The organism is Streptomyces sp. NPDC001401, from assembly GCF_042895385.1.
GTDB lineage: Bacteria > Actinomycetota > Actinomycetes > Streptomycetales > Streptomycetaceae > Streptomyces.
In genome coordinates this window covers 283136-338782 of the sequence record NZ_JBIAWI010000002.1, presented here as the reverse complement: position 1 = coordinate 338782, position 55647 = coordinate 283136, and the positions used below count along the sequence as shown (strand labels likewise).

Here is a 55647-nt window from a genome sequence, read left to right as displayed (position 1 = left end):
CTCGTGGACCGGCGAGTGCTGCTCGTTGACGGAGCCCGCCGCGTCCACGTCGGTGACGGTGTTGCCGGTGCCGTCCTTGACCTTGACGGCGCCGCTGTCGCCGACGCCGACGCCGAAGTTGGTCTGGTTGCCGCCCTGGTCGGTCTTGGTGACGGTGCCGTCCACGCCGTTTCCGCTGACGTTGAGGGTGGTGTTCTCGCCGCCTGCGTTGCTGTTGAACGTGGCGTTGCCGTCCGGGTGTTGGGCGATGGTCACGCCGTTGCCGGGGTCGGTCGTGGTCGCCGTACCGTTGTTGAAGGTGCTGGTCGGGCCGTTGCCGCCGGGCGGGACGACGGTGGGAGCCGCGCCCGGGGCATGCGGACCGTAGACGGTCGTGCCGTTGCTGAGCGCGGCGTGCGGGGGCTGGACCGGTCCCTGGTGTCCCGGGGGGAGGGTCGGTGTGTTGACGCCGGGTCCCGTCAGCGTGCCGTCCTTGCCGATGGTGACCGTGTCGGCCGGGCCGTTGCCGCCGCCGGGCGGGGACACCTCGAAGGCGCCGTTCCCCTTCGACGTCACGTCGAAGCCGCCGCCGTGCACCGTGGACTTGCCGCCGCCGACCGGGACGTCCACGCTGGGGCCGCCGTTGTTGCCGCCGACCTTGAAGGTCTCGGGGCCCGGGGCGTCCTGGGGGTTGAGCGGGTTGTGCGGGCCGTCGACCACACCGGACTTCTGGCCGGCGGTGCCCGCGTTCTCCTGGCCGCCGGGCGTCTTGGTGACGGTGACGTTGCCGGTGTCGACGGTGGTCTTGCCGCCGAAGAAGCCCTCGTGGTGCACGGTCGGGCCGCCGCCCGGCGTGGTCACGGTGATGCCGCTCGCGCCGTCCCCGTGGATCGTGCTGATCGGGGTCTGCCCGGGTCCGTTGCCGATCGGGTTGCCCGCGGTGTCGATGGGCGCGCCGGTGTTGGGGTCCACATGAGTTCCGGAGGGGCCGAGCTGGTGGACGCCGCCGGGGCCGAAGGTGCCCTGGGCCGGTCCGTAGGTGGTGGTGAACTCGCCCTCGTGGCCCGGGTTGTCGTTGTGGGTGACCGTACTGCCGGGCTCGTGGATCGGGTCGGCGCCGTGGGTGGTGATGGTGGGGCCGTTCGGGCCGTTGGACAGCGTGTTCTGACCACCCGTCATCCCGGGCTTGCCGAACAGGCCCCAGCCCTCCTGCTGCGGGGTGGTGACGCTGACCTGGCTGTTGGTGCCGCTGATGTCGGCGCCGCTCGGCGAGTTGTGGACGGTGGCCTGGCCGTTGCCGTCGACGCTGTGCCCGATGCCGGACCCCTCGTGGACGGTGGCGGTCACCGGGCCGTTCGGACCGTCGGTGATGGTGGTGGTGAAGCCGCCGTCGGAGTGGGTGATGGTCTGCCCGTCCGAGGTGATGGTGTTGCCGTGCGTGTTGATGACCGTCGTGTCGCCCGGACCGCCCGGAACGTTGGCGATGGACCCGTCGGGTCCCTGGGCGGTGAGGCTGCCGTCGGGGCTCACGGTGGCGGTGGTGGGCAGTCCGCCGCCGTCCGGCTGGTGGGTGAAGACGACGTCGCCGTTGCCGTTCACCGTGGTCGACACGCCCTGGCTGTCGACGCCGTTCGGGCCCAGCGTCGCCTGGGCGCCGCCGTCTCCGGCGTTGGCGATGGTGGCGACGGGGGTGGTGCCGTCGGTGTCCGGGTGGACGGTGATCTGGCCGTCGGTGACGGTGCCGTTGTTGTCGACGGCGAAGGTGCCGCCGTTGTCCGTGGCGACCGTGCCGTTCGGGCCGTGGTCGACGGTGGTGTTGGGGCCGGCCGGGGCGTTCGTGGAGACGGAACCGTCGTTGTTGACGGTGCCGTTCGCGACGTTGTTGCCGCCGACGTCGGTCTGGGCGCCGTTGTTCGTCAGGGTGGAGGTGCTGCCGTCGGTGGTGACCTGGGTCGGGGTGCCGCCCTTCGACGGGGTGACGGTGACCGCGGGCGGCTGGCCAGCGCCGTGATTGCCCACCGTGGTCGGAGTGTTGGCGCCGGTGCTCACCGTGGTGCCGCCGTGCGAGACCGTGGAAATGCCGTCGGTGCCGTGGCTGACCTGGATCGGATTGGCGCCGGTGGTGGTGCCGTTGATGCCGTTCGGGCCGTGACTGACCTGGAACGGGCCGTGGTTGACGGTCGTGGTGCCGTTCGTCACCGAAGCCGTGGTGCCGTTGTTGCCGGTGACCGTGACGGTGTGGTGGCCGACGCCGTCCACGCTGACGGTGGTGTTGCCCAGGGTGACCGGATTGCCGGGGGTGGGCTGCGGGGCGCCCTGGACGCCGGTGTTGCCGGGGCCCGGGGTGACCGTGATCCGGCCGTCGGGGTCGACCTTGAACTCCTGGCCGTTGTGCGCGATGGCCGTCGAGCCGTCCTTGTTCAGGGTGGTCGAGCCCGAGGTGATGACGCCGTCCGGCGACTGGTGGATGCCGTCCACGTCGAAGCGGCCGTTGGGATTGACGCTGAACCCCTTGCCGTCCGGCCCCTTGAACGTGACGTCGTTCGGTGAGAAGTCCACCGAGTGGGTGCCGTCCGTGACCGAACCGCCGCCCGTGTGGTCGGTCTTGAACCCGCCGACGGAGACATCGCCGTTCGGGGTCACCGTCACCGGCGGGTGCCCGCCGGCCGGGGTCACGTCGAGCGTGCCGTTGTTCCCGTGGAACTGCACGGTGTCGGGGTTCGGGCCACCGGTGTTCACGGTGAAGCCGTTGTCGCCGAGGGTGGTGGTGTGCCCGCCCGGCGTGGTGATGGTCGCGCCGCCGTTGCCGGGAAGGGTCGTCGTGGTGCCGCCGTCGGTGACGGTGACCGGGTTGTTGGTGTGCGCGGGCGGCAGCGTGACGCCCTGCCCACCCGGGCCGCCGTTGTCGACGTGGATGGTGCCGCCGTTGTCGATCGAGGTCTGGGTGCCGCTGGGCAGCGTCACACCGTGGTCGAGGTGGCCCGCGTCGGCGTTGATCGTCGTGTGGTTGCCCAGGTCCACGCCGATGGTGCCGTTGCCCGGGTTGTGGGTGACGACCGGCGCCGCCCCGCCCCCGGGGTGCGCGGTGTTGAACACCGAGTGGGTGCCGTTCTGGTTGTCGACGGACAGACCGGGGCCGTGCACCCCGGAGAAACCCGGGCCATTGGTGGCGCCGACGTCTCCCGGCGTCGAGATCTCATGGCCGTTCACCTGGAACTGCGGCGTCGGACCGGCATCCCCCACGCCGGGCGTGCTGATGGTGGTGACTCCGCCCTGGTGGTTGACGTCGCCGAAGGAACCGGACGTCTTGAACCCGCCGTTCGGCGTCAGCTCCGTACTGATCGTGGGCTTGTCGGCGCCGATGCCGAAGTGCTCGTTGATGCCCGGACCGAACTCTCCGCCGACCGTGTTGATGCCGTTCTCGAGCTTGCCGGGGCCGGTCAGCGGGGTCTCGATCTTGGTCGTCGTACCGTTCGAAGAGATCTTGTCCCCGTCCGGCGACTTGATGGTGTTCGTGCCGTCCTTGGTCTCCGAGGTGAAGCCGTCGGGCGTGGTGGTCTTGGCCACCGGCTCGGGGTCGGCGTCCCCGGCGAAGGGCAGTTCGTTCGTGGTCGGGTCCGCCTTGGGCGCCCCGGGGTCGATCTTCCCCTCGGTCTTCGTCCCGTCCGGCGTGGTCACCTTGGTCTTGAGCACGCCGTCGGACGGGTCCGAGCTGGTCGAGCCGTTGATGCCGTGGAAGCCCGTCTTCTGCGGCTGTCCCTTGCCGTCCACGTGCAGGATGCCGCTCGGTTTGAACTTGCCGTCGACGATGCCGAGGCTCCCCTTGGAGAACGCCTTGTCGATGTTGCTCTTGAACTTGCCCTTGGTGGTGAAGGCGTCCTTGATGCTGTTGGCGAACTTGGTACCGCCGAACGCGGAGAGCACACCGCCCGACGCGGCACCGATCAGCGAGCCGATGGCGGCGGGCCCGAGGTCGAACTTCTTGCCGTCGGCCGCCGCGGTGATCCCGGCCGCCGCGAAGCCGAGCGTGAACTCGGTGCCCACGTCCAGCGCCACCTTGCCGGCGAGCGCGAGACCCGGGTTCGCGCTGAGCCCCACCAGGCCCTTGCCCAGCGGGTTGATGACCTTGCGGACCAGCGTCGAGCCCTTGACGATCTTCGTCAGGGCGGCCGAGATGGTCCCGGCGCCCTTGCCCAACTTGGCCAGCGCCGGGGCGAGTTTGGCCAGCTTGGCCACCGAGGCACCCACCTTGCCGAGCGCGCCGAGCAGCACACCGCCGGGCACCAGGGTCAGGATGCCGATGACCAGATCTCCCACGTCGATCTTGCCCTGCGAGACCATCCGGATCACGGACAGGGCGAGCAGGGCGGCGCCCAGCAGCACGCCCACGAACGGCAGGAAGACCGCGACAATGCCGACGATGATGCCCGCGATGATCTCGATGATGGGGTTGTCCGCGAGGAAGTCGCCGACCTTCTTGAAGAAGCCCCGCTCCGGGATCGCCTCCTTCGCCGCGTCGTCGAGGATGACCGACGCCCGGCGTGAGCCGTCCTCCCGCAGCCGCTCCGCGTCCCGGCCGAGCGCCTCGGCGGCCGACAGCCGGTCCTTCGCCGCATCCACCTGGTTCTGCCGGCTGTTGTGCGCGTCGACCTGGTCCGGAGTGGCGTCCGCGGCCAGTGCCGGAACGTCGGTCTTCGCGGTGTCCGCAACCTCCTGGCCCTCGTCGATCGCCCGGTCCAGCATCTCCTGGGCGTTCGTCAGGGTGTCGGCGTACGTGGTGTAGGCCTCGGCGGCGTCCCGGAAGGAGTCCCGGGTCTTCACCAGCATCCCCGGCAGGTCCTTGTTGATCCGCTCCCGCAGCGCGTCCATCGCCTTGCCCTGGCCCTGCCGGATCGCCCCGCCGTCGCTGAGCAGGTCGACGGCTTCACCCGCCCCGTCACCGAGTTCCTGGTAGGTCTTCGCCAGCGTCCGGATCGCCTCCGGATCGCCGGGGGTGGGGTCGCTCGTGAACCCCAGGACCTCCCAGCCCGTGGTGTGCCGTCGTGCCATCTCAGCGCCTCCCCGCTTCTGGTTCGTTGGGCGCCCTGTGCACGCGTGCCGCCGCGGAACGGTTCAGAGCGTTTGAACCACCCGCCCGCTCCGCCCGTGTGACGGCCGACGCGCTCCCAGCCGACGCGTCGACGGCCCTGACGGAGGAGGACGAGAAAGATGCGAGACGCACCAGCGACGGGCGCACGGACGACCACGGCCCGGGTACGGCGCACGGATGTGCAGCGCAGAACGGCACAGGTCATGGCGGTGTGCGGGCTCGCGCTCGTCACGTGGATGGCGCTGCCCGCGCCCGCCCACGCGGCGGTCCCGCAGCGGCCGGGGCAGGTGCTGCTGGCCGAGGCCGTGACGAAGTTCTACGTCGTCAAGGAGCCGAAGGACAACGGCGGCAAGCCCGACATACTCTTCGACATCGCGCAGCGCACCCTCGGCGACGGCAACCGGTTCGAGGAGATCCTGGTGCTGAACAGCGGCCGGGTGCTGCCGGACGGTTCGGTGTTCGTCAGCCCCGACCAACTCGAACCCGGCTTCCCGCTGATCCTGCCCGAGGACGCCTCCGGTTCCGGCGTCCAGGTGGGTGTGCTCCCCCAGTCCAAGTCCGCTTCCTCCGGGCAGAGTTCGCCCGCGGCCTCGCCCAGTGCGCCCGCTACGACCCCTGCGACGGCCGGCAGGTCGAGCGGACCGTTCTCCGCGGTCGGCGACCGCGTCCCGCTGCCCGCACTGGTCGGTGGCATCGCCGGCGTCACCGCGCTGACCGTGGTGATCGTCGCGCGCCGCCCGCTCGGCCGGGCCGCCCGGGCCACCGGTTCCGGGGCCGCCCGGGCGGGCCGCGTCCTGCGCCCCCGGCTGCCGCGCGGACTGGCGCTGGCCCTGCGCCGCCGTCGCCGGGGCGCCCTGGCCAGGCGGCTCGCGGCGGACACCCGTACGCCGGTGGTGGTCCGCCAGGCGCTGCGCGAGATCGTCCCCGCACACGACACGGACGCCTCGGAGACGACCCGGCCGGTCCGCGTCTACAGCGTGCTGGCGGAGCCCACCAAGCTGCTCGCCTCGGTCTCGGGTGCGAGCCAGGCCCCGGCACCGTGGACCGCGGTCGCGCCAACTCGGTGGGAACGCAAGGGACTTCCCTCGGTCATCGAAGGCGTCCCCTCGGCCGACCTCGGTCTCGCCCTGCCGCATCTGGCCCGGGTCGGCGTGAGCGAGCGCGACGCGCAGGTCATGGTCGACCTCGGCCAGATCAACGGCGCGCTGAGCGTCACCGGTGACCTCACGGTCGCCCAGGACACGGTGGCGGCGCTGGTCCGGGGTCTGCTCGAACTCCCCAGGCAGCGCACGGTGGTTGTCTCGGTCGACCCGACCGCGAACGCCCTGCCCGGGCTCAACGGCCTGGTGCGGGTGCGCTCCGTGTCCGACGTGAAGGGCCGGGCCCCCGAGGAAGTCCTCAACTCCGCCGAGGAGTTGGGCGTCGGACTGGTGCGCGGCGCGGCCCGGACGGGCGAGGTCACCGGGTTCGTCGTACTCCTGGATCCGCCGACCGCCGACGAGGCGCGGGCGCTGGCGGACCTCGCCGCACCCGAGGGCGGCGGCTGGATCGTCCTCACGGTCGGCGACGTCCCCGGGGCGCACTGGCGCTGGTACGCCGAGTCCGACGGCCTCGTCGACCTGGGCGTGCTGGGCCTGCAGGTGATCGTGCCCACCCAGACCCTCGCGGGCGCGGGCACCGGCCGCGTCTGACCTGCCGCAACGGCCGAAACACCCCTGACTCCGCCCCGGCAGCCGGTCGACCTCCTCCCCGGCGGCCGGGGCGGTCTCCCACCCGAACCAACACCCTTCGAACAGAGACGAGGCACAGCCATGCGCGCACTCACCTGCATCCCGGTCGCGTTGACGGTCGCGGCGGTCATGTCGACGGCCGCGTGCGGGAGTTCACAGACCCCCGCCGCTCCGGCGAACGCCGCGGTCGCGACACCCGCGGCCTCGGCCGCGACCACCGTCCAGGACGCCGGCGCCCAGCCGACGGAGGCAGGCAGGCTCAGCGTCTGGCAGAGCGCCGAGCTGGGCCCGGTCGTGACCGACGGTGCCGGATTCACCCTCTACCGATTCGACGACGACACGGCCTCACCTCCCGCCTCCACCTGTACGGGCGACTGCGCCGCCGCCTGGCCGCCGGTCCCGGCGGACGGCGCCTCGGCGGGCCAGGGCATCGACCCCGCGCTGCTCGGCTCGGTCACCCGGCCCGACGGCACCAAGCAGCTCACGGTGGCCGGCCGGCCGATGTACCGCTACACGCGGGACACCGCGCCCCGCCAGGCGAACGGCCACAAGGTCGGCGGGACCTGGTTCGCCACCGCACCCGACGGAAAGCGGGCCGGTCGGACCGAGAAGCTGCCCGCGCTCTCCACCGTGGCCGACCCCAAGCTCGGCGAGATCGTCCGGGACGGCAAGGGCCGTACCCTCTACCGCTTCACCAAGGACACCGCCTGGCCCATGAAGTCCAACTGCCAGGGCGACTGCCTGAAGCTCTGGAAGCCCGCCGCACCCGTGGACGTGAAGAACCTCAAGGGCATCAAGCCCAAGCTGATCAGCACCTACACCCGCCCGGACGGCAGCAAGCAGCTCTCCCTGAACTGCTGGCCGCTCTACTGGTACACCGGCGACCAGAACCCCGGCGACACCCTCGGCCAGGGCGTCGGCGGCACCTGGTTCGCGGTACGGGCCGGTGGCGGACTGGCCCAGTGACGCGCAGCGCCTTTTTATTCTACAGAACCTTGACGTTCTGACGATCTGCTGTAGAGGATTCTCGTAACGGTACTCGCACCGGCACGAGGAGGCGCTCGGCATGGTGGTGGTGTCCTTCGACCGGAGTCCGGACACGTACCGGCACTGGAAGCTGCGTACCGACGGCCCGGTCGCCTGGCTGGAACTGGACGTCGACGAGCAGGGCGGACTGGTCCCGGGGTACGAGCTGAAGCTGAACTCCTACGACCTGGGCGTGGACATCGAGCTGTACGACGCCCTGCAGCGGCTGCGCTTCGAGCACCCGGAAGTGCGGGCCGTGGTGGTGACCAGCGCCAAGGAGAAGGTCTTCTGCGCCGGGGCGAACATCCGGATGCTCGCCGCCTCCGCGCACGAGTGGAAGGTGAACTTCTGCAAGTTCACCAACGAGACCCGCAACGGCATGGAGGACGCCTCCGAGCACTCGGGCCTCACTTTCATCGCGGCCGTCAACGGATCTTGCGCGGGCGGCGGCTACGAGCTCGCCCTCGCCTGCGACCGCATCCTGCTGATCGACGACAACTCCTCGTCGGTCGCGCTGCCCGAGGTGCCGCTGCTGGGCGTGTTGCCCGGGACCGGCGGCCTGACCCGGCTGACGGACAAGCGCCGGGTGCGCAAGGACCTGGCCGACGTCTTCGCCACCCGCCCGGACGGTGTACGCGGCAAGACGGCCGTGGACTGGCGGCTGGTGGACGAGGTGGTGCCGCGCCGGGACTTCCGTGCGGTCGTCGAGCAGCGGGCGAGGGAGGCGGCGGCCCGCAATCCCCGCCCGGCGGACGTCCAGGGCATCCGACTCGCCCCGCTGGAACGGGAGATCAATGAGCAGGGACTCTTCTACCGTTATGTGCGCGCCGAGTTCGACCGCCCGGCGGGGCTCGTCCGTATCACCCTGCGAGGACCCGACGACGACAGCGAAGAACGCTGGCTGCTCGCCCTCACCCGTGAACTCGACGACCTGATCCTGCGGCTGAGGACCAACGAGCCCGAGCTCGGCACCTGGGTGCTGCGCACCGAGGGCGACCCGGCGCTCGTACTCGCCCATGAGCAGCAGCTGTTGAGCACGCGGGACGACTGGCTGACCAACGAGATCCTGCACTACTACAAGCGCACCCTCAAACGCCTCGACGTCACCAGCCGCAGCCTCGTCGCGCTCGTCGAACCGGGCAGCTGCTTCGCCGGACTGCTGCTGGAACTGGCCCTGACCTGCGATCTGCAGTACATGCTGGACGGGCCGCCGATCGAGGACCCGGAAAGTGAGGAGCGCGCCCAACTCACCCTGTCCGAGGCGAACTTCGGCGCCTTCCCCATGGGCAACGGCCTCTCCCGTCTGCAGTCCCGCTTCTTCCGGCAGGACGACCACCTCGACTGGCTGCACCGGGAGGCCGGACGGCCCCTGAGCGCCGCCCAGGCCCGCGAACTCGGCCTCGTCACCGACGCGCCCGACGACATCGACTGGGAGGACGAGGTCCGCCTTGTCCTGGAGAACCGAGCCGCGCTGAGCCCGGACGCACTGACCGGCATGGAGGCCAACCACCGGTTCGTCGGACCGGAGACCATGGAGACCAAGATCTTCGGTCGGCTCAGCGCCTGGCAGAACTGGATCTTCATACGTCCCAACGCCTCAGGTCCGGAAGGTGCGTTGCGCCGCTACGGCACCGGGCAGCGGGCGGTCTACGACCGGAAGCGAGTGTGACCCGATGCCCACGGACATCGACTACGACGCCAGGATCCCCAACAATGTCGGCCTCGCCGACGACCGCCGGCTGCAGCGCGCTCTGGAGGGCTGGCAGCCCAAGTTCCTCGGCTGGTGGGGCGAGATGGGCCCGGCCCTCGAGAACCACGGCGTCTATCTGCGGACGGCCGTGTCGGTCGGCCGGGACGGCTGGGCGCACTTCGGCCACGTCAATGTGCCCGACTACCGGTGGGGCATCTTCCTCGCCGAGCCCACCCCCGACCGGCGCGTGGCCTTCGGCGAGCACAAGGGCGAGCCGGTCTGGCAGCAGATCCCCGGCGAGTACCGTGCCGACCTGCAGCGCCTGATCGTGATCCAGGGCGACACCGAACCGGCCTCCGTCGAGCAGCAGCGCCTGCTGGGGCTGAGCGCGCCCAGCCTCTACGACCTGCGCAACCTCTTCCAGGTCAACGTCGAGGAAGGGCGGCACCTGTGGGCGATGGTGTACCTGCTGCACGCCTACTTCGGCCGGGAGGGCCGCGAGGAGGCCGAGGCGCTGCTGCACCGCAACTCCGGCAGCCCCGACTCGCCGCGCATCCTCGGCGCGTTCAACGAGGAGACCGCCGACTGGCTCGCCTTCTACATGTTCACGTACTTCACCGACCGGGACGGCAAGTACCAGCTCGGGTCGCTGAAGGAGAGCGCCTTCGATCCGCTGTCGCGGACCTGCACCTTCATGCTGAAGGAGGAGGCGCACCACATGATGGTCGGTACGACGGGTGTCGACCGGGTGGTGACGCGCAGCGCCCAACTCGTCCGGGAGCACGACACGTTGGACATCGCCGCCTGCGGCGGCATCCCGCTCGACATCATCCAGAAGTACATCAACTTCCACTACACGGTGTCCCTGGACCTGTTCGGCAGCGAGACCTCCACCAATGCGGCGAACTACTACACCGCCGGGCTCAAGGGCCGCTGGCAGGAGGAGCGCCGCGGGGACGACCACCAACTCACCGAGAACGGCGTCCTGCTGGACAAGCCGGCCGACGACGGCACCTGGGGGGCCGACGAGGTCCCGGCCCTGCTCGCCCTCAACCTCGACCTGCGCGACGAGTACATCGCCGACTGCCGGACCGGCGTCAACCGCTGGAACCGCATCCTGGACGAGCACGGCATCGACTTCCGGCTGCAGCTCCCGCACCCCGGCTTCAACCGCCATGTCGGCCTCGCCGCCGGACACCACATCACGCCCGACGGCGCCATCATCGACGAGGAGACCTGGCAGGCGAGCCGCCACCACTGGCTGCCGACCACCGAAGACCTGGCGTTCGTACGGTCGTTGATGCAGCCGGTGTACGAGCGCGGGAAGATCGCGAGCTGGGTGGCGCCGCCGGTGAACGGCATCAACGGCAAACCGTTCGACTACGAGTACGTCCGACTGGTGTGAGGCGGCCCTGATGCCCGAGCTGTTCAACGCGGCGGACTGGCTGGTCGACCGGCATGTGAGAGACGGCAACGGCGGCCGCACGGCCGTCGTCACCCCCACCCGGAGTCTGACCTACGAAGAGCTGTCCGGCGAGGTCCGCCGGGTGGCCGCCGGGCTGCGTGCCCTCGGGGTACGGCCCGAGGAACGCGTCCTGTTCTGCATGGCGGACGACATCGAACTGTTCACCGGCATCCTCGCCGCCTTCCGCATCGGCGCGGTGGCGGTGCCCGCCTCGACCATGCTCACCGGGGCGGAACTGGGCCGGCTGGTGGCGGACTGCCGCAGCAGAGTGGTGCTGGGGTCGGAGGAGTTCGGCCCTGTGGTGCGGTCGGCGGTGCAGGAAGCCCCGGAGGTCGAGCGGCTCGTACTGGACGACGCCTGGCGGGAGTTGCGGACCTCCGGCGCGGACGACGGCGGCGGGCCGTATCCCACCTGGCCGGACTCCCCCGCCCTGTGGCTGTACACGTCCGGCACCACCGGCACGCCCAAGGCGGCGATGCACCGGCACGCCGACATCGGACTGGTGGCGGAGAACTACGGTCGGCAGGTGCTGGGAATCGGCCCGGAGGACCGATGTCTGTCCGTCGCCAAGCTGTTCTTCGCCTATGGTCTCGGCAACTCGATGTTCTTCCCGCTGGCGGTCGGCGCGACGGCGCTGCTGGAGCCGGCCCGGCCCTCGCCCGCGCTGTTCGCCAAACGGGCGGCGGCCGACCGGGCCACCGTCCTGTTCGGCGTGCCCGGCTTCCTCGGCGCCCTCCTCGCAAGCCCCGACGTACCGGACGACGCCTTCACGACCGTACGCGTGGGTGTCTCGGCCGGTGAGGCGCTGCCCGTGCGCATGTACGAGGACATGCTGGAGCGGTTCGGCGTGGAGGTCCTCGACGGGATCGGGTCGACCGAGCTGCTGCACATCTTCGTCTCCAACCGGCAGGGGCGGGTCCACCCCGGTTCCTCCGGCGAACCTGTTCCGGGGTACGCCGTGGAGTTGCGGGACGTGGACGGCCGCGTCGTGGAGGGCGCGGGCACGCCCGGCGAGCTGTATGTGCGCGGGGCGTCCGCCGCCACCGGTTACTGGTGCCGGGCCGAGGTCAGCCGGCAAGTCTTCCTCGGCGACTGGGTGCGCACCGGCGACACCTACGTCCGCAACAGCGACGGCACCTACACCTGCATGGGCCGCACCAACGACCTGCTCAAGGCGGGCGGCATCTGGGTGTCGCCCGCCGAGGTCGAGGAGCGGCTGCTGGCCCATCCGGACGTGGCCGAGGTCGCCGTGGTCGGCGCGCGCGACGCGGACGGCCTGGACAAGCCGGTCGCATGCGTGGTGCCGAGGGCCGGGCGCGAGGTCGACGCGGAGGCGCTCGTCGCCTGGTGCCGGGAAGGACTGGCCGCCTTCAAGCGACCACGCGCGGTCATCGGACTGCCCGAACTGCCCCGTACACCGACCGGCAAGATCCGGCGGAACGTGCTGCGGAGCATGGTGCGCGAGGGCACCGAGCAGCCCGCGGCGCCCTGAAGGGGCGCGGGACTGCATCGATTTGCGGCTCCGCCGCGGGGCGCGACCAGCCACGATGATGCCCGCAGACGAAGTGCGCCGCATCGCCACCCCGCGGTGGAGCCGCAAATCGGCACAGCCCGCGGAGCGCCTAGCGCTCCAGCTCCTCCCAGCGCCGCTGCGCCGCCTTGCTCCATTCGGCGTGCTTGCCGTGGAACAGCTGCGTCGCCCTGGCGCCGCTCCAGCCCGTGGGCAGCAGCGTCGGGGGGAGGCGCGGGTCGAGGAAGGGGAAGCGGCGCCATTCGTGCACCAGCTTGGTCAGATCGTGCAGAACGGCGTCACCGTCCGCCGGGTGCAGGCCGGTGAACTCGTCGATGAACGCCTCGTACCGCTCCTCCACCTCGCTCAGGTCCCAGGCACGGGCGACCATGGCCGCCTCGCTGCCCACGGCGCCGTAGGTCGCGGTGAAGGACATCGCGGCGTCGGCCAGTCCGAGTTCCTTCAGGACGCCGAGCGCCTCCGCCTCACGGTCGGTGCGGGGGGTGATCCACACGCCGGGCTCCGGGGAGCCGAAACCGGCCCAGCTGAGGCGGGTGCGGACGCGGTGGCGCAGGTCCCGCTTGGACTCCGGTACGGAGACGAGGACCACCAGCCAGGTGCCGTCCCAGACGTGCTCCCCGCTGCCGAAGTCGTAGATGCGCTGCGCCCCTTCGGTCAGCAGCCGCCGCCCCGGCGGGGTGAGGGCCCAGCGCACCCGGCGGCCCACCCGCTCCGAGGCCAGCCAGCCCTCCGCGGCGGTCCGGGCGAGCGCCTGGCGGGCCGACTTCTCCTCGATCGCGAACAGCGCCAGGGCCTCGACCAGGGCGGACGTCCACACCGGGCGGCCACGGGGCAGGACGTACTCGCCGAGCGTGGTCATCAACAGCGACCGCGCGCTCGTGTCACCGACTTCCCGGCGGCGGCTGACCACCGGCCGTGCGGACGCGTCCTTCGCCATGCTCCGTCGCTTCCCTCGTCACCGGTTCCTGGCCACCGGTCGCTCTTGCTAAACAATATCTTGTCGTTGCGTGACCCATCAGTAGAGTGTCGAGGCGAGTGTGGTGCGCACCGCCGGTCGGCAGGTCTGCCGTGAGCCTGCCGGTCCGGCGGTGCGCACAGGCGGCGGTCAGCCCTTGGTCAGGGTGACCTCGTGCCGCTCGTCGGCGTGGATGCGGGGCAGCGGCAGGATGCCCTCGAAGCGGAGTTCCGCGACCGTGGCCTCGACACTGACCTTGCCCGGGCCGATGGCCGGCGACGGTCTGCTCGTGTTCTCCCAGCGATGTGTCGCGCCGTCGCACACGGCGATCGTGCCGCCGATGCCCTGGATCAGAGTCGTGGAACCGTGGGTCGCGGAAGTCGAGGATGTGCTCACGGAGGAGCTGACGAAGGCCGCGCCCGAGCTGCCGGTGCAGCGGTAGGTGCCGGAGAGGGTGACGGTGCCGTCCGCGGAGACATGACCTGTCGGGTCGACGGTCACCGTCTCTGCCAGCTCCGCGGCCGCGGCCGCCGGTACGGCGGGGGCGGCGAGCACGAGCAGCGCGGCACCGGCGGCGAGGGCCAGAGCGGGTCGCTTGAACATCGGAAACCTCCTGTAGGTGGGGCTTCCACTGGTACCCGGCGGGCGCGCCCCCGGCCGTGACCGTCACCCACTCGGTGGCGAGTCCGCACCGACGGTCCTGGAACCGTCCTGGTGTTGTCCGCGTGTTGTCACGCTTCTCGGCCGGGCGTTCCGATGAGTTCGCCGCGGGAGCATGGTCTACCCATAGGGACCTGCGGACGGTCCCGACCGACGTGGAGGTGCGCCATGTGTTCCCACCAGTCTTCGTGCCCTTCCTTCGGCGGCAACGCCGTGCACGTCGTCGCCGCCCACCCCGAGCAGGGCTGGAGCCTCCTGTGCGACGGCGCGATCGTGTTCGACGACTGCGGCGAGCTGACGCCCGACGGCAGGGCCGTCGCACCGCACCGGGCGCCCGCGGAGCGGCTGGCCGTCGCCGCCTGATCGGACCTGAGGTGCGGGGCTAAGGCAGTACGGCGAACCCGTCGAGTTCCACCATCGCCTCCTCGTCCCACAGACGTACGACCTCCACGACCGCCATCGCCGGGTAGTCACGGCCCGCCAACTCCCGCCAGAGACGCCCCAGTTCGGGAGCCTGGTTGCGGTAGGCGGCGACATCGGTGGCGTAGACCGTGACGCGGGCGAGGTCCGCGGGGGTGCCGCCCGCGGTGCGCAGGGCGGTGAGGAGGTTGGTGAGGGCCCGCTCGAACTGCTCGGGGAGAGTGTCGCCGGTGATCTTGCCGTCGGTGTCGAGGGCGGTCTGGCCGGCCAGGAAGACGACGCGGGTGCCGGTGGCGACGACGGCGTGTGAGAAGCCGGTGGGCGGGGAGAGATCGGGCGGGTTGACGCGCTCGGTGCTCACTGGGGTGCCTCCACGTCGGCGGACGACTCCTTGTACAACTCCTTGGCGATGATGCCGCGTTGGACCTCGCTCGCGCCCTCGTAGATGCGGGGGGCGCGCACCTCGCGGTAGAGGTGTTCGAGGAGGTGGCCGCGGCGCAGGGCACGGGCTCCGTGCAGCTGGACGGCCTGGTCGACGACGTACTGCGCGGTCTCGGTGGCGAGCAGCTTCGCCATTGCCGCGCGCTTCGGGACACCGGGGTCGCCTTCGTCGTACGCCGTCGCCGCCGCGTACACCATGAGACGGGCCGCCTCGGTGCGCAGCGCCATCTCGGCGACCTGGTGGGCGACGGTCTGCAGATCCTTGAGCTTGCCGCCGAACGCATCCCGTCGGGCCGTGTGCGCGAGGGTCGCGTCCAGCGCCGCCTGGGCCATGCCGACCGCGAACGCGCCGACGCTCGGGCGGAACAGATTGAGGGTTCCCATGGCGACCCGGAACCCACGGTCGGTCTCACCGAGCACATCGTCCGCCGTGACGGGTACGGCATCGAAGTCGAGGGCGCCGATGGGGTGCGGCGAGAGCATGTCGAGGGCCCTGCCGGTGAGACCGGGCCGGTCGGCGGGCACGAGGAAGGCGGTCACGCCGCGGGCGCCGGCGCCGGGAGTGGTGCGCGCGAAGACGGTGTAGAAGTCGGCCTCGGGAGCGTTGGAGATCCAGCGCTTCTCGCCGGTGAGCCGCCAGCGGTCGGGGCCGTCGGCACGGGCGGTCAGCGACAGCGCCGCCGCATCCGAGCCCGCCCCCGGCTCGCTCAGCGCGAACGCGGCGACCGCACGCCCTTCACTCACCCGTGGCAGCCAGCGCTCCCGCTGGGCCGGTGAGCCGTACGCATGGACCGGATGGGCGCCCAGCCCCTGAAGCGCAAGGGCCGTCTCCGCCTCCGTACAGGCGCGGGCGAGCGACTCCCGCATCAGACAGAGGTCGAGGGCCCCGGAGGTGAACAGCCGCTCCAGGAGGCCGAGTTGGCCGAGCTCGGCGACCAGCGGGCGATTGACGTGCCCCGGCTCCCCCTTCTCCGCGAGCGGGCGCAGCCGGTCGGCGGCAAGGGTGCGCAGCTCGGCACACCAGGCGTTTTGTGCGGGATCGAGCGAGAATACGGGCATTGGCGGTCCCCTCTCTCGACATGACCCCTCGACGATATCGCGCACCGTTGACTGTCGTCACCAACACGATACGCTCAAGACGCGAGCCCACCAGGACGCCCACAACGGCAAGGGGGCGCACCGCCATGATCGTCTCGGCCCACGTCGACACCTTCGCGCGCGACCACCTCCCGCCGCCCGAAGAATGGCCGGCACTTCAGTTCGACCTGCCGGAGCTTCGTTACCCCGATCGGCTGAACTGCGCCGCCGAGCTGCTGGAGCACGCCGACCCCGGCCGGCCGGTGTTCCACACCCCTGCCGGCCCTTCCTGGGCGTACGGCGACCTCCGTGCCCGCGTCGACCGCATCGCACACGTCCTGACGCGCGACCTCGGGGTGCGCCCCGGCAACCGGGTCCTGCTGCGCGGCCCGACCACACCCTGGCTCGCGGCCTGCTGGCTGGCCGTGCTGAAGGCGGGTGGGGTCGCGGTCACGGTGCTGGCCCAGCAGCGGCCGCACGAGCTGAAAGTGATATGTGACATAGCACTGATCCGGCACGCCCTCTGCGACATACGCGCCGTCGACGACCTCGCCAAGGCCGAGATACCCGGCCTGCAGATCACGACGTATGGCGGCGACGCCCCCGACGACCTCCTGCACCGCGCGGCGCCCGCCACCCCGTACCCGACCGTCGACACGGCGGCCGACGACGTCGCGCTGATCGCGTTCACGTCGGGTACGACCGGCCGCCCCAAAGGGTGCATGCACTTCCACCGGGATGTGCTGGCGATAGCCGACACCTTCGCCAAGCATGTGCTGCAACCCCATGAGGACGACGTCTTCGCGGGCAGCCCCCCGCTCGGCTTCACGTTCGGGCTCGGCGGGCTGGTCGTCTTCCCCATGCGTATCGGCGCCAGCGCGCTCCTGCTGGAACAGGCCCATCCGGCGCAGTTGCTGGCGGCCGTCGCCGAGCACCGGGTCTCCGTGCTGTTCACCGCGCCGACGGCCTACCGCGCGATGCTCGACGAGCTCGACGCCCACGACACCTCGTCCCTGCGCCGCTGCGTCTCGGCCGGCGAGAACCTGCCCGCCGCCACCTGGCAGACCTGGTACGAGCGGACCGGGCTGCGCATCATCAACGGCATCGGCGCCACCGAGCTGCTGCACATCTTCATCTCCGCGGCCGACGAGCACATCAGACCCGGCACGACGGGCGTGCCCGTACCCGGCTGGCACGCGCGTGTGCAGGACGAGAACGGACAGCCCGTGCCCGACGGGCAGCCGGGTCTGCTCGCCGTACGCGGGCCCGTCGGCTGCCGCTACCTCACCGACCCGCGCCAGCGAGTCTACGTGCGCGACGGCTGGAACGTCACCGGTGACACCTACGTCCGCGAGAGCGACGGCTACTTCCGCTACGTCGCCCGCGCCGACGACATGATCATCTCGGCCGGGTACAACATCGCCGGACCGGAGGTGGAGGACGCCCTGCTGCGCCACCCGGACGTGGTGGAGGCGGCCGTCGTGGGACGGCCCGACGAGGCGCGCGGGCAGGTGGTCGTGGCGTACGTCGTCGTGAAGGAGGGCGCCGAGCGGGACGCCGAGCCCTTGCGCACCTTCGTCAAGGCCGAGCTGGCCCCCTACAAATGCCCCCGCGAGATCGTCTTCCTGGACTCGCTGCCGCGCACGGCGACCGGCAAGCTGCAGCGCTTCAGACTGCGCACCGACCGGGACGCCCGACCTGAAGCCGAAGGAGCCGTCGAAGGTGTCATCGAACGCGACACCGAAGGTGACCAGCACTGATGCCGACGACCTAAGATGATCAACGTGTCCGACCAGCATGCACCACGGTCTCTCATCGTCACGCTCTACGGCGCGTACGGCCGCTTCGCGCCGGGCCCCGTGCCCGTCGCCGAACTGATCCGGCTGCTGGCCGCGGTCGGCGTGGACGCGCCCTCCGTACGCTCGTCCGTCTCCCGCCTCAAACGCCGCGGCCTGCTGCTGCCGGCCCGTACGGCGAAGGGCGCCGCCGGGTACGAACTGTCGCCTGACGCACGCCAGTTGCTCGACGACGGCGACCGGCGCATCTACGCCACCGCGCCGCCCGAGGAGGAGGGCTGGGTGCTCGCCGTGTTCTCGGTGCCGGAGTCGGAGCGCCAGAAACGGCATGTGCTGCGGTCTCGGCTGGCCGGGCTGGGCTTCGGCACGGCGACACCCGGGGTGTGGATCGCTCCCGCCCGGCTGTACGAGGAGACCCGGCACACCCTGCAGCGGCTGCACCTCGACCCGTACGTCGACCTGTTCCGCGGCGAGCACCTCGGGTTCGCGGCGACCGAGGAGGCGGTCGCCCGCTGGTGGGACCTGGCCGCGATCGCCAAGGAGCACGAGGCGTTCCTCGACCGCCACGCGCCCGTGCTGCACGGGTGGGAGCACCGGGCGGACACCCCGCCCGAGGAGGCCTACCGCGACTACCTCCTCGCCCTCGACTCCTGGCGCCACCTCCCCTACACCGACCCCGGCCTGCCCGCCCGCCTCCTGCCCGAGGACTGGCCCGGCGTCCGCTCGGCCGCCGTCTTCCGGGACCTGCATGCACGGCTCAGGGACGCGGGGGCCGAGTTCGCCGGCGTGTGACCGCGAGCCACACCGCCCGTCACTCACGCAACCCTCGGCGTCCAGCCGGTTCGCCCCTCAAGTCCCCAGCGTCAGACGGGGCTTGGGGGCGTCCGTGCGTCCGGTCTGCGGGCGGCGGCTGCCCGCCCGGTAGGGGGCCGGCCAGACGACGCCGGGGCCGTCGTAACCCTGCTCGGCCGCCGCGTGCAGGGTCCAGTGGGGGTCGTAGAGGTGGGGGCGGGCGAGGGCGCACAGGTCCGTACGGCCCGCCAGGATCAGGGAGTTGACGTCGTCCCAGGAGGAGATCGCGCCGACCGCGATCACGGGGACGCCAACGGTGTGACGGATGCGGTCCGCGTACGGCGTCTGGTACGAGCGCCCGAACTCCGGGTGGTCGTCGGCCACGACCTGTCCGGTCGACACGTCGACGGCGTCGACGCCGTGCGCGGCGAAGGCGCGGGCGATCTCGACGGCGTCCTCGGCCGTCGTGCCTCCGTCGGCCCAGTCGGTGGCGGAGATTCGGACGGTCATGGGCTTCTCCTCGGGCCAGACCCCGCGTACGGCGTCGAAGACCTCCAGCGGGAAGCGGAGTCGTTTCTCCAGTGAGCCGCCGTAGGCGTCGGTGCGGCGGTTGGTCAGCGGGGAGAGGAAGCCGGAGAGCAGGTAGCCGTGGGCGCAGTGGAGCTCGAGGAGGTCGAAGCCCGCGCGGGCGGCCCGCCAGGCGGCGGCCGTGAACTGCTCGCGGATGTCGGTGAGTTGGGCTCGGGTCAGCTCGCGCGGGGTCTGGCTGTCAGGCTTGTACGGCAGCGGGGAGGCGGCCACGAGGGGCCAGTTGCCGTCGGGCAGCGGTTCGTCCATGCCCTCCCACATCAGCCTGGTCGAGCCCTTGCGGCCGGAGTGGCCGAGCTGCACGCCGATCGCGGTGCCCGGTGACTGGGCGTGCACGAATTCGGTGATCCGCTTCCAGGACTCGGCCTGCCGGCCGGTGTAGAGGCCGGTGCAGCCGGGGGTGATCCGGCCCTCCTCGCTGACGCACACCATCTCGGTCATCACCAGGCCGGCGCCGCCGAGGGCGCGGGCACCCAGGTGGACGAGGTGGAAGTCGCCGGGGATGCCGTCGGCCGCCGAGTACATGTCCATGGGCGAGACCACGACCCGGTTGCGCAGGGTCAGGCCGCGCAGCCGGAACGGGGTGAACATCGGCGGCGTACCGGACGGGCAGCCGAACTCGCGCTCCACTGCTCCGGTGAAGCCGGCGTCGCGCAGCCGGAGGTTGTCGTGGGTGACGCGGCGGCTGCGGGTGAGCAGGTTGAAGGCGAACTGGCGGGGCGGCTGGCCGAGGTAGAGGCCGAGGTTCTCGAACCACTCCAGGCTGGCACGGGCCGCACGCTGGGTGGAGGCGACGACTGGCTTGCGCTCCTCCTCGTACGCCGTCAACGCCCGTTCCAGGGACGGCTGTTCCTCCAGACAGGCGGCCAGTGCGAGGGCGTCCTCGACGGCGAGTTTGGTGCCGGAGCCGATGGAGAAGTGGGCGGTGTGGGCGGCGTCGCCGAGCAGGACGACGTTGCGGTGCGCCCAGTGCTCGTTGACGACAGTACGGAAGGTCGTCCACACGGACTTGTTGGAACGCAGGGGGCGGTCGCCGAGCGCTTCCGCGAAGATCTTGGCGCAGCGCTCGACGGACCCGGTCTCGTCCAGTTCCTCGAAACCGGCCGCGCGCCATACGTCCTCGTGCATCTCGACGATCACGGTGGAGGCGTCGGCCGCGTAGGGGTAGCCGTGCAGCTGCATCACGCCGTGTTCGGTCTCGGCGATCTCGAAGCGGAAGGCGTCGAAGGCGAAGTCGGCGGCGAGCCAGATGTAGCGGCAGTGGTGGGTGGCCGCATGGGGGCGGAACACATCGGCGTAGGTCTCGCGGGTGGTGCTGTTGACTCCGTCGGCGGCGATGACGAGGTCGTATGTCTCGGCGAGCCGGTCGGGGTACGGGGCCTCGGAGCGGAAGCGGAGGTCCACGCCGAGGGTGCGGCAGCGGGTGTGCAGGATTTCCAGGAGGCGTTTTCTGCCGAGTGCGGCGAACCCGTGGCCGCCGGAGGTTTGGCGGGTGCCTCGGTGGACGATGTCTATGTCGTCCCAGCGGACGAAGTCCTTCTGCAGAGCCTCGTACACGACCGGGTCGGCGTGTTCGATGCCGCCGAGGGTTTCGTCGGAGAGGACGACTCCGAAGCCGAAGGTGTCGTCCGGGGCGTTGCGTTCCCAGACGGTGATCTCGCGGGACGGGTCGAGACGTTTCAGCAGGGCCGCGGCGTACAGCCCTCCGGGGCCGCCGCCGATGATCGCGACACGCATCGCGACCTCACCTCCCCTGCCACTTCGGTGGGCGCTTCTCTGTGAACGCCGCGTGGAACTCTGCGTAGTCCTCGCCGTTCATCAGGAGGGCCTGGGTCGAGGCGTCCAGTTCCACCGCGGCCGCCAGTGGCATGTCGAGCTCGGCTGTGAGCAGGGCCTTCGTTTGGGCGTATGCCAGAGCCGGGCCGTCGGCCAGGCGGCGGGCGAGCGTCTGCGCCGCCTCGTCCGCTCGGCCCTCGTCCGTGAGCTCGCTGATCAGGCCGATTCGTTCCGCCTCGGGGGCGCGGACCGGTTCGCCCAGCATCAGCAGGCGGGTCGCGTGGCCCAGGCCTACGACCCTCGGGAGCAGATATGCGGCGCCCATGTCGCCGCCGGACAGGCCGACCCGGGTGAAGAGGAAGGCGAAGCGGGCGGACGGGTCCGCGACCCGGAAGTCCGCCGCCAGGGCGAGGACCGCGCCTGCGCCTGCCGCCACGCCGTGCACCGCCGCGATCACCGGGAACGGGCACTCCCGTATCGCCCGCACGGTCTGGCCGGTCATGCGGTTGAAGTCGAGGAGCTGAGCGGTGTCCATGGACAGGGTCGCGCCGATGATCTCGTCGACGTCGCCGCCGGAGCAGAAGCCGCGGCCCTCGCCGGCCAGGACCAGGGCCCGTACGGACCGCTCGCGGGACAGTTCGGCGAGCAGGTCGCGCAGGTCGGCGTAGGCGCCGAAGGTGAGCGCGTTGAGTTTCTCGGGGCGGGCGAGGGTGACGGTCACGACGCCGTCGGCGTGCTCGACGCGCAGGTGCCGCCAGTCGGAGGTGCGGGCGGCTGAGCCGGTGAAGGGACTCATGACGTGCGGCCTCCTCGGGGGGCGGGCACTGCCTCACTGAGCTCTACCCCTCGAAGCTATCACTCATCCGTGACTGTCGTCACGAGGGCGCGATAGAACACCCAGGGCGGAGTGCGGACATCACCGCGGATCCGACCCGGACCGGTCACGTTCGTCACGGCTCGTCGACAGGGCGGCAACGGTGGGAGCAGCGCCGCGAGGCAAGCCGTTGCTACGGGTAAGCCGCCCGTCAACGGGGCCGAAGGTCCCGTACGGCGCCCGTCGGACGTCACTGCCGGGCGGCGCCGTACCATTCATAAGGTTGAAAGCAGGACAGCCTGCTCATGAACGGACCCGCCTTGTACGAACGCCCCTCCGCTTCCGCCGCCTCCTGGCGCATCGCACTGCCGCACTCCGCCGCGGCCGTGCCCGTGGCCCGCGCACTCGTGCGCACCGCGCTGGCCGAGCTGCAGCACGGGGCCGACTGCGACACCGCGGAACTGCTCACTGCGGAGCTGGTTGCGAACGCCGTCGAGCACACCGCCGTCGGCGACTCCCCGATAGAGCTCGTGGTGGAGCTGCTGCCGAGCGGCTGCCAGGTCGAGGTGCACGACCCTGACCCGGTGCCACCGTTCGATCTCGCCTGGCCGGGCGCTCAGGCGCCCGACCCCTGGCAGGAGCACGGGCGCGGGCTGCTGCTGATCCGCGCGCTCAGTTCGTCCTGCGGTCATCGGCCGACGACGTCCGGCAAGGCCGTGTGGTTTCGCCTGCCGGTGGTGCCTCAGCAGCGGCGCTCCGCCTGAGGGACGCCGCGGTCAGGCCAGCGTCGCGACCAGGACGGCCTTGATGGTGTGCATACGGTTCTCGGCCTCGTCGAAGACCACGGAGTGCTCGGACTCGAACACCTCGTCGGTGACCTCGAGCTCCATCAGGCCGTGCCGCTCATGGACCTCGATGCCGACGCGCGTGCCGAGGTCGTGGAAGGCCGGCAGACAGTGCAGGAACTTCACGTCGGGGTTGCCGGTGGCGCGCAGCACGTCCATGGTCACGGCGTAGGGGCCGAGCAGCGCTATGCGCTCGTCCCAGACCTCCTTGGGCTCCCCCATCGACACCCAGACGTCGGTGGCGACGAAGTCGGCTCCGCGTACCCCCTCCTTCACGTCCTCGGTGAGCGTGACCCGGCCGCCGGAGGCCGCGGCGAGCTGCTGGGCCAACTCGACGATCGTCTCGTCCGGCCACAGCACCCGGGGCGCGACGATACGGACGTCCATGCCGAGCAGGGCGCCCGTGACCAGGTAGGAGTTGCCCATGTTGTAGCGGGCGTCGCCGAGATAGGCGAAAACCGTCTCGTTCAGAGGCTTGTCGCTGTGCTCGGTCATGGTGAGCACGTCGGCCAGCATCTGGGTCGGGTGCCACTCGTCGGTGAGTCCGTTGTAGACGGGGACCCCGGCGTATGCGGCCAGCTCCTCGACGACACCCTGCCCGTGCCCGCGGTACTCGATCGCGTCGAACATCCGCCCAAGCACGCGCGCGGTGTCCTTCACGGACTCCTTGTGCCCGATCTGCGAGCCCGCCGGGTCGAGGTATGTCGTCGAGGCGCCCTGGTCGGCGGCGGCGACCTCGAACGCGCAGCGGGTGCGCGTCGAGGTCTTCTCGAAGATCAGCGCGATGTTCCGGCCGCGCAGGTACTGCGTCTCGGTCCCGGCCTTCTTGGCGGCCTTCAGCTCGGCGGCCAGCTCGATCAGGCCGAGGAACTCCTGCTGGGAGAAGTCGAGCTCCTTGAGGAAGTGGCGGCCGGCGAGGGCGGTCGGGACTGTCGCCATGGGGGCGCTCCAGGAATGCGGGGACGAATACCGCTGGAAGTCTATACGATGATTTGCATTTCTATACGGCATCCCGTTCGACCGGACAGCTCATACAGCGCGGCCCGCCCCTGCCCCGGCCCAGCTCGCTGCCCGGGATCTCGATGACCTCGATCCCCTGCTTGCGCAGGTGCGTGTTGGTGGTGGCGTTGCGCTCGTAGGCGACGACGACGCCGGGCTCGACGGCGAGGACGTTGCAGCCGTCGTCCCACTGCTCGCGCTCGGCGGCGTGCACGTCCTGGGTGGCGGTCAGGACGCGGATCTCGCTCAGGCCGAGAGCGGCCGCGATCGCGCGGTGCATGTGCTCCGGCGGATGGTCGGTGACCTTGAGTTCCTTGTCGCCGGCGCCCGGTTCGATGGTGTATGAGCGGAGCATGCCGAGGCCCGCGTACTGGGTGAAGGTGTCGCCGTCGACCATCGTCATCACGGTGTCGAGGTGCATGAAGGCGCGCCGCTTCGGCATGTCGAGGGCGACGATCGTCCGGGCCGAGCCGGCGTCGAACAGCTTGTGCGCGAGCATCTCGACGGCCTGGGGCGTGGTCCGCTCGCTCATGCCGATCAGGACGGCGCCGTTTCCGATGACCAGGACGTCCCCGCCCTCGATCGTGGACGGATAGTCGGCCTGTCCCTCGGACCAGACGCGGAAGGTTTCGTCACGGAAGAGGGGGTGGTGGCGGTAGATCGCCTCGAAGTGGACCGTCTCGCGCTGGCGGGCCGGCCAGCGCATGGCGTTGACGGCGACGCCGTCATAGATCCACGCGGAGGTGTCCCGGGTGAAGAGGTGGTTGGGCAGGGGCGCAAGGAGGAAGTCGTCGAGGTCCATGACGTGGAAGCGCACGGAGGTCGGTTCCGGGTGCGCATCCAGGAACTCGCGCTTGGTCATGCCGCCGACCAGCGCCTCGGCCAGCTCCTGCGCGGGCAGGGTCTCGAAGGCGGCTCTGAGGTGGTCGGTGGCGAGGACGCCGTACTCCTTCTCGTCGAAGACCCGATCCAGGACGAGCGTTCTGGCCGCCGGGATCTCCAGGGCCTCGGTGAGCAGGTCACCGAAGAGGTGGACGGCGACCCCGCGGTCGCACAGGACGTCCGCGAACCCGTCGTGCTCGGCGCGCGCCCGGCGCACCCAGAGCACGTCGTCGAAGAGGAGGGCGTCCTTGTTGCTGGGAGTGAGCCTTTTGAGCTCGAGATCCGGCCGGTGGAGTATGACGCGGCGCAGCCGCCCGGCCTCGGAGTCGACATGCATTGCCATGTCTCCATCCTGACCATCGGGGGGCCTGTTGACCCGCCGGTCGGCCGTTTCTTCGATTACTTGTTTTCGTCCTCTTGACGATAATCAGGTGCGGCGGTTATCGTCGAGCAGACGAAAACGAGGGGGTCCGATGGCCGACATCACTCGGCGCCTGGGCTGGCGCCACCTGCGCGGGGCGCCGACGGCGCACATCCGGCACCATCGCGCCGGGAAGCTGCTGCACGACGGCCCGGGGCTCAGCTTCTGGTTCCGTGCGCTGACCGCGGCACTGTCCGAAGTACCGGTCGACGACCGGGAGTTGGCGATGACCTTCCATGCCCGTACGTCCGACTTCCAGGACGTGGCGGTGCAGGCGACGGTGACGTACCGGATCAGCGACCCGGCGCTCGCCGCCGCCCGGCTGGACTTCTCCGTCGACCCGGACACGGGGGTGTGGCGGAGCGCGCCGCTGGAGCAGCTGGGGACGCTGCTGACGGAGACGGCCCAGCAGCATGCGCTGGACGTACTGGCCCGTACATCGCTGTCGTCGGCGCTGGTCGACGGGGTGGCTGCGGTGCGGGAGCGGGTCGCGGCGGGGCTGGGCGCGGAGCCGCGGCTGCCTGCCACCGGCATCGAGGTGGTCGCCGTACGCGTGGTGGCGCTGCGGCCCGAACCGGAGGTGGAGCGGGCCCTGCGCACGCCGGCCCGGGAACAGATCCAGCAGGAGGCGGACCGCGCGACGTACGAGCGGCGGGCCGTGGCCGTCGAGCGGGAGCGCGCGATCGCCGAGAACGAGCTGGCCAGCCAGATCGAACTCGCCCGCCGTGAGGAGCAGTTGGTCGAGCAGCGCGGCACGAACGCCCGCAGGGAGGCCGAGGAGCACGCCGCGGCGGACGCCGTACGGGCCGAGGCGGAGGCGGCACGGACGGTGAAGCTGGCCGAGGCGGAGGCGGCACGTTCGGTACGGCTGGCCCGTGCCGAGGCCGAAGGGGCCCGCGAGGTCGGTGCGGCGCGGGCTCAGGCACAGGCGGCCTGGCTGCAGGTGCACACCGAGGTGGACGTCGCGACCCTGCACGCCCTCACCGCGACCCGGCTGGCGGAGAACCTGCCGCACATCGACAGCGTGACCATTTCGCCGGACGTGCTGACAGGGTTGTTGGCCAAGCTGGGCTTGCAGGAGCGGGCGTGAAGGCGGGAGCTGGACAGACCGGATTCCCCCGAGCGAGGGTGATCGGCCTGCCACCGGCCGGCCCGTCCGGGTTCTGCGACGCGGGCCCGAGTGCCGGGCAGCCGCCGTCCGTCGTTGCACCGACGGAGGCGCTCGCCCGGCCCGTCCTCTCCGCGGAGCGCGCCGCGTGAGCCTCGCCCCGCGTGTCGTCCTCGTCCATCGCACCACGGAGTACGAGGAGCTGGTGGCCCACCACGGTACGCACGGACAGGCCGCCTTCTTCCTCTCCTCCCGGGGGCGGGACATCGGGGAGGTCGCCGAGCGGCACCGACGCACCCGGCGTGCGCTCGCCGAGGTGACCTCCGCGATTCCGCTGACCTGGCGTCAGACTCTGGTCGAGCGGAGTGACTTGGACCGTTTCCTGTTCGCGCCGGAGGACGTCGTGGTGGTCGTCGGACAGGACGGGCTGGTGGCGAACGTCGCCAAGTACCTCGCCGGGCAGCCGGTGGTCGGCATCGACTCGGACCCCGGGCGCAACCCGGGCGTCCTGGTGCGGCACCGGCCTGCGGACGCGGCGGCGCTGCTCCCGGCGGTCCTCACGAGCGCCGTGGACGAACTCACCATGGTCGAGGCCGTCGCCGACGACACACAGCGGATCGTCGCGCTCAACGAGATCTACCTGGGCGCCGCCGGACATCAGACGGCCAGGTACCGCCTGGGCCTCGAGGGCGACGGGGGTGTCGTCGAGGCCCAGGCTTCGTCCGGGGTGCTGGTGGGGACGGGGACCGGGGCGACGGGATGGATCCGCTCCGTGTGGCAGGAGCGGGGCGCCGCCCTGACCGCCCTGTCGCTGCCCCGCCCGACCGACGACCGGCTGCTGTGGTTCGTACGGGAGGCGTGGCCGTCGCCGGCCACCGGTACGTCGCTGGTCGCGGGCGAGCTCGCGGCCTCGGCCCGCCTCGCTCTCACCGTCGAGTCCGAGCGGCTGATCGCCTTCGGGGACGGGATGGAGGGGGACGCGCTGCAGCTGACCTGGGGGCAGTCGGTGCGGGTGGGCGTGGCGGGCACGTCACTGCGCCTGGTCGGCTAGCGGAAGCTCCTGCCCCGTCCGCTGCTGCGCCCGCACCGGCGCCCACAGCGTCGCACCGGAGACCAGCGCGATCGCCGCTGCCGCCACCAGCACCGGTACCTTCCCCAGCGCCGCCGCCAGCGCCCCGCCGCCCAGCGCGCCGACCGGCACCGTCACCAGGAGCGCCGCCTGGTTGAAGCCCGCGACCCGGCCCTGCAGACCGGCCGGCGCGATCAGCTGCTGCAGGGTGGTCAGGGAGATGGTCCAGACGGTGACGGCGAGGCCGTAGGAGACCTGGTACGCGAGGAGCAACGGGAGGGCGGGACCGGCCGACGCCGCCGGCATCAGGAACCCCGCCGCGCCCGCCACCAGTCCGCAGATCCTCGTCGTCCGCCACAGTCCCAGGCTCTCGCCGAACCGCTTGGCCACCGCGATCCCGAACACGGTGGCCGCACTGAACGTGGCGTACGTCGCACCCAACTGCCAGGCGGCAAGGCGGAGTTCGCGGCTCGCGTACAGCACGTAGAGCGCGGCCGAGGCGCCGCTGCCGAGGTTGAGACCCGCACCGGCCAGCACCATGCGGTACAGCCGTCGTTCCCGCCGTACGACATCAAGTCCCGCCCGCAGGGCGGCAGTCGGCGAGGTGCCGGGGGCTTTCTGTGGTGCGGCCGGGGTGTCGAGGGCGGCGGGCAGGGCGAACAGCACCAGGGCCTCCACGGCGTATGCGATGCTCCCGGCCGTCAGTGCGGTGCCGGTTCCGGTGAGGGCCACGAGGACGCCGCCGAGGGCCGGTCCGCCGATCTGGCCGATGGTGCGGGCGCCGGTCAGCACGGAGTTGGCGGCGAGCAGCCGGTCGGGGCCGACGACCCGGGGCAGCGCCGTCTGGAGTGCGATGGAGAGGGTGAAGGTCAGGGTGCCGGAGACCGCGGCGACCGCGTAGAGATGCGGCCAGGTGAGGTGCCCTGCGGCCTGGGCGAGCGGGACGGAGCCGACCACCAGTGCCTGGAGGGAGGTGGCCAGGACCAGCAGACGGCGCAGGCGTACGCGGTCGACCAGCACTCCGGCAAAGGGGCTGAGCAGCGCGCCGGGCAGATACGTCAGCGCCAGGATCACGGACGCGGCGAACGGCCCCGCGTCCAGCACCGTCACGGCGAGCAGGGTCAGGGCGAGCGCGGTGATCTGGCGGCCGACGGAGCCTGCCGTCTGCTCCGCGCAGAGCAGGACGAAGGGGCGGTGGCGTCGTAGGGGGCGGGTCCTGGGCGGGGCGGTCACCCGTCAGATTCCGGTGCAGGGCACGGGCCAGCGCCGGATGCGGGGCGGCAGGGCCACCGCCCGGCCATCGGTGAGCCGGGCCAGCCCCTCGTCCGCCAGCAGCGTCGCCGCCTCCTGCTGGACGGCGCTCAACTCGGCCAGTGGCGTGGCCTCCTGCAGCGCGTCGAACGTGGCGAGCAGGTCGGGGTCGTCGAGCGTGTAGCGCGCCGACACCCCCTTGTCCCGCCGGTCCATGACGATGACGAAATCGGGCCCGCGCCGGTGGTAGAACATCCGGTAGGCATACCCCGGCTCGTCCAGGCGCACCGGCACGCCCCAGGTGGGAAGCGAGACATACGTCCGCCCGTCACGGAACAACAGGCCGAGTTCCAGGGCATGTCGAAGCCATTCACCCAGGTCCTCGGCGGTGAGCCGATGGCCGTCCTCCGTCAGCAGGCGGTGCAGCGCCGTCCCGCTCCGCCCGTCCTCCAGCCGGCGCAGGGCGGCCGCCTGCCAGCCCGTGAACCGGTGCGTGCGCCGCGGCCAGCCGTGCCGGTGGTCGTGGACCAGCAGCGCGTCGGCCTCCTCGGCGAAGGTCAGCCGGGAGCCGGGGTGGCCGAGCAGCCAGCGCTCGATGCCCGCCTTGAGCCGTGCCTCCACCTCTCCCCCGATGCCCGCGTCCTCCGTGTCGAACAGGTAGACAAGCTCGGCGAGTTCGTCCTCGGGCAGGTCGTAGACGTGCTGGTACATCTCGGCTGGGCCGCGCTTGCCGAAGCCGAGGCCGGGGTCGTTGAAGTGGGGGCTGAACCGTTCGAGCTGGATGCGGTGGGCGCCGCTCGGGGGCTGGAGGTGGACGAGTGCGGGGAGTTGGTCGATGACGGGGGTGTAGTCGTCGGCACTCTCGCCCGGGAAGCCGTACAGGAGGTTCCAGGAGCAGGTGAGCGAGTGGTTCTCGCACTCGCGGAGGGTGCGGATGTTGCGGGCTCCGGTGACGCCCTTGTCCATGAGGTCGAGGACGCGGCTGCCGAGGCTCTCGATGCCGGGCTGGATGTGCACGGTGCCCGAGTCGGCGAGGAGGGCGAGCTGGTCCGGGGTGAGGTTGGACTTGACCTCGTAGTGCATGCGTAAGTCCCAGCCGCTGGCGGCGGCCCTCGGCAGGAAGTCCCTGAAGTACGCCATGTCGATGATGTTGTCGACGGTGACGACGTCGAGGATGCGGTGCCGGCGGACCAGGCGGTCGACCTCGGACCACAGGCGCTCGCCGGGCTTGGCACGGAAGGCCATCGCCGAACCGTTCAGCCCGCAGAACGTGCAGTGGTGCTTCTCGCCCCACCAGCAGCCGCGCGCCCCTTCGACGACCAGTTTGGGGTGCACGTACTCCGCGACCGGGGAGGCGTCGAGGGCCGTCTGCCAGTCGTCGTAGTCGGGCGAGGGAATGTCGGCGGGTGCCACCGTGCGCCGCGACTCCTCATTCGCACGCGAGACCTCGCCCTCCCACCAGCACAGGCCCGGTACGTCCGCGGGAGGGGTGCCGTCGTCGAGGTGCCGCAGGAGCGCGGGGAAGGCGTACTCCCCCTCGCCGCGCACCACATGGTCGACGAAGCGGTGGTTGCGGTGCAGGGCGTGTCCCATGAGGCCGTCGCAGTTGCTGCCGCCGAAGACGACACTCAACTGCGGGCTGCGGCGCTTGAGTTCGCGGGCCAGTGCGAGCGAGGACACGTTCTGCATGAAGGTGGTGGTGAAGCCGACGACGTCCGGCTCGTCCGCCAGGACGGCGTCCGCGCACTCGGCGATGAACTCGGCCGCGTACGCGCGCATTTCGCACGCCGTGTCCACGTCGATCCCGTGCCGGACGGCGTAGTCCCGCAGTCGCGCGGTGCCCCAGCCGGGGTCGTCGTAGAGCACTCCGGAGAAGACCCAGTCGCCCAGGCCGTGGAAGATCGAGTCGCTGCCGACCCGTACGTAGTCGCCCGGTCGCAGCCGCCCGCCGGAGCGTTCCAGCAGGAACTCCGCCCAGCGCAGGGAGCCGTGGAACTCGCGCACCTCGTCCTGCGGGCGGGTGCGCGAGACCAGGGCATGCAACAGGCCCACCTGCAGCGACGGCAGATCGATCGGATGCCAGGGCATCGTCACGAGCGTGATGCCCATGCCGCCCCGCAGACCGGTCAGGGTGTCGGCCGTTTCTCCACGATGCGCGGCTGCCGGTTGGTTTTCTCTTCCTCCCGGACCACTACCTTCTTGATCTCCACGTCTGCCCCGCCCTCCTCGAACTCCCCTGATTCGTAAGGTTGTTCAAGTTAGGCGGGGCTACATGTGTGACACAAGGGTTCCATGGAGCTTGTGTGAACATGGCTCACGATTGGCTCAAAGCCGCGGGTCCACCGGCTCCGACTCCAGCGCCAGCACCCCGAACACGGCCTCGTGCACCCGCCACAGCGGCTCGCCCTCCGCCAGCCGGTCCAGGGCCTCCAGGCCCAGGGCGTACTCGCGGACCGCCAGCGACCGCTTGTGGTTCAGGAAGCGGCTGCGCAGACGGACGAGGTTGTCGGGGCGCGTGTACTCCGGACCGTAGATGATCCGCAGGTACTCGCGGCCCCGGCACTTGATGCCGGGCTGCACGAGCCGCCCCTCGTTGCTGCGCACCAGCGCGCCCAGCGGCTTGACGACCATGCCCTCGCCGCCGCGACCGGTCATCTCCAGCCACCAGTCGACGCCCGCCTGCACCGACTCCGGGTCGCCGGTGTCGACGTAGAGCCGCCGAGTGGTCTGCAGCAGGCCGCTGCCGTCGTGCTCGACGAGGCGGTCGAGCAGGGCGAGCTGCTCGTCGTGCGGCAGTCCGGCGAGGCTGCGGCCCTGCACGGCCAGGATCTGGAAGGGCGCGAGTCGTACGCCGTCCAGTCCGTCCGTCGTCCAGCAGTAGCGGCGGTACGCCTCCGTGAACGCGGCCGCGTTGGAGGCCCGTTCGCGCTGGCGGCCCAGCAGGTCGGCCACCTCGACACCCCGCGCCGCGGCACCCTCCAGGGCGGCGAGCGCACCCGGGAACACCGCCCCGGACGCGGCGCCGACGGCCGCGTACTGCGACCGCAGCAGCCCGGACGCCTTCAGCGACCACGGCATCAGCTCGGCGTCCAACAGGAGCCAATCCCCCGCGCCGGAGGCGCTATTGGATGCAGTGAGGTCGGCCCAGAGGCCGGCCTCGGTGACGGCTGTGCGGACGCGCCCGAGGATCTCCTCGGTGACCGACTCGTCGTCGAAGAACGGCCGTCCGGTACGGGTGTACAGCGAGCCGGTGGGGCCGTCCACGCCGAACCGCTTGCGCGCCGCCTCCGCGTCCCGGCACACCAGCGCCACCGCCCGCGAGCCCATGTGCTTCTCCTCGCACACGACCCGCGCGACGCCGTCCGCGGCGTACTGCGCGAAGGCCTCGACCGGGTGCTCCAGGTAGCCGTCAATGTGACTGGTCGCCGTGGGCGCCATGGTCGGCGGCAGGTACGGCAGCAGACGCGGGTCGACCGCGAAACGGCTCATGACCTCCAGGGCCGCCGCCGCGTTCTCCTCGCGGACGGACACTCGGCCGGCGTGCCGCGTCTCCACGACCCGGCGGCCGTGCACGTCGTTCAGGTCGAGCGGCCGGCCGTCGTGCCCACCGGGCGCCTCGGTCCGCAGCGGCTTGGCCGGCTCGTACCAGACCTGCTCGGCCGGTACGTCGACCAGCTCCCGCTCCGGCCAGCGCAGCGCGGTGAGCTTGCCGCCGAAGACGGCGCCGGTGTCCAGGCAGATGGTGTTGTTGAGCCAGGTGGCCTCCGGGACGGGCGTGTGGCCGTAGACGACCGCCGCCCGGCCCCGGTAGTCCTCGGCCCACGGATAGCGCACCGGCAGCCCGAACTCGTCGGTCTCGCCGGTGGTGTCGCCGTACAGCGCGTGCGAGCGGACCCGGCCGGAGGTGCGGCCGTGGTACTTCTCGGGCAGACCGGCGTGGCAGACCACCAGCCGGCCACCGTCGAGGACGTAGTGGCTGACGAGTCCGTCGATGAACTCCCGTACCTGCGCGCGGAATTCGTCGCTCTCGCCCTCCATCTGCTCGATGGTCTCGGCAAGGCCGTGGGTGTGCTGGACCTTGCGGCCCTTGAGATATCGCCCGTACTTGTTCTCGTGGTTGCCGGGTACGCACAGCGCGTTGCCCGAGCCGACCATCGACATCACGCGGCGCAGCACGCCCGGGCTGTCCGGGCCGCGGTCGACGAGGTCGCCGACGAAGACGGCCGTACGGCCCTCCGGGTGAACGCCGTCGGTGTAGCCCAACTTGCCCAGCAGCGACTCCAGTTCCAAGGCGCAGCCGTGGATGTCGCCGATGATGTCGAAGGGGCCGGTGAGGTGCGTCAGGTCGTTGAAGCGCTTCTCGGTGACGACGGTGGCGTTCTCGATGTCCTCCACACCGCGCAGGACGTGCACCTTGCGGAAGCCCTCGCGCTCCAAGTGCCTTACGGATCGGCGCAGTTCGCGGATGTGGCGCTGGATGACCCGGCGCGGCATGTCGGCACGGTCGGTACGGGCCGCGTTGCGCTCGGCGCACGCCTCCTCCGGTACGTCCAGCACGATGGCGATGGGCAGCACGTCGTGCTGCTTGGCCAGGTCGATCAGCTGGCGCCTGGCGTCCTGCTGCACGCTGGTCGCGTCCACGACGGTGCGGCGGCCGGCGGCGAGGCGCTTGCCCGCGATGTAGTGCAGGACGTCGAAGGCGTCCTTCGTCGCGCTCTGGTCGTTCTCGTCGTCGGAGACCAGGCCGCGGCAGAAGTCGGAGGAGATGATCTCGGTCGGCTTGAAGTGCCGGCGGGCGAAGGTGGACTTGCCGGAGCCGGAGGCGCCGACGAGGACGACGAGGGAGAGGTCGGTGACGGGGAGGACCCGTCCCTGCTTCTGCGTCTTCTCCGTTGCCTCGGTCATGCTGCCTTCGCCTCCTTCTCGTTGAGAGTCTTCATACGGAATACGGCCATCTGCGTGGGTGGCCCGACCTCCGGGTCGTCCGGCCCCACAGGCTCGAACTCCACGCCGTAGCCGTGCCGTTCGGCCACCGCGTGGGCCCAGGTGCGGAACTCCTCGCGCGTCCACTCGAAGCGGTGGTCGCCGTGCCGGACATGACCGGCCGGAAGGCTCTCCCAACGGACGTTGTACTCGACGTTCGGGGTCGTGACGAGGACGGTCCGCGGGCGGGCCGAGCCGAACACCGCGTACTCCAGGGCGGGCAGCCGCGGCAGGTCGAGGTGCTCGACGACCTCGCTGAGCACGGCGGCGTCGTAGCCCTTGAGGCGGTTGTCGGTGTAGGCGAGCGAGCCCTGGAAGAGCTTGACGCGCGAGGCCTGCCGCTCCCCCATGCGGTCCAGCTTGAGCCGCCGGGAGGCGATGGTCAGCGCGCGCACCGACACGTCGACGCCGACGATCTCGGTGAACCGCGGGTCCTTGAGCAGCGCCTGCACCAACTGGCCCTGTCCGCAGCCGAGATCGAGCACCCGCGCGGCACCGGACGCGCCGAGCGCGGCGATGATCGCGTCGCGCCGCTGCACCGCGAGCGGGGTCGGCCTCTCCTCCGTCTCGGTCTCCGCCTCGACGGCGTTGTCGATCGCCTCGACCTCGCTGTCGTCCGCCTCCGCGAGCCGCACCAGCTCAAGGCGCTCCATCGCCTCGCGGGTCAGCGACCAGCGGCGCGAGAGATAACGGCTGGTGATCAGCTTCTGCTCCGGGTGCTCGGGCAGCCAGCCCTCACCGGCGCGCAGCAGCTTGTCGACCTCGTCGGAGGCGACCCAGTAGTGCTTGGCGTCGTCGAGGACCGGGAGCAGGACGTAGAGGTGGCGCAGGGCCTCGGCGAGGGTGAGCGCCTCGGACTGCAGGACGAGCCGCACATACCGCGAGTCGCCCCACTCCGGGAACCGGGCGTCCAGCGCCACCGGTTCGACGGTGGCCGTCCAGCCCAGCGGCTCGAAGAGGCGCCGTACCAGCTCCGGGCCGCCACGGGCGGGCAGCGCGGGCACCTCGATGCGCAGCGGCAGCGGCTGCGCGGCGCGCTCGGGGCGGGCGTTGCACACGCCCTTCATGGCGCTGGAGAAGACAGCGCTCAGCGCCACCGCGAGCAGCGAAGAGGCCGCGTACGGGCGGTCGTTGACGTACTGCGCGAGCGCCGCGTCGGGCGCCCCGCCGCGTCCCTTGCCCTTGCCCCGCCGCACCAGCGCCACCGCGTCGACCTCCAGCAGCAGCGCCGCCGTGCAGCGCTGGTCATCGGCCTCGGGGTAGAGGACGTGCGCCTTGCCGTAGGAGGTGGAGAACGCCTGCGCCTTCTCTGGGTGCTTGTGCAGCAGGAAGCCGAGGTCGGTGGCGGGGCGTTCGGGGGTGCCGGTGGTGGTGATCGTCAGGAACACGGTGGGTTGCCTCGAAAGGGTTCGGAAGGAGCGAAAGCGCTGGTCGTGCGCTCTCGCGCCCTTCCAACGTACAGAGATCGGTGCGGGCTCACGCGGAATTTTCGCCGCACTGCGGTTGCGCTCGTTTCCACGCGCCGACGCCCGGCTTTCCGGTGGCGCCGGGGTCGAGGCGGAGGGTGAGCATGACCGGCGCGGCGCCGATTCTCGGGCCCGGGTCGGCCGTGTATGGGGCGAGGCCCTGCAGCCGGGCCTCGCTGCGGCCGGCCGCGACGACGGTGGCGCCCACCTCCAGGAGGGCGCGCGTCACGCCCTCCCCGATGCCGCCGGTCGCGCCGACGACGAGCACGGTACGGCTCTGGAGGAACGGTTCCGCAAGGGACCCCTCAAGTCCTTTCTCAAGCAGCCCAGCCACCGGTGGCCACTAATAACCAGTTGTACATTAGGAGTTGTGAGCAAGGAACCCAGCGGCGCCCCGGCCCTCGCCAGGAAGCGTGTGCGCGCCCCCGAGGCCCATCGGGAGGCGATCCTGGAGGCAGCGCGGGCCGCGTTCGCCGAGCGGGGCTACGCCCGGGCCACCATCCGGGAGATCGCCGGCCGGGCCGGTGTCACCCACGGCCTGGTCATGCGGCACTTCGGCTCGAAGGAGCAGCTGTTCCTCGCGGCCGTGCCCGGCCCCCGGGACCTGCCCGAGCTGCTGCCCGGGCCTGACCGGACCCTGCCCGACCGGATCGCGCGAGCCTTCGTCCAGCGGATGGAACAGGCCGACGGCAACGACCCGTTTCTCGCGCTGATCCGCAGCGCCGCCTCCGACGAGCAGGCTGCCACCGGGCTGTACGCGGCGATGCGGCGCAGCAGCGCGGAGGCCTACCGCACGGTGCTGAGCGGTCCCGACGCGGACGAGCGCATCGACCTGCTCGCGTCGCAGCTCATCGGTGTCGCCTTCAGCCGGTACGTGCTGCGCAGCGGGCCGGTGGCCGAGATGCCGCCGGAGCGGCTCGTGGCGTACCTGACACACACCCTGCGCTGCCTCCTGCAGCCCGCCGATCTTCCCGAGTCCTTGGAAAGGACCTGCCCGTCATGACGGAACAGGGCGTCGCCGACGTCGCGTTACCACCCTCCCTCGCCGACCGCACGGTCCTGCCGTCCGACGCCCGCTACGAGCGGGTGCGCCATGGATACGTGCACCGGGGCGCCCCGGCCGCGGTGGTGTTCCCGGAGAGCGTGGAGGAGACGGCGGCGGCGCTGACGTACGCCCGCGCCCGGGGCACGGTGGTGTCCGTGCGCAGCGGCGGGCACGGTGTCAGCGGGCGGTCGACCAACGACGGCGGTGTCGTCGTCGACGTCTCCCGTCTCGATGGCGTGGAGGTGCTGGACCGGGCGCGGCGCCGGGTACGGATCGGCGCGGGCGCTCGCTGGGGCCGAGTGGCGCAGGTCCTCGCCCCGCACGGGCTCGCCGTCAGCTCCGGCGACACCGGCGACGTCGGGGTGGGCGGGGTGGTCACGGCGGGCGGGATCGGCTGGTTCACGCGGCGGGACGGGCTGACGATCGACCACGTGACGGCCGTCGAACTCGTCCTGGCCGACGGGACGTTCGTCCGGGCGGACGCGGAAAGCAGTCCCGACCTGTTCTGGGCGGTGCGGGGCGCGGGCGGCAACTTCGGCATCGTCACGGCGGTGGAGCTGGAGGCGTCCGAGACCGGCGACGTCGTCTTCGCCAATCTCGTCTTCGAGGCGCGGGACGCGGCAGCGCTCGTCGAGGAGTGGGCAGTCGTGCTGCAGGCGGCGCACCGCGAACTCACCAGCTTCCTCACCCTGATGCCTGCGGGACCGGGCCGCCCGGCCGTCGCCCATGTCGCCGCCGTGTACGCCTCCGACCGGCCGGACGCCGCCCAGCGGGCGTTGACGCCGCTGCTGAGGTTGGGTCCGCTGCTGCAGCAGGAGGCGGTGCTCGCCCCGTACCCGGCGCTGGTGCCGGTCGGCGGTGCCCCGCACCAGGGGCAAGGGCTGGGCGCCACCCGCTCCGGGCTGCTGGACGGCGTCTCCGCGCACACCGCGCGCCGCGTCGCGGACGCGCTGGGGTCGGGGGAGGTACTGATGGAGCAGTTCCGTTCGCTGGGCGGCGCGGTCAACGACGTCGATCCCGCGGCCACCGCCTACGCCCACCGCACCCAGAACTTCCAGCTCCTGTCCGCGACCGTGCCGGAGCTGGAGCGGTCCCTCGACGCCCATTGGGCGCTCCTCGCTCCTGAGGTGAACGGCATGTACCTCAACTTCGACAGCCGCCGCTCCCCCGATGTCCTCATCGAGGCGTTTCCCGAGCCGGCCCTGACCCGGCTGCGTGCGCTCAAGGCCCGGTACGACCCGGAAAACGTCTTCGACCGCAACTTCCCCTTGCGGTGAGGTCCCGGTTCGGCCGGGCTGTCAGGCGCCGCCGTGGGTGCGGGCGCCGTCGATCGCGCTCTGGTACGAGGTGGCCGCCAGCTCCTTGAACTGGGCGAGCCGCGGCACGTGCGCCGACTTGGTCAGCTCCGCGTGCAGGAAGGTGAGGTCGCCGGTGAGGCCCACCATGGAGAGGGCCGCCTTCAGGTAGGGCTCCTGGTGGTCGAAGTCGTGACGGGGGGTGCCGGGGCCGTAGGCGCCGCCGCGCGCGGAGGCCACCACGACCTTCTTGCCGGTGAGCGGGCCCTGGCCGGTGGCCGGGTCGGCGATCAGCGGTGCGATCAGGACACGGTCGAACCACGCCTTGAAGGTGGACGGCACCGAGAAGTTGTACATCGGTACGCCGAGCAGGATCGTGTCGGCCGCGAGGAGCTCCTCGATCAGCGGCCAGGTCACCGCCCAGCTCGCCTTCTCCTCGGGGGTCTTCGCGAACTCGCGGGCCACGGCGAGGTCGCGCACGCCCTCCGCCTCCAGGCGGTGCATGACCTCGATCTGCGGGTGGTCGACGTGCGGTACGGCGTCGGCGGCGAGGTCGCGGTAGACGTACTCGCCGTCGGGGTTGGTCTTGCGCCAGGCCTCCGCGAACTCGCCCGAGATCTGGCGGGAGACCGAGCCCTGGCGGGGGCTGGAGTCGAGATGGAGCAGGGTGGGCATGGCGGAGTCCCTTGTCTGGTGCCCGCGTCGGGCGAGGTGGATGAAGAGGGCTTGATCTCCATTGAAATCCCCGGTCGGAGCATTGTCCCGTAATCTGGCGTGATACTTCGTAACCGGAAGCGTTAGCGAGGATGACGGTGCTGGACATACGGAAACTGGTGCTGCTGCGTGAGGTGGGGGCCCGGGGCTCGATCGCCGCGGCCGCGCAGGCGCTCAACTACACGCGTTCCGCGGTGTCCCAGCAGTTGTCCGCGCTGGAGTCGGAAACCGGTACCGCGCTTCTCGACCGTGGCAGCAAGCGGGCCGGACTCACCCCCGCCGGTCGGATGCTGGTGACCCACACGGAGCGAGTCCTCGCCCAACTGGAGGAAGCGGAAGCACAGTTGGTGGCACGGGACGGCAAGGTCACCGGCGAGCTGCGGGTGGGCGTACCTCTGCACGAGGGCCCCGCTCTGCTGGTACCGGCGCTGAACCGGTTACGGAAGAGCCATCCGGAGCTGCGTATCACCCTGCACGGTGTGCATCCCGACGAGGGCCGGCAGACGGTCCGGCTGGGGCGCCTCGACGCCGTCCTGGCCTCCGGCTACTCGCATGTGCCCGAGCCGCGGGTGCCCGGCCTGTACGAGGAGGAGCTGATCAGCGACCGCATCCGCCTGGCCATCGCGCCCGATCACCCGCTGGCCCAGGCCGAGGAACCCCGGACTCTCGCAGAGTTCGCGGAGCAGCCCTGGCTCCTGGACCGGACGTCCGGGCTCGGCCAGCTGGCGCTGCACGTGTGCGCCGGCGCCGGTTTCGTCCCGGACATCGTCTCCGACATCGGGGACATGCAGGCGGTGTTCGGCCTGGTCTCCCTGGGCTGGGGCGTCGCCCTCGTCCCCGACCTGGTGCCGGACCGCCCGGGCCACCCGGTCACCCGGATCCCGCTGAAGGACATCCGCCCCATCCGCCGTATCACCCTCGTGGTCCGCAAGGGCACGCTGACCAGCCCACCGGTGGCGGCCCTGCTCCCCGCGGTGCGGGAGGCGGCCGACGGGCTGCGCCGAGCGACGGCCGACTGACCGCGCCGCCGTACGCCGGGCCCGTGGTCCAAGCCGGGCCTGGCGGTCGTGTCAGCCGGTTGCCGTCCAGCGTGGGTAGCTGCCCAGGAAGCGCACCTGAAGGCCGAGGGACTCGACCGCCGCCATGGCCAGGCGTAGCGGGCGGGTGTCGATGTGGGCGTCCACGTCGAGGAAGAGGTGGTAGCTGCCGAGGGCGCGGCCCGTGGGCCAGGACTGGATCCAGGACAGGGTGATGCCGAGGGTGCGGAAGGCGTTGAGGACGTCGGGCACGAGGGCCGGGCCGCCGGGGCCGAGGGAGACGAGCAGGGAGGTGCGTTCGCGGGCCGTGCGGGCGGGGTGGGACCAGCGGGGGGCCACGGACACGAAGCGGGTCACGGCGCCCGTCTCCCGGCCGAGGCCGCCGGCGAGGATCCGCAGCCCGTACAGGTCGGCGGCCGCCGGTGCCGCGATCGCGGCGTGGCCGGGCGCGGCCGTCTCGGCGACCTGCCGGGCGGCCGCCGCGGTGGAGGCGGCCGTCCTCGTGCCGGCCCGGGGCAGCCGGGTGCGCAGCCAGTCCTCGCACTGGCCGAGCGCGTGCGGATGGCTGTGCACGGCGGTCACCTCCTCCAGCGCGACGCCCTCGGGGGCCATGAGCGCGAACGACACCGGCACCTCGACCTCGGCGTTGATGTGCATCTCCGCCGAGGCCAGCTGGTCCATGGTGGCGGGGACGACCCCGCGCACCGAGTTCTCCAGCGGCACCACCGCCGCGTCGCAGTCGCCCCGGCGGGCCGCCTCCAGGGCGGCCGGCACGCTCGGGAAGGGACGGTGCGCCGGTGCGCGGCCCGGAGGGACCGCCGACAGCAGCCGACGCAGCGCGGTCTGCGTGAAGGTTCCCTCCGGGCCGAGATAGGCGTACGTCATCGTCGCCCGTCAGCTCTCGATCACACGATGGAAGGTGACGGTGTCGAAGATGTCCTCCATGCGCACCGCCCGGCCGTCGCGCAGCACCCAGGAGTGCACGAAGGGCTGTGTCTCCGTGTGGCCGCTCAGCGAGGTGATGTCCCGGTGGCCGAAGACGACCACGCGTTCTCCCTCGCGGACGAACTCCACGGGATGCAGCCGCATGCCGCCGAGGACGGTGGGCACGTGCGCCAGGAACTCCTTGACGCCGGCGTGTCCGTGCTTGGTGCCACCGAGGCCGTACTTGTGCATGCCCTCGGGGTGCACCCACTCGATCTCGGGGTCGAAGGCGTCCAGGAGCGCGCCCACGTCACGGGCCGCGAAGGCCGCGTAGGCGGCGTGGATCGGCGCCAGCGGATCGGTGATGTCGGTCATGGCCTGGCCGCTCCTTCAGTTCTTGAGGTACTCGGGATACATGGCCTCGAGAGTGCGCCGGATGCCCTCGCGCCAGGGGACCTTGCACGGCCCGGTGAGCGAGCGGCGCAGTGTCGGGTCGAACTGGTAGGTCTCTCGGGTGACCTCGCTCGGTACGAGGTTGGCCTTCACCCCGGTGAGCTCCTCCAGGTGACGGACGCAGTCAGTGATGCCGACGGACTCGTCGCCGCCCCAGTTGGTCAGGGTCACCGGGACGCTCGCCGCGTTCCACAGATGCGGGACGTGCTCGACGAGGTCGTCGGTGTACAGCAGTGAGGTCCAGTTCTGGCCCTCCAGGGGGACCGGGATCGGCTCCCCCGCGAGCATGCGCTTGAAGTACAGCATCGGGACGCCGCCGTAACCGCCGGGTCCGTAGGCAATGTTGAGGCGGGCGATGACGGTCGGCAGGCCGAGGGTCTGCGCGAACGCCCGGACCGTGCCCTCGGCCGCGATCTTGACGACGGGGTAGGCGGGCAGCCAGTCGGCCTTGCCGTCCAGCGGGTCGGTCTCGGTGTACTTGTGGTCGAGGGTCTGGCGGGCGTAGAGGGCGCCGGTGGAGACATAGAGGAACGCTTCTGCTGTACGGCAGTGGGTCATCAGGCGTCCCGCGGCGACGGAGTTGACCTCGACGGCCGCGTTGAAGTCGCCGTCCTCGCCGCGTCGTACGGCCGAGTGGAAGACGTGGGTGAAGTCCTCCGGCAGACCCTTGAGGGCGCCGGCGCTGGTGTCGTCCATGTCCCAGCGGAAGGTACGGATGCCGTGCCGGGTCAGCGCCTCCTCCGCCCCGGGGGTGCCGAAGCGGCCGAGCGCCCAGACCTCGTTGCCGTCGGTGAGCGCCCTGGCCACCGGTCCCGCGACCTGTCCGGTGGCTCCGGTCACCAGGATCTTCTTGCCGTTCAAGGTGGTTGTCCTCCTGAGGGTGGGGGGGTCAGGCGTCGCCGAGGGCGCGGTCGAGTTCCTTGCGCAGGATCGACTGGAAGGTCGCCACGTGCGCGGGGCCCATCAGCGTGTAGTGCTCGCCGGGTACGTCGATGTAGCGGTTCTCGCCGGTGACGTGCTCGTCCCAGCGGCGCAGCTCGTTGTTGAGCCAGTCCTCCTTGGTGCCGCGCAGCGGAATGGCGTAGAAAACGCTGAGCGAGCGGACTGTGCCGGCGGGCGAGTAGGTGCGTCCGAGGTCGGTGAGGCGGTCGGCGAGCTCCGCCCACGCCTTGAACTTCTCGAAGGTCAGGTCGAGTTCGGCGAGCCGCCCCTCGGGCGCGTGGTCGATGAAGTGGGCCAGCTGCTCGTCCCTGGGCAACGGCCGTAGCCGTGCGGGGAGTTCGAGGGACTGCTTCTTGTCGATGAGCTCCAGGAAGAACGCCAGGTTGGCGGCGGTCTCGATGAAGTCCAATTCGTTCATGCGGTACTTGATGTGCGGCGGCAGGTTGAAGCTGCCGACGAAGTCCACGCGCTCGCCCTGCGCTTCGAGCACCTTGGCTATTTCGAAGGCGACGGCACCGCCGTAGGAGTACCCGGCGACGGCGTACGGGCCGTGCGGCTGACGGGAGCGGATCGCCCTGACGTATGTGTCGACCATCTCGGCGAAGCTCTCGAAGGGCTTCTCGCCGGGGTTGAAGCCGCGGGCGCGCAGCGCGTAGAACGGGCGGTCCCCGACGAAGTACTTGGCGAGGTTGACGAAGACGAGCACCTCGCCCACGCCGGGGTGAACGCAGAACAGCGGTGTCCTGTCGCCGGTGGTCTGCATGGGGACGATCGGGTCGTACTCCTGCTCGCCGTCCGCGGCCCCGTCGAGGTGGGCGGCGAGCGCGCGCACGGTGGGCGACCGCAGGACGGTGATGATCTGCAGGTCGTGCGCACCGAGACGCTGCGCGACCAGGGAGCGCAGGCGCAGGATGTCGAGCGAGGTGCCGCCGAGGTCGAAGAAGTTGGCGGTGGCGCTCAGCCGCTCGGGGTCGGTGTCGAACATCTCGGCGTAGATCCCGGCGAGGACCTGCTCGGTGTCGCCCTCGGGTGCGGTGTAGCCGCCGAGGCGGCGCAGGACGAGGTCGTCGACATACGTCTTCACCTCGTCGTACGCCCCGGCCTCCAGGCGTTTGCGCATCAGTGCGCGCTGGATCTTGCCCAGGCTGGTCTTGGGGAAGGCGGCAATCGGCAGCGGCAGGACGATCGCGGGCCTGAAGCCCCAGTGCATGACGACGGTGCTGCGTACGGCGCTCAGCACCCGGTACAGCGCGAGCTCGTCGCCGTCGGCGCACTCCGCGTGGAAGGCGATGACGAGCTGCTCGGTGTCGCTGCCGGGGGCGCGGGTGGGGAAGGCGGCAACGTAGGAGCGGGCGACGTCGTCGAGGCCTTCGAGGAGGGTCTCGATGTCATGGCTGAAGTAGTTGACACCATTGACGATGACGCTGTCCTTGCTGCGACCGACCAGGGTGAGCCGACCGTCGTCGATCCGGCCGAGGTCGCCGCTGCGGAACCAGCCGTCGGGTGTGAACGCGTCCTGGGTGGCCTGCTCGTTGTTGTAGTAACCCGTTGTGATCATGGGGCCGTTGAGCTGGAGCTCGCCCACCTCGCCCTCGGGCAGCTCATGGTGTTCCCCGTCGGCGACGCGGATGCGCAGTCCCTCGACGGGGCGGCCCAGGTTTGCGAACTCCTGCCCCTGGTCGGCGGCCGGGAACTCGACGGAGTAGATGCTGCCGGCGCAGGTCTCGGACATGCCGAACGCCGGCCACAGGGCGTCGGCGCGCAGCCCGTAGGGCGCGAAGCGGCTGAGGAAGGTCTCGCCGGTGGTGCGGACGACGGCCTCGCCGCCGCTGATGATGTGCCGCAGCCGGGACAGGTCGAGCCCGTCGCCGTCCTCCTCGTCGAGCCGGTCGGCCTGCGGGTTGATCAGCCCCAGCAGGAAGTTGGGGGTGAAGGTCATGGTGACGCCGAAGCGGGAGACGATCCGCAGGAAGTTCAGCGGCTCCTGGAGCACCACGGGCGCCTCGACGTGCAGCTGGGTGCTGCCCGCGTACAGCGGCAGCAGGTGGCATTCGAGGAGGGCGGCGACATGGTCGAAGGAGACCCAGTTGAGGCTGGTGTCGGCGGCGGACAGCCGGTGGTAGCCGTTCTTGCCGGCCATGGAGGCGATCAGGTTGGCGTGGCTGAGCATGACGGCCTTGGAGTTGCCGGTGGAGCCGGACGTCAGCACGAGGACGGCGGTGTCCTTCGGGTCGGCCTCGTGGAAGGTGTCGGCGGGCCGCTCGGCGCGCAGCTCCTCCAGCGGGACGACGGACAGGCCCTCGGCGCGCGGGAGTTCGGCGGCAAGGGTGGCGCTGGTGACGATCAGCGGGTGGTCGAGGAGGGTGTCGACGTGGGTGAGCTGGGCCGCCCAGCGCTCGGGGTCGCCGCCGAGGGCGGCCATCGGGCAGGGCACGAACCCGCCGAGCTGGCAGGCCCAGAACGCGGCGAGGAATTCCTGCGGCTTCTCCAGCAGCAGGACGACCTTGTCCTGGGGTGCGAGGCCACGGTCCCTGAAGCCGGCGAGGACCGAGCGGGCGGCGTCGAGGAGTTCGGGATAGCTCTGCAGGGGTGCGTCCCGGTCGTCCGCGCTCCGGGGGTAGCGCAGCCCGGACTCCGCGTGATTCCGGGCGGCGTCACGCAACAGGTCCACGATGGTCCGCATCGTCGTCACGGCTGTGGTCATGTGGGGATGCCTTCTTCCTCTGCGTCGACCGCCGTACCCGGGATCACTGGGACGGCATGCCGAACGGTGTACGGAATGTCGTTCGGACGCGCTGAGACGTACTGAGGGCGCGCTGAAGTCGGCGCGCTGAGGGCGTACTGATGATGTGCCGGTGACGTATGGGGCAGTCGGGGCTCGAACGCATGCGAAATGGGGCGGCGCAGCCCGCACGAAACCTGGTCGGGAAACTAAGAAGAGGAACAGACCTCTCCGCTTCGCTCCGGCAATTCGGGCGAATACCTGTTCATCGTCCCCCATCGACCAGGTCGTTCCCTGGAGCCACGACGCCGGAGCTCCGAATACCCAGCGAGGATAAGAACGGCGGTCCGGCTTGTCAAAGGATTAAAGGGACAGCAAAAAGAGCGGGAAAAGGGGAAGAAACACCCACCCGAGAAAGGATCCCCACTTCTGATCTGCACGTCGCCCGCCCGGAGCAACCTGTCGTTAATTCAAACTTCCGGGCGTTTCACAAAAGAGCTTGCCCGCCGGCTTTTCTGACGGAGTGCGTAAGCAATCGAGACATATGCGAGAAAGGAGCGCCGCAGGCACCCGGAGCATTCGTTTCCGGGCGCCTGCGACGGACCGGCAGGCCCGGACTACGACAGCTGCGACTGCACCTGGGCGGAGATCAGCTCCAGGTGGTCCAGGTCGGCCAGGTCGAGGACCTGGAGGTAGAGGCGGCTGGAGCCGGTCTCCGCATAGCGGCCGATCTTGTCGACGACCTCGGAGGGGGTGCCCGCCAGGCCGTTGGCCTTCAGTTCGTCGACCTCGCGGCCGATGGCGGCGGCCCGGCGGGCGACCTCCGCGTCGTCCTTGCCGACGCAGACGACCAGGGCGTTGGAGTAGGTGAGGTCGTCGGGCCGGCGGCCGGCCTCCTCCGCGGCGGCGCGGACCCGGGCGAACTGGCGCTCGCTGTCCTCGATCGAGGCGAACGGCATGTTGAACTCGTCGGCGTACCGTGCGGCCAGCCGGGGGGTGCGGGTCGCACCGTGGCCGCCGATCAGGACCGGGATCTTCTCCTGGGCGGGCTTGGGCAGCGCGGGCGAGTCGGTGAGGTCGTAGTACTTGCCGTGGAAGTCGAAGGTGTCGCCGACCTTGGTCTGCCACAGGCCCGTGACGATCTCGAGCTGCTCCTCCAGACGGCCGATCTTCTCCTTCGGGAACGGGATGCCGTACGCCTTGTGCTCCTCCTCGAACCAGCCGGCGCCGAGACCCAGCTCGACGCGGCCGCCGGACATCTGGTCGACCTGCGCGACCTGGATGGCGAGCACGCCGGGGAGACGGAACGTGCCCGCGGTCATGAGGGTGCCCAGGCGGATGCGCTTGGTCTCGCGGGCCAGGCCGGCGAGGGTGATCCAGGCGTCGGTGGGGCCGGGCAGGCCGTCCACGGAGCCCATGCGGAGATAGTGGTCGGAGCGGAAGAAGGCTTCGAACCCGAGGTCCTCGGTGGCCTTGGCCACGGCGAGCAACGTGTCGTAGGAGGCCCCCTGCTGGGGCTCGGTGAAGATGCGAAGATCCATACCTCCATCCTGCACGCCGCAGTGCCGGTCAACCCCACCGGTCCCGCCGGGCACTCCCGTCCACGGTCGGGTGAAATCCGTCATCGCCCGGGCATGGGGCCCGCCCGCGCCAGTGACCCGTTCTGGTGGTGGTCGTTGGCTCGTGCGGAGCCGGACCGCCCGGCGCCCGCGCCGGCGGTCGTCGCCGGGATGTCACCCGATCGGCCTCCCCGGGGGCCCGGGGCGAGGAGGCCGTCATGTCCGAAGAGTCCGTGCCGCAGCAGGGCGGGGGCGCCGGTCAGCCGAAGGGCTTGCTGCAGCAGATGGAGGAGCTGATGGCGGCGCTGAACGCGGACCTGTCGGCACTGGACGCGGATCTGCAGTCTGCGGGGCGCGCGTCGGCTGAGTCCGACGCCTCTCTGGGGGCTGAAATGCCCTAACCCGCCTCCCTCTCGGGTAACGCCTCCTCCCGGTCCGCAAGTCTGCGCAGCATCTCCTGCACCCGGTCCCTGGACTCGTCCGCCGCGTCGATGGCCTCCATGCACTGCCAGTAGGTGCTCTCGTCGTCCGCGGCGCAGGCGAGTCCCACGAGGGCGATGCCCACCTCGCCCAGGAGGCCGCCGAGGCAGAGGAGCGCCTGACGGGCGTCGCCGAGATCGGTGAGCTGGGCCGCGAGCAGGTCCTCGGTGGCCAGGTGCGGGGTGTCGAGGACACCGCAGCCGCGGCCCGCCAACTCCGTCAACCCCAGTGCCTCGCCGCGCAGTTCGGGCGGGCCGGAGACCGCGAGGCGGCTGCCTATCGCCTGCGCCAGGGCCTGCGCCTGCCACACCTCGGTCATGGTCTCCGGAGCGCCGCCGCTCCCTGCAATGGCACGTCTGCTCGTCACGATGAGCCGCACAGCGTCCATGCCGCTGCCCCCGTCTGTCACGACGCGCTGCCCGCACGTCCGCCCGAACTCCGTTGTCCACTACCCAGAGTGAGGGTGTGCGGGACGAAAAGCCAGAGGAAGACCGAAATCTGTGGACAACAAATCGATTTCAGGCTGGAATTTGACTGCGGAGAGTGAAAGTGGACTGAACCACTCCCGGCATCTGTCCATGCCTCGACGGCCTCGCTACGGCGCCGGGAACCTCCGCTCGTTGCGGTCGATCTTCGCGTCCAGCGCCGCCAGCGGTTCGATGCCCAGGACGTCGCACAGCTGCAGCAAGTAGGCGAGTACGTCGGCGACTTCGTCCGTCACGCGGTGCGCCGTGTCCGGGTCGTCCATGACCCGGGCCGACTCCTCCGGCGTCAACCACTGGAAGATCTCGACCAGTTCGGAGGCCTCCACGCTGAGCGCGGCGACGAGGTTCTTGGGGGTGTGGTACGGCTGCCAGTTGCGGGCGGCCGCGAAGTCGGCCAGCCTGCGCTGCAGCTTCGCCACGTCGAGATGATCGGTCACGTCTCCAGGTGTACCACCGTGACCGGCTCCGTCCCGTCCACCCCGGCGGCCCACGACGCATCGCTGACCGCGGCCACGACGCGGATGTGGCCGCGTCCGGCCGTCCGCAGGGCCAGCCGCAGCAGTTCCCGGCGCTGCCGTGGATCCAGTGAGCGGTCGAAGCCGTCGGCGAGGACGGTGAGCGTCTGCATCGCCGCGGGCACCTCCCCGGCGGCGTCCACCTCCAGGACGCCCGGCCCGGTCAGCAGGACCAGCGCGAGGGCGACGTATCTCAACTCGCCGTCGCCCAGGCGCCGCAGAGCTGTCCGGAAACCGTCGCCGCGGTCGACCAGTGCCTGGACGGTCCCGTCGCCCAGCGGCTCGGCGAGCACGTCGGCCACCGGCCCCGAGCATCCGGCGCGCACCGCGTCGATGAGCTGGGCGTGCCGTCGTCCGCACTCGGCGCGGGTGCGCCACAGGACGTCGGCGAGGTTGTCGCAGCCGCCGAGGAGCAGGCCGGAGCCGAGCGGTGCGGGAGGCCGCATCCGGCCGGGGCGCGGATCGCAGGCGAAGACGGACCGCAGGGCGACGACCATCTGCTCGGCGGCGGCGAGCACCCGGCGCTGTCCGTCGGTCTTGCCGGCCACACGCAGCGGCAGCAGCGCGGTGCCGAGCCGGTCGTCGGGCAGCGGGGCCCGCGTCACGGGTGCCGAACCCGCGGTGTGCCAGGCGGCCTGAACGGTGCGGCGGGAGGGGTCGCGCAGGGCGGTCTCCAGCAGCACCAGCCCGCCCGCCGTCAACCGCTCGCCCACGATGCGCAGTTCGGGCTCGGCCTGCACGGCGACGTCGAGCCGGACCGGCCCCTCGGGCCCGTCGGCCGTACAGCCGATACGGAACCCGCGCCGCCGCTGCGCATCGGGCCGCGCCCGCTGGGGCACACAGTCGGCCGCGTCGGGAAACGCCTCGCCGACTTCGGCACCCCCGCCGAGCCGGGCCAGCGCCTCGTACGCCCGCAACGCGGTCGTCTTCCCGCACCCGCTGCCCCCGGCGAAGAGGGTGACCGGCCCGAGCGCGAACCCGGCCCGCCGGTGCCCGGCGAAGGCGGACAGCCGCAACTCGGTGACACAGGGCCGGTCCGGGCGCGGGCGGTACGCGACGGTACGGATCGGCGACGACGTATCGGAGTTCGCCTCGGGCGGTACGGATGACACGGTCATGTCCGGACCGTAGGGCTCGGCCCGGAAGGTGAACCGTTACGGCGTCGGGAGCTTCCTACGATCGGGGGATCAGGGTCAGGTACCGGACACTCCGGCGCTTTCCACGAGGTCGGTGACCTCGGTGTCCGCCGGAGTCAGCAGGAAGACGTTGCGGTCGACGCGGTGCATGCCGCTCGCGAGGCCGAAGACGACTCCCGTGCTGAAGTCGAGGACGCGTTTGGCGACTTCGCTCTCCGCGCCGCTCAGGTCGAGCAGGACGGGGATGCCGGCCATCAGGGTCTCGGCGACCTCGCGGGCGTCGGCGAAGACGTTGATCCTGAGGACCACGAACCGGCGGCGCGTCTCCGTCACCGCATCCGGGTGCGAGCGGTGGTCCACCGCGGACGGCCAGGCGTCGCGGCCACGCAGCGGCACGACCTGGGCGAGCCCTTCCCACTGTTCATCGGTGACGTCGTGGCTGTTCACCGGCTCCCCCCGAACTGACTCGCACTCATTGCCTGCACCAGCCAATTCTTACGCCAAGTCACCCGTTCGGCCTAACAGCGACACGGTCCGCGACCGAGACAGAGGTCTCTGGCGAGCCACGCAAACAGGTCTTACCCGGCTCACACCGGACTCTTCACCTCCGGCGACACCCTGCTCACCGGACGCGACTACCGTCCGATGACGTGCACTTGGCAGAAACACAGCAGGTGGCACCCGGTCGGCGGACGCAGTCGGCGGTGTCCGCCCTCCCGGAACAGCCCGCGCAGTGGCACCGCGTCCTGACGTTGCTCGCCGACGTCAGCCTCTTCATCGGCACCCGCGCGATCTGGACCCAGGCGGAGAGCCACCGTCCGGCCGTGGCCGTGGTCATCTCGGTCTGCTACGCCGCGATCCTGGTGAGCGGGGTGCTGGCGCTCGTCGTGCGCCGGGCCCGTTCGCTCGTGCGGCTCGACGCGATCATCCTGGTGATCGCCGTGGTCCTCGCCCTGTGTGCGTGGGCCATGAACCACGGCGGCTCCGACGAGGCCGTGCTGACCACCCAGGCCGCCAAGGAGCTGGCCGCGGGCCATCACGTCTACGGACAGCCGTGGCCCTGGCTCTTCAAGAAGGGCATCGCCCTCACCACGACGTTCGACGGCGGCTACGACTACACGTACGGCTATCCCCCGCTCGCCCCGCTGCTCACCGCGCCCCTGCTGTGGATCGGCCACGGCGGCGCCCCGGCGACGGCAGTGAGCACGGGTGCGCTGATCGTCGGCACCGTCGTGCTGTGGCGGATGCTGCCGGTGCAGTGGCGGTCGGCGGCGACCATGGCGTGCCTCGGCTTCGGTTTCCTGCCGACGTACGCCCGCGAGGGCTACCCGGCGATCACCGGGCTGGCCCTGCTGATCCCGGTGGTGGTGTGCTGGCCGCGGATCGGGCTGGGCGGGCGGCTCGGGGCGGCCGGGGTGGCGCGGGCCGCGTGTCTGGGTGCCGCGTGCGCGGCGCAGCAGCTGCCGTGGTTCCTGGCTCCGTTCCTGCTGGCCGGGATCTACGCGGTGCGCCGGGGCGAGCTGGGCGGACGGGCCGCCGCGCTGGTGGTGGCGCGGATCGTCGGCGTCGCCGCGACCGTGTGGCTGCTGATCAACACGTACTTCATCGTGAGCGAGCCGGGCACCTGGGTCACCGGCATCGCGCTGCCACTGATCCAAGGGGCGACGCTGCACGGGCAGGGCCTGGTGGGCGTGTCCCTCTACTACACGAACGGCAGCGACCGGCTCGACTGGTACGGGCACGCCAGCATGCTGCTGGCCGCGGCCCTGCTCGCGCTGCTGATCCTTTTCATGCGCCGGCTGGGACCGGCGGCGACCGTGCTGCCCTGGTGCGCCTTCTATCTGGCGACCCGGTCCCAGGACGGCTACTACCTGATGATGACGCCGCTGTGGCTGGCGGCTGCGATCACCGCGCCCCCGTCCGAGTTCGCGCGGGCCTGGCAGCCTCGCCCGCGCCTGCTGACCGGCCGGTACCGGCGTCCGGCGCTGGTCGCGACGGCCGCACTGCTGGTCGCCCCGGCGCTGGTGAGCGCCGTCCTGGCAGTGACCGGGAAGCCGCCGCTGCGGATGGACGTCGCATCCGTGCGCCGGACGGCGAGGAACGCGAACGTCCTCACCGGGCTGACCCTGCGGGTCACCAACACGGCCGGCAGCGCCCTCGAACCGCACTTCATGCTCACCAACGGGCAGGGTCTGCGCCAGTACTGGACGACCGTGAAGGGACCGGCCGCCCTGCCCGCGCACGCCACCGCCGACTACGTGATCCGTCCGGCCGAGGGGCGGTTCGCCCTGCCGGGGCCGCACACCCGGCTCCGGTTGCGGGTGTTCACGCCGACGCCGCAGACGTTGTCCAGCATGGACGTCCACCTGCGGGTGGACGGCACCGGCGCGCGGGCCGGCCGGTCCCGCTGAGTTGGGTCAGACCGCCGTACGCACGAAGCGGAGGGTGGCGGCGACCGTGGTCAGGCCGCGGATCATGCCCATCTGGTTCCAGCCCAGGCCGAACTCGGTGCGGTCGACGGTGAACTCGGTTTCCAGCGTGAGCGCGTCGGCGTCCGCGCCGGCCAGGCGTGCGGTGAGGGTCTGCGGGCGGCTGATGCCGCGCACGGTCAGCTGACCGGAGACCTCGACGGTGTCGCCGGCCCCGGCCTTTGCGCTGCGGACGGCGAAGGTGATCTCGGGGTGGTTATCGGCGTCGAAGAAGTCGCCGGAGCGCAGGTGCTCGTCCCGCTTCTTGTTCTTGGTGTCGAGGGTGGCGGCGTCCAGGGTCAGGGTGCCGGTGGCGGTGCCGTCGGGCTGCACCTCGCCCTGTCCGCCGACGGCACCGAAGGTGCCCTCGACGGTGACGAGACCCCAGATCGTCTTGTGGCGCAGGGCGACGGTGGAAGCGGCGGCGTCGAGCTGCCAGACACCGGTTTCGACGGCGACGGTCATGATCTTCTCCAGTGAGCGGGGGGATCCGGGGAACAAGTGCTTCAAATTTGGATGACTTCACGCTAGCCCATTATCCAAATCTGAACAACCCTTCGGTCCAAAATTGGACAACAGGTAGACTCGACAGCATGGCCGACCCCGAGGAGCACCCCGCCGACCTGCCCGAATGCCCGTCCGCGCAGGGTGGCGGACTGCTGCCCAAGGAGCTGCGGGCGTGGATGGTGATGCTGGCGGCCATGGGGGCGGTGGAGCAGGAGCTGCGCGCGGTGGTGAAGGAGCGGCTGGACGTCTCGCACGACGAGTTCCTGATCCTGTGCCTGCTCGCCGAGCAGCCCAGGGCGGGTCTGCGCATGACGCGTGTCGCGGAACTCCTCGGCCGCCCCAAGACCCGGCTCACCTACCAGATCGCCTGTCTCCAGCACGCCGGACTGGTCACCCGCAAGTCGGTCTGCGGCGACAAGCGGGGCATCGAGGTCGCCCTCACCGACAAGGCCCGCCGCCGCCTCGAGGAGGCCTCCGGCACCCTCGCCTCGACAGTCACCCGGGCCCTGACCCACGTCATGGGCCCGGACCAGCACGAGGCGATCTGCGGCCTGCTGCCCGAGTCGGCCGAGGAGGCCGGACCCGCCAAGGAGTCCGAGCAGCCGTAGCGCGGAGGTCCCGCCCGCTCCTGCGCGTGGATCTCCACCGGTCAACTCGCCGTCGCCGAGCGGGTGCTGAGCCGGACGGTCCGGCACGTCGCGGAGTGTGCTGCTGCCCCGGCTGCGGTGGACGGACCCGGCGACGGTCCTGCCTGCCGACGGTGCGCACGGCCGCGCGTACGGCGTCGGCGCGTGCGTGCGGCCGACCCCGCCGGGCCGCCGCGCGCAGTCCCTTGCCCCGGCCGGGGTCGGGCTGAGCGCGGCGGCCGTCGTGGCGGCGGCGACCCGCGGGCTGCGGCGGTGAGGACCGCCGCGGTCAGGAGGTCTTGCCGGAGCGGCCCCGGATGAGCGCGAACGCCGCCGCTGCCAGGCCCAGTACGCCCACGACCAGCCCCGCGACACCGAGTCCGCGGGCGGTGGAGTCGCTGTCGGCCGCGCTCGACGTGGAGCTGTCGGCGCTCTTGGGCGCCGGCGACGAGGTCGAGGTGCTGCCCTCCTGGGCGCCCTTGGCCGTCAGCTTGAGGACCGGTGCCGGGTTCTCCGGCTCGCCCCCGCCGGACTGGGCCTCCTCGATCCAGCGGACGGTCTTGCCGTCGGAGTACGTCTGCAGCGTCTTGAACGTCAACTGATCGGTGCTGTCGGGCAGTTGGCCGAAGGCGACGTTGAAGTCCTGGTACTGCCCGGCCCCGATCTTTCCGCCGGTCCAGGTGATCTCGGAGACGGCGTCGGTGATGGTGCCGTCGTCCGTCTTGACGGGTGTCTTGAGCTTGGTGTTCGTGACCTTCGCCGTCCAGCCGTTCTGCGGCGGCGAGACGAGCACACCGAGGACGGGGTGGTCGGTGGGCAGGAAGATCTGCACCTTGGTGGTACTGGCCGTGTCCTCCTCGTTGGGGACACGGAAGGTGAGGACGCCGTCCGTGGCGCCCTTCGCGTAGCTCTCGGGGTGGACGGTGACGTGCGCGGAGGCTATGCCCGCGGCGGTCAGTACACCCGCGGCAGCCAGGGCGGTGACGACGCCGACGCGGCGCAGGGCGGTGCGTGCAGTGGACATGGGTCGGTGAATCTCCGTACCGGGGAAGGGATGTCGAGGTCAGTTCGCGTACGACATCCCCGGCGGCGGACCGCGCCGCTGCACCGCGTGCCGCAGCAGCAGCCGTTGCAGCGGCCGCCGACCGTCGGCACACCGGCGTACGGCGTCCGGCGCGACCGGCATGCCCCACGCCCCGCCGCGCACCTGCCACCAGGCCACGAGGCCCGGTACGAGCGTGGCGGCCCGCCGCAGCAGCGACCACAGCGCCGCCTCACCGCGCCGCAGCCACCAGGTAAGCACCACGGCCGCGGCGACATGGGCGGCGGTGGCGTGCGGAGTCAGGGCGTGGGAGTGGCCCATGTGCATGGCGTTCATGTCATGCATGCCGTACATGCCGCGCATGAGCATCATGGCGTGCGGCCGTACGGCGTCGAAGGCGAGGTGCAGCCCGCCCTGGGCCGTGAGCGTGCCCGCGCCGATCGCGGCCAGCGAGCGCTCCCGGGCGCCCAGCAGATACCCGGCCCCGAAGACCGGCACGAACCCGACGGCCTGCACCCACACGGGCGGTGCCGTCCCGGTCGCCAGTGCGTGTCCCCCAGCGGCGAGCAGCACGCACAGCGCGGCGAACACCGCCGCGCGCAGCCCGCGTACCGAAGGAGACGCCGTCATGGCGCCCGATCCTGCCACGCGCCGGGATGGCTCCGCCCGGCGGATACCCAAGCGCACAGGTGCAGACTGGAAGCCCACGGAGAAGTGGTGAGACGAGGCGGTGACGGGGTGACGGCCGGACTGCGCATCCGTATCGACGGTGTTGACCTGCCGGGCCGCGCGTGCGGGCCCGACGGCGGTATGCCGTCGTACACGAACATCCATGTGGCGGTGCAGCGCCGGGACCGGCCGGGCGAGCTTCTCGATCCGCAGCCGGGCGACGCCGTGTCCGCGAGTTGGACGCTGGAGTGCACGGTCACGGGTACGGACGTCAAGGGGCGTTATGTTCAAGGGCGCCCGGGCGGGCGGTTCGTCTATCTGTCGTGGGGAACGGTCGACGGCTCCGGTGCCTTCGGCATGTTCCGGCGCGCCAAGCTGATGCTGGACGCCGTGCCGGGCGACGTTCTCGACACCGCCGTGCGCGAGGGGCTGCTGGTGGGGCGGCTGGGGCTGACCGACGCCGGTGGAAACCCGCTGTGCGCGCGGGTGGTGCCGCCGCACGTCACCTGGAGCGTGGGACAGGGGTGAGAGCCGGGGGTCCGCGGCGGTCTGCTTAACATGGGCGCCGTGACAGCCCGTCCACAGCATCGCGATGCGCCGCCGCCCTCCGTGCGGTGGCGGGCGCTGCTGAGCGGTCCGCCGGCTGTGCCGGTCTGCGGCTCCGCCGCGGGGCCGCGACGGACCGTCTTTCGTCTGCGGCGTCGTCGTGGCTGGTCGCGCCCCGCGGCGTCGCCGCAAATCGACACAGCCCCGCGCCCCTTCAGGGCGCCGCCGAACCGCACGGGACTTCGCTCGATCTGCGTCATGCTCGGGCTGCTGGCCGGACTGCTCGCCATGCACGGGCTGGCTCCCGGTGGCGGCGTCCTCGAGCACTCCGCTGCCCGGCACATGACGGCGGCGGTCGCCGTGCACGACGGCTGTGCGGGCGACGACTGCGGCGGCGGGCATGTCCATCACGCCGACCGGACCTGTGCGTCGGGTGCTCTGAGCGGCGGGCCGACACTGCCCGCGCTCGTCGCCGACCCGGTGGCCGTGCCCGTACCCTCCGACGCCCTGTGCCCGTACGCGGGCGCGGCCCCGGACGGTGCACGCGCGCCGCCCTCACTGGCGGAACTACAGCTCCTGCGGATCTAGACACCACGCGGCACCGCGCCCAACCGACCGGCGACGCGGTGCGCTTCGGCACGTCCCGATCCCTTTCACGCAGCAACGCAGGAGTTCCAGCATGCGCAACACCCGTACATCCATGGCCCGTCGCACCGCCCTGATGGCCGCGACCGTCACGGCCGGGCTCGTCCTCGCCGCCTGTGGCAACGACAGCGACACTGGTAGCAGCGGCCACGACGGCCACGCTTCCGCCTCGTCCTCGTCCGCGGCTTCGTCGAGCGCCGCCGCCCACAACGCACAGGACGTGTCCTTCGCGCAGGGCATGATCCCGCACCACCAGCAGGCCCTGGAGATGGCGAAGCTGGCCGCGGGCCGGGCCTCGTCCGCCAAGGTCAAGGATCTCGCCGCGCGCATCGAGAAGGCGCAGGACCCGGAGATCCGGACCATGAACGGATGGCTGAAGTCCTGGGGCGGGACCGTCCCCTCTGCCATGCCCGGCATGGACCACTCGGCCCACTCGGGCATGGCCGGGATGATGGACAGCAAGGACATGGCCATGCTGGAGAAGGCGTCCGGCACGGGCTTCGACACCATGTTCCTGACCATGATGGTCGATCACCACAAGGGTGCCGTGGAGATGGCCGGGACGGAGAAGGCGAAGGGCGCGTACGGCCCCGCGACGTCCATGGCCGACGACATCGTCACCGGGCAGACCGCCGAGATCACGGAGATGAACAAGCTCCTCGGCAAGGGCTGACATCCCCTAGGGGGAGGGACCGGTGGCCGATCCACCCCGGCCCCTCCCCCTCCTTCCCCCAGTTCTCGTTCAGGGAGCCGGATCGTCGGTCCGGCACAGCAGTGCCGCCCACAGGTCGAGGCGGTCGCGCAGGCTGGACAGGTCGCGGCCGGTGAAGTGCTCGATGCGGCCGATGCGGTAGTGGACGGTGTTGACGTGCAGGTGCAGGGCCTCGGCGGTGCGCGCCCAGGAGCCGTCGTGGGCGAGGAAGGTCTCCAGGGTTTCGAGCAGGACGGCGGAGGAGGTGTTGCGGGGCCTCAGCAGGGGGCCGA

50 protein-coding genes (2 of these 50 only partly in view) are annotated in these 55647 nt (G+C 71.2%); 22 read left to right on the top strand and 28 right to left on the bottom strand.

Features of this window, described 5'->3' with window-relative positions; translation table 11 throughout:
* Window positions 1–5028, bottom strand: the 5' portion of a protein-coding gene (locus tag ACFY10_RS09220) for a putative T7SS-secreted protein (protein WP_390664430.1). It extends 351 nt beyond the left edge of the window; 5028 of the gene's 5379 nt are visible here — the first part of the coding sequence; the start codon lies at window positions 5026–5028; its stop codon lies beyond the left edge, outside the window.
* Window positions 5029–5187: 159 nt separating this feature from the next.
* On the opposite strand from ACFY10_RS09220, the gene ACFY10_RS09215 reads away from it, so the two are divergent.
* The 5 genes from ACFY10_RS09215 to ACFY10_RS09195 all read left to right on the top strand — a co-directional run bounded on the left by ACFY10_RS09215 (window position 5188) and on the right by ACFY10_RS09195 (window position 12471).
* Window positions 5188–6759, top strand: coding sequence for a hypothetical protein (locus tag ACFY10_RS09215; protein WP_390664429.1), 1572 nt, complete (start codon window positions 5188–5190; stop codon window positions 6757–6759).
* Window positions 6760–6879: 120 nt separating this feature from the next.
* Window positions 6880–7764, top strand: coding sequence for an SCO0930 family lipoprotein (locus ACFY10_RS09210; RefSeq protein WP_390664428.1), 885 nt, complete (start codon window positions 6880–6882; stop codon window positions 7762–7764).
* A 100-nt stretch (window positions 7765–7864) separates the two neighbouring features.
* Window positions 7865–9493 (top strand): 2,3-epoxybenzoyl-CoA dihydrolase, encoded by a 1629-nt coding sequence (gene boxC, locus ACFY10_RS09205; RefSeq protein ID WP_390664427.1) that lies wholly within the window; start codon window positions 7865–7867, stop codon window positions 9491–9493.
* Between the two features lie 4 nt (window positions 9494–9497).
* A complete protein-coding gene (gene boxB / locus ACFY10_RS09200) occupies window positions 9498–10919 on the top strand; it encodes a benzoyl-CoA 2,3-epoxidase subunit BoxB (protein WP_390664426.1) in 1422 nt (473 codons plus the stop codon).
* A gap of 10 nt (window positions 10920–10929) precedes the next feature.
* A complete protein-coding gene (locus ACFY10_RS09195) occupies window positions 10930–12471 on the top strand; it encodes a benzoate-CoA ligase family protein (RefSeq protein WP_390664425.1) in 1542 nt (513 codons plus the stop codon).
* A 130-nt stretch (window positions 12472–12601) separates the two neighbouring features.
* Here ACFY10_RS09195 and ACFY10_RS09190 read toward each other — a convergent pair whose 3' ends face one another.
* Window positions 12602–13447 carry a PaaX family transcriptional regulator C-terminal domain-containing protein gene (locus tag ACFY10_RS09190; RefSeq protein WP_390664424.1) on the bottom strand — a complete coding sequence of 282 codons (846 nt, stop codon included), beginning with the start codon at window positions 13445–13447 and terminating at the stop codon, window positions 12602–12604.
* Between the two features lie 168 nt (window positions 13448–13615).
* A complete protein-coding gene (locus ACFY10_RS09185) occupies window positions 13616–14068 on the bottom strand; it encodes a DUF6299 family protein (protein WP_390664423.1) in 453 nt (150 codons plus the stop codon).
* 225 nt (window positions 14069–14293) lie between these two features.
* Between ACFY10_RS09185 and ACFY10_RS09180 the strand changes: the two genes are divergently transcribed.
* A complete protein-coding gene (locus ACFY10_RS09180; protein WP_390664422.1) occupies window positions 14294–14488 on the top strand; it encodes a DUF5999 family protein in 195 nt (64 codons plus the stop codon).
* A gap of 19 nt (window positions 14489–14507) precedes the next feature.
* Here the strand turns inward: ACFY10_RS09180 and ACFY10_RS09175 are convergent, their stop codons facing one another.
* Together ACFY10_RS09175 and ACFY10_RS09170 are read right to left on the bottom strand one after the other, a co-directional pair.
* Window positions 14508–14906 (bottom strand): RidA family protein, encoded by a 399-nt coding sequence (locus ACFY10_RS09175; RefSeq protein ID WP_390664421.1) that lies wholly within the window; start codon window positions 14904–14906, stop codon window positions 14508–14510.
* Window positions 14903–16045, bottom strand: coding sequence for an acyl-CoA dehydrogenase family protein (locus ACFY10_RS09170; protein WP_390664420.1), 1143 nt, complete (start codon window positions 16043–16045; stop codon window positions 14903–14905). The genes ACFY10_RS09175 and ACFY10_RS09170 overlap by 4 nt, the downstream gene beginning before the upstream one ends.
* A gap of 125 nt (window positions 16046–16170) precedes the next feature.
* Between ACFY10_RS09170 and ACFY10_RS09165 the strand changes: the two genes are divergently transcribed.
* Window positions 16171–17823, top strand: a complete 1653-nt coding sequence (locus ACFY10_RS09165) for an AMP-binding protein (RefSeq protein WP_390664419.1) — start codon at window positions 16171–16173, stop codon at window positions 17821–17823.
* Between the two features lie 15 nt (window positions 17824–17838).
* Window positions 17839–18651, top strand: a complete 813-nt coding sequence (locus tag ACFY10_RS09160) for a PaaX family transcriptional regulator C-terminal domain-containing protein (RefSeq protein WP_390664418.1) — start codon at window positions 17839–17841, stop codon at window positions 18649–18651.
* Between the two features lie 57 nt (window positions 18652–18708).
* On the opposite strand, the gene ACFY10_RS09155 is transcribed toward ACFY10_RS09160, so the two are convergent.
* Both ACFY10_RS09155 and ACFY10_RS09150 read right to left on the bottom strand, forming a co-directional pair.
* Entirely contained in the window at window positions 18709–20976 is a 2268-nt protein-coding gene (locus tag ACFY10_RS09155) for a bifunctional salicylyl-CoA 5-hydroxylase/oxidoreductase (RefSeq protein WP_390664417.1), read from the bottom strand.
* A 7-nt stretch (window positions 20977–20983) separates the two neighbouring features.
* Complete coding sequence (locus ACFY10_RS09150) at window positions 20984–21811, bottom strand: enoyl-CoA hydratase family protein (protein ID WP_390664416.1); 828 nt, start codon at window positions 21809–21811, stop codon at window positions 20984–20986.
* 323 nt (window positions 21812–22134) lie between these two features.
* On the opposite strand from ACFY10_RS09150, the gene ACFY10_RS09145 reads away from it, so the two are divergent.
* Window positions 22135–22593 carry an ATP-binding protein gene (locus tag ACFY10_RS09145; protein ID WP_390664415.1) on the top strand — a complete coding sequence of 153 codons (459 nt, stop codon included), beginning with the start codon at window positions 22135–22137 and terminating at the stop codon, window positions 22591–22593.
* Window positions 22594–22605: 12 nt separating this feature from the next.
* Here ACFY10_RS09145 and argF read toward each other — a convergent pair whose 3' ends face one another.
* Window positions 22606–23613, bottom strand: a complete 1008-nt coding sequence (gene argF / locus ACFY10_RS09140; protein ID WP_390664414.1) for an ornithine carbamoyltransferase — start codon at window positions 23611–23613, stop codon at window positions 22606–22608.
* Between the two features lie 61 nt (window positions 23614–23674).
* Window positions 23675–24898 carry an arginine deiminase gene (locus ACFY10_RS09135; protein ID WP_390664413.1) on the bottom strand — a complete coding sequence of 408 codons (1224 nt, stop codon included), beginning with the start codon at window positions 24896–24898 and terminating at the stop codon, window positions 23675–23677.
* Between the two features lie 130 nt (window positions 24899–25028).
* On the opposite strand from ACFY10_RS09135, the gene ACFY10_RS09130 reads away from it, so the two are divergent.
* The 3 genes from ACFY10_RS09130 to ACFY10_RS09120 are packed head-to-tail and all read left to right on the top strand — an operon-like array spanning window position 25029 to window position 27135.
* Complete coding sequence (locus tag ACFY10_RS09130; protein ID WP_390664412.1) at window positions 25029–26066, top strand: SPFH domain-containing protein; 1038 nt, start codon at window positions 25029–25031, stop codon at window positions 26064–26066.
* Window positions 26063–26236 carry a hypothetical protein gene (locus ACFY10_RS09125; RefSeq protein ID WP_390664411.1) on the top strand — a complete coding sequence of 58 codons (174 nt, stop codon included), beginning with the start codon at window positions 26063–26065 and terminating at the stop codon, window positions 26234–26236. Before ACFY10_RS09130 ends, ACFY10_RS09125 begins: the two co-directional genes overlap by 4 nt.
* On the top strand, window positions 26233–27135 hold the full coding sequence (locus ACFY10_RS09120) for a hypothetical protein (protein ID WP_390664410.1): 903 nt from the start codon (window positions 26233–26235) through the stop codon (window positions 27133–27135). The genes ACFY10_RS09125 and ACFY10_RS09120 overlap by 4 nt, the downstream gene beginning before the upstream one ends.
* Here ACFY10_RS09120 and ACFY10_RS09115 read toward each other — a convergent pair.
* The 5 genes from ACFY10_RS09115 to ACFY10_RS09095 form a co-directional block, all read right to left on the bottom strand.
* Window positions 27115–28386, bottom strand: coding sequence for an MFS transporter (locus tag ACFY10_RS09115; protein WP_390664409.1), 1272 nt, complete (start codon window positions 28384–28386; stop codon window positions 27115–27117). The genes ACFY10_RS09120 and ACFY10_RS09115 overlap by 21 nt on opposite strands.
* Window positions 28387–28389: 3 nt before the next feature.
* The gene (locus ACFY10_RS09110) at window positions 28390–30513 is read right to left on the bottom strand and encodes a RiPP maturation radical SAM C-methyltransferase (protein ID WP_390664408.1); all 2124 of its coding nucleotides are present in this window, start codon (window positions 30511–30513) and stop codon (window positions 28390–28392) included.
* Window positions 30514–30729: 216 nt separating this feature from the next.
* Window positions 30730–33309 (bottom strand): polynucleotide kinase-phosphatase, encoded by a 2580-nt coding sequence (locus ACFY10_RS09105; RefSeq protein ID WP_390664407.1) that lies wholly within the window; start codon window positions 33307–33309, stop codon window positions 30730–30732.
* The gene (locus tag ACFY10_RS09100) at window positions 33306–34775 is read right to left on the bottom strand and encodes a 3' terminal RNA ribose 2'-O-methyltransferase Hen1 (RefSeq protein WP_390664406.1); all 1470 of its coding nucleotides are present in this window, start codon (window positions 34773–34775) and stop codon (window positions 33306–33308) included. The genes ACFY10_RS09105 and ACFY10_RS09100 overlap by 4 nt, the downstream gene beginning before the upstream one ends.
* Before the next feature lie 88 nt (window positions 34776–34863).
* Complete coding sequence (locus ACFY10_RS09095) at window positions 34864–35187, bottom strand: SDR family NAD(P)-dependent oxidoreductase (RefSeq protein ID WP_390664405.1); 324 nt, start codon at window positions 35185–35187, stop codon at window positions 34864–34866.
* A 36-nt stretch (window positions 35188–35223) separates the two neighbouring features.
* Between ACFY10_RS09095 and ACFY10_RS09090 the strand changes: the two genes are divergently transcribed.
* Both ACFY10_RS09090 and ACFY10_RS09085 read left to right on the top strand, forming a co-directional pair.
* Entirely contained in the window at window positions 35224–35856 is a 633-nt protein-coding gene (locus ACFY10_RS09090; RefSeq protein WP_390664404.1) for a TetR family transcriptional regulator, read from the top strand.
* On the top strand, window positions 35853–37175 hold the full coding sequence (locus ACFY10_RS09085) for an FAD-binding oxidoreductase (protein WP_390664403.1): 1323 nt from the start codon (window positions 35853–35855) through the stop codon (window positions 37173–37175). The genes ACFY10_RS09090 and ACFY10_RS09085 overlap by 4 nt, the downstream gene beginning before the upstream one ends.
* 21 nt (window positions 37176–37196) lie before the next feature.
* Here ACFY10_RS09085 and ACFY10_RS09080 read toward each other — a convergent pair whose 3' ends face one another.
* On the bottom strand, window positions 37197–37868 hold the full coding sequence (locus ACFY10_RS09080; RefSeq protein WP_390664402.1) for an FMN-dependent NADH-azoreductase: 672 nt from the start codon (window positions 37866–37868) through the stop codon (window positions 37197–37199).
* A 131-nt stretch (window positions 37869–37999) separates the two neighbouring features.
* On the opposite strand from ACFY10_RS09080, the gene ACFY10_RS09075 reads away from it, so the two are divergent.
* On the top strand, window positions 38000–38926 hold the full coding sequence (locus tag ACFY10_RS09075; RefSeq protein ID WP_390664401.1) for a LysR family transcriptional regulator: 927 nt from the start codon (window positions 38000–38002) through the stop codon (window positions 38924–38926).
* A 51-nt stretch (window positions 38927–38977) separates the two neighbouring features.
* Here ACFY10_RS09075 and pheA read toward each other — a convergent pair whose 3' ends face one another.
* From pheA to ACFY10_RS09050, 5 genes are all read right to left on the bottom strand, one after another.
* Window positions 38978–39829 (bottom strand): prephenate dehydratase, encoded by an 852-nt coding sequence (gene pheA, locus ACFY10_RS09070; protein ID WP_390664400.1) that lies wholly within the window; start codon window positions 39827–39829, stop codon window positions 38978–38980.
* A 9-nt stretch (window positions 39830–39838) separates the two neighbouring features.
* Window positions 39839–40243, bottom strand: a complete 405-nt coding sequence (locus ACFY10_RS09065; protein WP_390664399.1) for a nuclear transport factor 2 family protein — start codon at window positions 40241–40243, stop codon at window positions 39839–39841.
* A 15-nt stretch (window positions 40244–40258) separates the two neighbouring features.
* Entirely contained in the window at window positions 40259–41182 is a 924-nt protein-coding gene (locus ACFY10_RS09060; protein WP_390664398.1) for an NAD-dependent epimerase/dehydratase family protein, read from the bottom strand.
* 28 nt (window positions 41183–41210) lie between these two features.
* Complete coding sequence (locus ACFY10_RS09055; RefSeq protein ID WP_390664397.1) at window positions 41211–43967, bottom strand: alpha/beta fold hydrolase; 2757 nt, start codon at window positions 43965–43967, stop codon at window positions 41211–41213.
* Between the two features lie 635 nt (window positions 43968–44602).
* The gene (locus ACFY10_RS09050; RefSeq protein ID WP_390664396.1) at window positions 44603–45526 is read right to left on the bottom strand and encodes an LLM class F420-dependent oxidoreductase; all 924 of its coding nucleotides are present in this window, start codon (window positions 45524–45526) and stop codon (window positions 44603–44605) included.
* A 236-nt stretch (window positions 45527–45762) separates the two neighbouring features.
* Between ACFY10_RS09050 and ACFY10_RS09045 the strand changes: the two genes are divergently transcribed.
* Window positions 45763–45945, top strand: coding sequence for a hypothetical protein (locus ACFY10_RS09045; RefSeq protein WP_390664395.1), 183 nt, complete (start codon window positions 45763–45765; stop codon window positions 45943–45945).
* Here ACFY10_RS09045 and ACFY10_RS09040 read toward each other — a convergent pair.
* The 4 genes from ACFY10_RS09040 to ACFY10_RS09025 all read right to left on the bottom strand — a co-directional run bounded on the left by ACFY10_RS09040 (window position 45942) and on the right by ACFY10_RS09025 (window position 48607).
* Entirely contained in the window at window positions 45942–46412 is a 471-nt protein-coding gene (locus ACFY10_RS09040) for a DUF6099 family protein (RefSeq protein ID WP_390664394.1), read from the bottom strand. The two genes, ACFY10_RS09045 and ACFY10_RS09040, sit on opposite strands and share 4 nt — an antisense overlap.
* A gap of 207 nt (window positions 46413–46619) precedes the next feature.
* Entirely contained in the window at window positions 46620–46946 is a 327-nt protein-coding gene (locus ACFY10_RS09035; protein WP_390664393.1) for a nucleotide pyrophosphohydrolase, read from the bottom strand.
* Window positions 46943–48142 (bottom strand): ATP-binding protein, encoded by a 1200-nt coding sequence (locus ACFY10_RS09030; protein ID WP_390664392.1) that lies wholly within the window; start codon window positions 48140–48142, stop codon window positions 46943–46945. Before ACFY10_RS09030 ends, ACFY10_RS09035 begins: the two co-directional genes overlap by 4 nt.
* Before the next feature lie 75 nt (window positions 48143–48217).
* Window positions 48218–48607, bottom strand: a complete 390-nt coding sequence (locus ACFY10_RS09025; protein ID WP_390664391.1) for a cell division protein SepF — start codon at window positions 48605–48607, stop codon at window positions 48218–48220.
* 203 nt (window positions 48608–48810) lie between these two features.
* Here ACFY10_RS09025 and ACFY10_RS09020 point away from each other — a divergent pair, with 203 nt between their 5' ends.
* Window positions 48811–50571, top strand: coding sequence for a hypothetical protein (locus tag ACFY10_RS09020; RefSeq protein ID WP_390664390.1), 1761 nt, complete (start codon window positions 48811–48813; stop codon window positions 50569–50571).
* A 6-nt stretch (window positions 50572–50577) separates the two neighbouring features.
* Here the strand turns inward: ACFY10_RS09020 and ACFY10_RS09015 are convergent, their stop codons facing one another.
* Complete coding sequence (locus ACFY10_RS09015) at window positions 50578–51093, bottom strand: YceI family protein (protein ID WP_390664389.1); 516 nt, start codon at window positions 51091–51093, stop codon at window positions 50578–50580.
* A 128-nt stretch (window positions 51094–51221) separates the two neighbouring features.
* Between ACFY10_RS09015 and ACFY10_RS09010 the strand changes: the two genes are divergently transcribed.
* Together ACFY10_RS09010 and ACFY10_RS09005 are read left to right on the top strand one after the other, a co-directional pair.
* Entirely contained in the window at window positions 51222–51743 is a 522-nt protein-coding gene (locus tag ACFY10_RS09010; RefSeq protein WP_390664388.1) for a MarR family winged helix-turn-helix transcriptional regulator, read from the top strand.
* A 97-nt stretch (window positions 51744–51840) separates the two neighbouring features.
* Entirely contained in the window at window positions 51841–52038 is a 198-nt protein-coding gene (locus tag ACFY10_RS09005; protein WP_390664387.1) for a hypothetical protein, read from the top strand.
* Between the two features lie 12 nt (window positions 52039–52050).
* Here the strand turns inward: ACFY10_RS09005 and ACFY10_RS09000 are convergent, their stop codons facing one another.
* On the bottom strand, window positions 52051–52785 hold the full coding sequence (locus tag ACFY10_RS09000; protein ID WP_390664386.1) for a YcnI family protein: 735 nt from the start codon (window positions 52783–52785) through the stop codon (window positions 52051–52053).
* Between the two features lie 39 nt (window positions 52786–52824).
* Window positions 52825–53433, bottom strand: a complete 609-nt coding sequence (locus ACFY10_RS08995; protein WP_390664385.1) for a hypothetical protein — start codon at window positions 53431–53433, stop codon at window positions 52825–52827.
* A gap of 87 nt (window positions 53434–53520) precedes the next feature.
* Here ACFY10_RS08995 and ACFY10_RS08990 point away from each other — a divergent pair, with 87 nt between their 5' ends.
* The 3 genes from ACFY10_RS08990 (at window position 53521) to ACFY10_RS08980 (ending at window position 55336) form a co-directional block, all read left to right on the top strand.
* Window positions 53521–54000 carry a DUF5990 family protein gene (locus ACFY10_RS08990; protein WP_390664384.1) on the top strand — a complete coding sequence of 160 codons (480 nt, stop codon included), beginning with the start codon at window positions 53521–53523 and terminating at the stop codon, window positions 53998–54000.
* Window positions 54001–54276: 276 nt separating this feature from the next.
* Window positions 54277–54606, top strand: coding sequence for a DUF6153 family protein (locus ACFY10_RS08985; protein ID WP_390664383.1), 330 nt, complete (start codon window positions 54277–54279; stop codon window positions 54604–54606).
* 91 nt (window positions 54607–54697) lie between these two features.
* The gene (locus ACFY10_RS08980) at window positions 54698–55336 is read left to right on the top strand and encodes a DUF305 domain-containing protein (protein WP_390664382.1); all 639 of its coding nucleotides are present in this window, start codon (window positions 54698–54700) and stop codon (window positions 55334–55336) included.
* A 69-nt stretch (window positions 55337–55405) separates the two neighbouring features.
* Here the strand turns inward: ACFY10_RS08980 and ACFY10_RS08975 are convergent, their stop codons facing one another.
* A protein-coding gene (locus ACFY10_RS08975) for a PucR family transcriptional regulator (protein ID WP_390664381.1) crosses the window boundary here: on the bottom strand, window positions 55406–55647 show its 3' end. 754 nt of this gene lie beyond the right edge of the window; only the last 242 of its 996 coding nucleotides appear in the window; its start codon lies beyond the right edge, outside the window; the stop codon is at window positions 55406–55408.

Excerpts from the sequence above, each read along its gene's own strand:
- ACFY10_RS09030 (WP_390664392.1), bottom strand. The coding sequence starts at position 48,142 with ATGACCGTGTCATCCGTACCGCCCGAGGCGAACTCCGATACGTCGTCG.
- ACFY10_RS09065 (WP_390664399.1), bottom strand. The coding sequence starts at position 40,243 with ATGACCGACATCACCGATCCGCTGGCGCCGATCCACGCCGCCTACGCG.
- pheA (WP_390664400.1), bottom strand. The coding sequence starts at position 39,829 with ATGACGTACGCCTATCTCGGCCCGGAGGGAACCTTCACGCAGACCGCG.
- ACFY10_RS08995 (WP_390664385.1), bottom strand. The coding sequence starts at position 53,433 with ATGACGGCGTCTCCTTCGGTACGCGGGCTGCGCGCGGCGGTGTTCGCC.
- ACFY10_RS09215 (WP_390664429.1), top strand. The coding sequence starts at position 5,188 with ATGCGAGACGCACCAGCGACGGGCGCACGGACGACCACGGCCCGGGTA.
- ACFY10_RS09055 (WP_390664397.1), bottom strand. The coding sequence starts at position 43,967 with ATGACCACAGCCGTGACGACGATGCGGACCATCGTGGACCTGTTGCGT.
- argF (WP_390664414.1), bottom strand. The coding sequence starts at position 23,613 with ATGGCGACAGTCCCGACCGCCCTCGCCGGCCGCCACTTCCTCAAGGAG.
- ACFY10_RS09110 (WP_390664408.1), bottom strand. The coding sequence starts at position 30,513 with ATGGGCATCACGCTCGTGACGATGCCCTGGCATCCGATCGATCTGCCG.
- ACFY10_RS09015 (WP_390664389.1), bottom strand. The coding sequence starts at position 51,093 with ATGACCGTCGCCGTCGAAACCGGTGTCTGGCAGCTCGACGCCGCCGCT.
- ACFY10_RS09135 (WP_390664413.1), bottom strand. The coding sequence starts at position 24,898 with ATGGCAATGCATGTCGACTCCGAGGCCGGGCGGCTGCGCCGCGTCATA.
- boxC (WP_390664427.1), top strand. The coding sequence starts at position 7,865 with ATGGTGGTGGTGTCCTTCGACCGGAGTCCGGACACGTACCGGCACTGG.
- ACFY10_RS09130 (WP_390664412.1), top strand. The coding sequence starts at position 25,029 with ATGGCCGACATCACTCGGCGCCTGGGCTGGCGCCACCTGCGCGGGGCG.
- boxB (WP_390664426.1), top strand. The coding sequence starts at position 9,498 with ATGCCCACGGACATCGACTACGACGCCAGGATCCCCAACAATGTCGGC.
- ACFY10_RS09050 (WP_390664396.1), bottom strand. The coding sequence starts at position 45,526 with ATGGATCTTCGCATCTTCACCGAGCCCCAGCAGGGGGCCTCCTACGAC.
- ACFY10_RS09195 (WP_390664425.1), top strand. The coding sequence starts at position 10,930 with ATGCCCGAGCTGTTCAACGCGGCGGACTGGCTGGTCGACCGGCATGTG.
- ACFY10_RS09085 (WP_390664403.1), top strand. The coding sequence starts at position 35,853 with ATGACGGAACAGGGCGTCGCCGACGTCGCGTTACCACCCTCCCTCGCC.
- ACFY10_RS09185 (WP_390664423.1), bottom strand. The coding sequence starts at position 14,068 with ATGTTCAAGCGACCCGCTCTGGCCCTCGCCGCCGGTGCCGCGCTGCTC.
- ACFY10_RS09000 (WP_390664386.1), bottom strand. The coding sequence starts at position 52,785 with ATGTCCACTGCACGCACCGCCCTGCGCCGCGTCGGCGTCGTCACCGCC.
- ACFY10_RS09165 (WP_390664419.1), top strand. The coding sequence starts at position 16,171 with ATGATCGTCTCGGCCCACGTCGACACCTTCGCGCGCGACCACCTCCCG.
- ACFY10_RS09190 (WP_390664424.1), bottom strand. The coding sequence starts at position 13,447 with ATGGCGAAGGACGCGTCCGCACGGCCGGTGGTCAGCCGCCGCCGGGAA.
- ACFY10_RS09075 (WP_390664401.1), top strand. The coding sequence starts at position 38,000 with ATGACGGTGCTGGACATACGGAAACTGGTGCTGCTGCGTGAGGTGGGG.
- ACFY10_RS09180 (WP_390664422.1), top strand. The coding sequence starts at position 14,294 with ATGTGTTCCCACCAGTCTTCGTGCCCTTCCTTCGGCGGCAACGCCGTG.
- ACFY10_RS08980 (WP_390664382.1), top strand. The coding sequence starts at position 54,698 with ATGCGCAACACCCGTACATCCATGGCCCGTCGCACCGCCCTGATGGCC.
- ACFY10_RS09040 (WP_390664394.1), bottom strand. The coding sequence starts at position 46,412 with ATGGACGCTGTGCGGCTCATCGTGACGAGCAGACGTGCCATTGCAGGG.
- ACFY10_RS09045 (WP_390664395.1), top strand. The coding sequence starts at position 45,763 with ATGTCCGAAGAGTCCGTGCCGCAGCAGGGCGGGGGCGCCGGTCAGCCG.
- ACFY10_RS09170 (WP_390664420.1), bottom strand. The coding sequence starts at position 16,045 with ATGCCCGTATTCTCGCTCGATCCCGCACAAAACGCCTGGTGTGCCGAG.
- ACFY10_RS09155 (WP_390664417.1), bottom strand. The coding sequence starts at position 20,976 with ATGCGTGTCGCGATCATCGGCGGCGGCCCCGGAGGGCTGTACGCCGCG.
- ACFY10_RS09080 (WP_390664402.1), bottom strand. The coding sequence starts at position 37,868 with ATGCCCACCCTGCTCCATCTCGACTCCAGCCCCCGCCAGGGCTCGGTC.
- ACFY10_RS09010 (WP_390664388.1), top strand. The coding sequence starts at position 51,222 with ATGGCCGACCCCGAGGAGCACCCCGCCGACCTGCCCGAATGCCCGTCC.
- ACFY10_RS09145 (WP_390664415.1), top strand. The coding sequence starts at position 22,135 with ATGAACGGACCCGCCTTGTACGAACGCCCCTCCGCTTCCGCCGCCTCC.
- ACFY10_RS09160 (WP_390664418.1), top strand. The coding sequence starts at position 17,839 with ATGATCAACGTGTCCGACCAGCATGCACCACGGTCTCTCATCGTCACG.
- ACFY10_RS09105 (WP_390664407.1), bottom strand. The coding sequence starts at position 33,309 with ATGACCGAGGCAACGGAGAAGACGCAGAAGCAGGGACGGGTCCTCCCC.
- ACFY10_RS09210 (WP_390664428.1), top strand. The coding sequence starts at position 6,880 with ATGCGCGCACTCACCTGCATCCCGGTCGCGTTGACGGTCGCGGCGGTC.
- ACFY10_RS09150 (WP_390664416.1), bottom strand. The coding sequence starts at position 21,811 with ATGAGTCCCTTCACCGGCTCAGCCGCCCGCACCTCCGACTGGCGGCAC.
- ACFY10_RS08985 (WP_390664383.1), top strand. The coding sequence starts at position 54,277 with ATGCTCGGGCTGCTGGCCGGACTGCTCGCCATGCACGGGCTGGCTCCC.